44 protein-coding genes and 1 pseudogene (2 of these 45 cut by a window edge) are annotated in these 57,671 nt (G+C 63.6%); 28 read left to right on the forward strand and 17 right to left on the reverse strand.

Going from position 1 to position 57,671, the window contains the following annotated elements; all coding sequences use genetic code 11:
- The 3 genes in view from rbsK to KK141_RS17110 are tightly spaced (at most 10 nt apart) and all read left to right on the forward strand, a layout consistent with a single transcriptional unit that may run on beyond the window.
- Nucleotides 1-521, forward strand: the 3' portion of a protein-coding gene (gene rbsK / locus KK141_RS17100) for a ribokinase (protein ID WP_214571192.1). 373 nt of this gene lie to the left of the window's left edge; only the last 521 of its 894 coding nucleotides appear in the window; its start codon lies beyond the left edge, outside the window; the stop codon is at nucleotides 519-521.
- 10 nt (nucleotides 522-531) lie between these two features.
- A complete protein-coding gene (locus KK141_RS17105) occupies nucleotides 532-1,629 on the forward strand; it encodes a nucleotidyltransferase domain-containing protein (protein ID WP_214571193.1) in 1,098 nt (365 codons plus the stop codon).
- Nucleotides 1,629-2,390 (forward strand): nucleotidyltransferase domain-containing protein, encoded by a 762-nt coding sequence (locus tag KK141_RS17110; protein ID WP_214571194.1) that lies wholly within the window; start codon nucleotides 1,629-1,631, stop codon nucleotides 2,388-2,390. Before KK141_RS17105 ends, KK141_RS17110 begins: the two co-directional genes overlap by 1 nt.
- Here the strand turns inward: KK141_RS17110 and rtcA are convergent.
- The 3 genes from rtcA to KK141_RS17125 all read right to left on the reverse strand — a co-directional run bounded on the left by rtcA (nucleotide 2,380) and on the right by KK141_RS17125 (nucleotide 6,627).
- Nucleotides 2,380-3,393: an RNA 3'-terminal phosphate cyclase gene (gene rtcA, locus KK141_RS17115; RefSeq protein WP_214571195.1), complete on the reverse strand. Its 1,014-nt coding sequence runs from the start codon at nucleotides 3,391-3,393 to the stop codon at nucleotides 2,380-2,382. The two genes, KK141_RS17110 and rtcA, sit on opposite strands and share 11 nt — an antisense overlap.
- Before the next feature lie 14 nt (nucleotides 3,394-3,407).
- Nucleotides 3,408-4,628, reverse strand: a complete 1,221-nt coding sequence (locus KK141_RS17120) for an RtcB family protein (protein ID WP_214571196.1) — start codon at nucleotides 4,626-4,628, stop codon at nucleotides 3,408-3,410.
- Nucleotides 4,629-5,076: 448 nt separating this feature from the next.
- Nucleotides 5,077-6,627, reverse strand: a complete 1,551-nt coding sequence (locus KK141_RS17125) for a TROVE domain-containing protein (protein WP_214571197.1) — start codon at nucleotides 6,625-6,627, stop codon at nucleotides 5,077-5,079.
- A gap of 167 nt (nucleotides 6,628-6,794) precedes the next feature.
- Here KK141_RS17125 and rtcR point away from each other — a divergent pair, with 167 nt between their 5' ends.
- Nucleotides 6,795-8,417 (forward strand): RNA repair transcriptional activator RtcR, encoded by a 1,623-nt coding sequence (gene rtcR / locus KK141_RS17130; RefSeq protein WP_214571198.1) that lies wholly within the window; start codon nucleotides 6,795-6,797, stop codon nucleotides 8,415-8,417.
- A gap of 131 nt (nucleotides 8,418-8,548) precedes the next feature.
- Here the strand turns inward: rtcR and KK141_RS17135 are convergent, their stop codons facing one another.
- A complete protein-coding gene (locus KK141_RS17135; protein WP_214571199.1) occupies nucleotides 8,549-11,101 on the reverse strand; it encodes a DNA translocase FtsK 4TM domain-containing protein in 2,553 nt (850 codons plus the stop codon).
- 216 nt (nucleotides 11,102-11,317) lie between these two features.
- Between KK141_RS17135 and dinD the strand changes: the two genes are divergently transcribed.
- Nucleotides 11,318-12,166, forward strand: coding sequence for a DNA damage-inducible protein D (gene dinD / locus KK141_RS17140; RefSeq protein WP_214571200.1), 849 nt, complete (start codon nucleotides 11,318-11,320; stop codon nucleotides 12,164-12,166).
- A 20-nt stretch (nucleotides 12,167-12,186) separates the two neighbouring features.
- On the opposite strand, the gene mnmE is transcribed toward dinD, so the two are convergent.
- The 4 genes from mnmE to rpmH all read right to left on the reverse strand — a co-directional run bounded on the left by mnmE (nucleotide 12,187) and on the right by rpmH (nucleotide 15,939).
- Entirely contained in the window at nucleotides 12,187-13,530 is a 1,344-nt protein-coding gene (gene mnmE, locus KK141_RS17145) for a tRNA uridine-5-carboxymethylaminomethyl(34) synthesis GTPase MnmE (RefSeq protein WP_214571201.1), read from the reverse strand.
- 60 nt (nucleotides 13,531-13,590) lie between these two features.
- Nucleotides 13,591-15,315 carry a membrane protein insertase YidC gene (gene yidC, locus KK141_RS17150; protein ID WP_214571202.1) on the reverse strand — a complete coding sequence of 575 codons (1,725 nt, stop codon included), beginning with the start codon at nucleotides 15,313-15,315 and terminating at the stop codon, nucleotides 13,591-13,593.
- Nucleotides 15,316-15,411: 96 nt separating this feature from the next.
- Nucleotides 15,412-15,789: a ribonuclease P protein component gene (gene rnpA, locus KK141_RS17155; RefSeq protein ID WP_214571203.1), complete on the reverse strand. Its 378-nt coding sequence runs from the start codon at nucleotides 15,787-15,789 to the stop codon at nucleotides 15,412-15,414.
- A 12-nt stretch (nucleotides 15,790-15,801) separates the two neighbouring features.
- Nucleotides 15,802-15,939 (reverse strand): 50S ribosomal protein L34, encoded by a 138-nt coding sequence (rpmH, locus tag KK141_RS17160; protein ID WP_019464789.1) that lies wholly within the window; start codon nucleotides 15,937-15,939, stop codon nucleotides 15,802-15,804.
- A gap of 205 nt (nucleotides 15,940-16,144) precedes the next feature.
- Between rpmH and dnaA the strand changes: the two genes are divergently transcribed.
- The 9 genes from dnaA (at nucleotide 16,145) to KK141_RS17205 (ending at nucleotide 26,721) form a co-directional block, all read left to right on the forward strand.
- Nucleotides 16,145-17,500 (forward strand): chromosomal replication initiator protein DnaA, encoded by a 1,356-nt coding sequence (gene dnaA, locus KK141_RS17165; protein ID WP_214571204.1) that lies wholly within the window; start codon nucleotides 16,145-16,147, stop codon nucleotides 17,498-17,500.
- A 266-nt stretch (nucleotides 17,501-17,766) separates the two neighbouring features.
- A complete protein-coding gene (gene dnaN / locus KK141_RS17170) occupies nucleotides 17,767-18,867 on the forward strand; it encodes a DNA polymerase III subunit beta (protein WP_167252868.1) in 1,101 nt (366 codons plus the stop codon).
- Nucleotides 18,868-18,964: 97 nt separating this feature from the next.
- On the forward strand, nucleotides 18,965-20,059 hold the full coding sequence (recF, locus tag KK141_RS17175) for a DNA replication/repair protein RecF (RefSeq protein ID WP_214571205.1): 1,095 nt from the start codon (nucleotides 18,965-18,967) through the stop codon (nucleotides 20,057-20,059).
- Between the two features lie 67 nt (nucleotides 20,060-20,126).
- Entirely contained in the window at nucleotides 20,127-22,541 is a 2,415-nt protein-coding gene (gyrB, locus tag KK141_RS17180) for a DNA topoisomerase (ATP-hydrolyzing) subunit B (RefSeq protein WP_214571206.1), read from the forward strand.
- 376 nt (nucleotides 22,542-22,917) lie between these two features.
- Nucleotides 22,918-24,207 carry a tetratricopeptide repeat protein gene (locus KK141_RS17185; protein WP_214571207.1) on the forward strand — a complete coding sequence of 430 codons (1,290 nt, stop codon included), beginning with the start codon at nucleotides 22,918-22,920 and terminating at the stop codon, nucleotides 24,205-24,207.
- Between the two features lie 213 nt (nucleotides 24,208-24,420).
- The gene (locus tag KK141_RS17190; RefSeq protein ID WP_167252865.1) at nucleotides 24,421-25,080 is read left to right on the forward strand and encodes an energy transducer TonB; all 660 of its coding nucleotides are present in this window, start codon (nucleotides 24,421-24,423) and stop codon (nucleotides 25,078-25,080) included.
- A gap of 50 nt (nucleotides 25,081-25,130) precedes the next feature.
- A complete protein-coding gene (locus tag KK141_RS17195) occupies nucleotides 25,131-25,883 on the forward strand; it encodes a MotA/TolQ/ExbB proton channel family protein (protein WP_167252864.1) in 753 nt (250 codons plus the stop codon).
- Nucleotides 25,884-25,894: 11 nt separating this feature from the next.
- A complete protein-coding gene (locus KK141_RS17200; protein WP_214571208.1) occupies nucleotides 25,895-26,308 on the forward strand; it encodes a biopolymer transporter ExbD in 414 nt (137 codons plus the stop codon).
- 5 nt (nucleotides 26,309-26,313) lie between these two features.
- The gene (locus KK141_RS17205) at nucleotides 26,314-26,721 is read left to right on the forward strand and encodes a biopolymer transporter ExbD (RefSeq protein ID WP_214571209.1); all 408 of its coding nucleotides are present in this window, start codon (nucleotides 26,314-26,316) and stop codon (nucleotides 26,719-26,721) included.
- 156 nt (nucleotides 26,722-26,877) lie between these two features.
- On the opposite strand, the gene KK141_RS17210 is transcribed toward KK141_RS17205, so the two are convergent.
- Together KK141_RS17210 and KK141_RS17215 are read right to left on the reverse strand one after the other, a co-directional pair.
- Nucleotides 26,878-27,627 (reverse strand): pyridoxine 5'-phosphate synthase, encoded by a 750-nt coding sequence (locus KK141_RS17210; protein WP_214571210.1) that lies wholly within the window; start codon nucleotides 27,625-27,627, stop codon nucleotides 26,878-26,880.
- Nucleotides 27,628-27,712: 85 nt separating this feature from the next.
- On the reverse strand, nucleotides 27,713-28,354 hold the full coding sequence (locus KK141_RS17215; protein WP_250901829.1) for a 4'-phosphopantetheinyl transferase superfamily protein: 642 nt from the start codon (nucleotides 28,352-28,354) through the stop codon (nucleotides 27,713-27,715).
- Nucleotides 28,355-28,470: 116 nt separating this feature from the next.
- Between KK141_RS17215 and KK141_RS17220 the strand changes: the two genes are divergently transcribed.
- Nucleotides 28,471-31,926, forward strand: a complete 3,456-nt coding sequence (locus KK141_RS17220; RefSeq protein WP_214571212.1) for a PAS domain-containing hybrid sensor histidine kinase/response regulator — start codon at nucleotides 28,471-28,473, stop codon at nucleotides 31,924-31,926.
- A 3-nt stretch (nucleotides 31,927-31,929) separates the two neighbouring features.
- Here KK141_RS17220 and KK141_RS17225 read toward each other — a convergent pair whose 3' ends face one another.
- Together KK141_RS17225 and acs are read right to left on the reverse strand one after the other, a co-directional pair.
- Entirely contained in the window at nucleotides 31,930-32,607 is a 678-nt protein-coding gene (locus KK141_RS17225; protein WP_214571213.1) for a response regulator transcription factor, read from the reverse strand.
- A 59-nt stretch (nucleotides 32,608-32,666) separates the two neighbouring features.
- Entirely contained in the window at nucleotides 32,667-34,607 is a 1,941-nt protein-coding gene (acs, locus tag KK141_RS17230; protein WP_214571214.1) for an acetate--CoA ligase, read from the reverse strand.
- Nucleotides 34,608-34,825: 218 nt separating this feature from the next.
- Between acs and KK141_RS17235 the strand changes: the two genes are divergently transcribed.
- Both KK141_RS17235 and KK141_RS17240 read left to right on the forward strand, forming a co-directional pair.
- Nucleotides 34,826-36,295 (forward strand): porin, encoded by a 1,470-nt coding sequence (locus KK141_RS17235; RefSeq protein WP_214571215.1) that lies wholly within the window; start codon nucleotides 34,826-34,828, stop codon nucleotides 36,293-36,295.
- A gap of 64 nt (nucleotides 36,296-36,359) precedes the next feature.
- On the forward strand, nucleotides 36,360-38,012 hold the full coding sequence (locus KK141_RS17240; RefSeq protein WP_214571216.1) for an MFS transporter: 1,653 nt from the start codon (nucleotides 36,360-36,362) through the stop codon (nucleotides 38,010-38,012).
- Nucleotides 38,013-38,080: 68 nt separating this feature from the next.
- Here KK141_RS17240 and KK141_RS17245 read toward each other — a convergent pair whose 3' ends face one another.
- Nucleotides 38,081-38,305 (reverse strand): hypothetical protein, encoded by a 225-nt coding sequence (locus KK141_RS17245; RefSeq protein WP_214571217.1) that lies wholly within the window; start codon nucleotides 38,303-38,305, stop codon nucleotides 38,081-38,083.
- A gap of 178 nt (nucleotides 38,306-38,483) precedes the next feature.
- On the opposite strand from KK141_RS17245, the gene KK141_RS17250 reads away from it, so the two are divergent.
- The 6 genes and pseudogenes from KK141_RS17250 to KK141_RS17275 all read left to right on the forward strand — a co-directional run bounded on the left by KK141_RS17250 (nucleotide 38,484) and on the right by KK141_RS17275 (nucleotide 46,878).
- Complete coding sequence (locus tag KK141_RS17250) at nucleotides 38,484-40,703, forward strand: hypothetical protein (protein WP_214571218.1); 2,220 nt, start codon at nucleotides 38,484-38,486, stop codon at nucleotides 40,701-40,703.
- Nucleotides 40,704-40,763: 60 nt separating this feature from the next.
- A pseudogene (locus KK141_RS17255) lies at nucleotides 40,764-41,009 on the forward strand (radical SAM protein); the annotation flags it as partial.
- A gap of 264 nt (nucleotides 41,010-41,273) precedes the next feature.
- Nucleotides 41,274-42,617, forward strand: a complete 1,344-nt coding sequence (locus KK141_RS17260) for a site-specific integrase (protein ID WP_214571220.1) — start codon at nucleotides 41,274-41,276, stop codon at nucleotides 42,615-42,617.
- On the forward strand, nucleotides 42,604-44,451 hold the full coding sequence (locus tag KK141_RS17265) for a hypothetical protein (protein ID WP_214571221.1): 1,848 nt from the start codon (nucleotides 42,604-42,606) through the stop codon (nucleotides 44,449-44,451). The genes KK141_RS17260 and KK141_RS17265 overlap by 14 nt, the downstream gene beginning before the upstream one ends.
- An 11-nt stretch (nucleotides 44,452-44,462) precedes the next feature.
- Nucleotides 44,463-46,508: a hypothetical protein gene (locus tag KK141_RS17270; RefSeq protein WP_214571222.1), complete on the forward strand. Its 2,046-nt coding sequence runs from the start codon at nucleotides 44,463-44,465 to the stop codon at nucleotides 46,506-46,508.
- Nucleotides 46,501-46,878, forward strand: coding sequence for a hypothetical protein (locus KK141_RS17275; RefSeq protein WP_214571223.1), 378 nt, complete (start codon nucleotides 46,501-46,503; stop codon nucleotides 46,876-46,878). The genes KK141_RS17270 and KK141_RS17275 overlap by 8 nt, the downstream gene beginning before the upstream one ends.
- A gap of 27 nt (nucleotides 46,879-46,905) precedes the next feature.
- Here KK141_RS17275 and KK141_RS17280 read toward each other — a convergent pair whose 3' ends face one another.
- Nucleotides 46,906-47,673, reverse strand: a complete 768-nt coding sequence (locus KK141_RS17280) for a hypothetical protein (protein ID WP_214571224.1) — start codon at nucleotides 47,671-47,673, stop codon at nucleotides 46,906-46,908.
- Between the two features lie 421 nt (nucleotides 47,674-48,094).
- Here KK141_RS17280 and KK141_RS17285 point away from each other — a divergent pair, with 421 nt between their 5' ends.
- Nucleotides 48,095-49,102: a hypothetical protein gene (locus KK141_RS17285; protein WP_214571225.1), complete on the forward strand. Its 1,008-nt coding sequence runs from the start codon at nucleotides 48,095-48,097 to the stop codon at nucleotides 49,100-49,102.
- Nucleotides 49,095-49,733, forward strand: coding sequence for a hypothetical protein (locus KK141_RS17290; RefSeq protein ID WP_214571226.1), 639 nt, complete (start codon nucleotides 49,095-49,097; stop codon nucleotides 49,731-49,733). Before KK141_RS17285 ends, KK141_RS17290 begins: the two co-directional genes overlap by 8 nt.
- A gap of 13 nt (nucleotides 49,734-49,746) precedes the next feature.
- Here the strand turns inward: KK141_RS17290 and KK141_RS17295 are convergent, their stop codons facing one another.
- Genes KK141_RS17295 through KK141_RS17305 form a run of 3 tightly spaced genes read right to left on the reverse strand, consistent with a single transcriptional unit; the run spans nucleotide 49,747 to nucleotide 51,776 of the window.
- On the reverse strand, nucleotides 49,747-50,331 hold the full coding sequence (locus KK141_RS17295; protein WP_214571227.1) for an ATP-binding protein: 585 nt from the start codon (nucleotides 50,329-50,331) through the stop codon (nucleotides 49,747-49,749).
- A 21-nt stretch (nucleotides 50,332-50,352) separates the two neighbouring features.
- The gene (locus tag KK141_RS17300) at nucleotides 50,353-50,928 is read right to left on the reverse strand and encodes a hypothetical protein (RefSeq protein WP_214571228.1); all 576 of its coding nucleotides are present in this window, start codon (nucleotides 50,926-50,928) and stop codon (nucleotides 50,353-50,355) included.
- On the reverse strand, nucleotides 50,925-51,776 hold the full coding sequence (locus KK141_RS17305) for a bis-aminopropyl spermidine synthase family protein (protein ID WP_214571229.1): 852 nt from the start codon (nucleotides 51,774-51,776) through the stop codon (nucleotides 50,925-50,927). The genes KK141_RS17300 and KK141_RS17305 overlap by 4 nt, the downstream gene beginning before the upstream one ends.
- 430 nt (nucleotides 51,777-52,206) lie before the next feature.
- Between KK141_RS17305 and KK141_RS17310 the strand changes: the two genes are divergently transcribed.
- The 3 genes from KK141_RS17310 to KK141_RS17320 form a co-directional block, all read left to right on the forward strand.
- The gene (locus tag KK141_RS17310; protein ID WP_214571230.1) at nucleotides 52,207-52,947 is read left to right on the forward strand and encodes a hypothetical protein; all 741 of its coding nucleotides are present in this window, start codon (nucleotides 52,207-52,209) and stop codon (nucleotides 52,945-52,947) included.
- Between the two features lie 95 nt (nucleotides 52,948-53,042).
- On the forward strand, nucleotides 53,043-57,410 hold the full coding sequence (locus KK141_RS17315) for an ATP-binding protein (RefSeq protein WP_214571231.1): 4,368 nt from the start codon (nucleotides 53,043-53,045) through the stop codon (nucleotides 57,408-57,410).
- A gap of 40 nt (nucleotides 57,411-57,450) precedes the next feature.
- Nucleotides 57,451-57,671 carry the 5' portion of a hypothetical protein gene (locus KK141_RS17320; protein ID WP_214571232.1) on the forward strand. The gene runs 1,192 nt beyond the window's last position, so 221 of the gene's 1,413 nt are visible here — the first part of the coding sequence; it begins with the start codon at nucleotides 57,451-57,453; its stop codon lies beyond the right edge, outside the window.

A 57,671-nucleotide genomic window follows, 5' to 3' on the forward strand; every position in this document is an offset into this window, starting at 1 on the left:
GCGATGCGATCGCCCGCGCCGACGCCGTGCTGGTGCAGATGGAAATCCCGCTGGAAAGCGTCGAAGCCACCTTGCGCCTGGGCCACCGCCTGGGCGTGCCGGTCATCCTCAACCCCGCACCCGCGCAGCGGCTGCCGGTGGAGTGGCTGCAGCTCGCCCGCTATGTCACGCCCAACCAGCACGAGCTGGCCATCCTGCTCGGCGCCGATGCCGCACAGGATTTCCGCGCCCTGATGCGCAAGGCCCCTAGCCCCGTGGTGCTCACCCGCGGCGGCGAAGGCGCCTGGTATCGCGAGAGCGGCGACCCCGCGCACCAACCCGGTTTCAAAGTGGACGCGGTCGACACCACCGGCGCCGGCGACACCTTCAACGGCGCCCTCGCCGTATTCCTGCACGAAGGCCTGCCGCAGGCCGTGCGCAAAGCCTGCGCGGCGGCGGCGCTGTCGGTGACGCGGTTGGGCGCGCAGGGCGGCATGCCGACGCTGACGGAGCTCGATGCGTGGCTCGCGCAGCAGCCCTGAGCGCGTTGCCATGATCACGCTGGAAACACTGCGCGCCCACGCCACGCCTGCCCTGCTGTTCGAATGCATCGCGGGCAGCCACGCCTACGGCACCGCCACGGCGGAAAGCGACCAGGATCTGCGCGGCATCTATGCGATGCCGGCCGCGGCGTATCTGGGCCTGGAAGTACCTGCGGCGCAGATCGCCGACGCGCGCAACGACATCGTCTACTACGGCTTGCGGCGTGTGATCGAGCTGCTCTCGGCCGCCAACCCCAATGTGCTGGAGCTGCTGTTCATGCCGCCGGATACCGTGCGCTTGAGCAGCCCGGAAATGGACCAGCTGGTGGCACGGCGTTCGCTGTTCCTCGCCAAGCCTTGCGTGCAAAGCCATATCGGCTATGCGCTCACGCAGATCCGCAAGGCGCGTGGCCAGAACAAATGGATCAACCAGCCGCGGCCGGAAGCGCCACCGGTGAAAGAAGACTATTGCCACGTCATTCCGCGCGAGCGGCTGGTCCCGGGCGACGCGGCACCGTGCCGTCCACTGCCGCTGAAGACGCTGGGCTGGAACCTCGACGAGTTCCACGCGGCCAGCCTGGAACACGCACGCGACGGCTATAGGCTCTACCGCTACGGCCACGACTCGCGCGGTGTGTTCCGCGACGGCATGCTGGTGTGCGAATCCATTCCGCTGGAAGAAGAACCCGATCGCTTCGCCGGCCTGCTGTTCTACAACGAGCAGGCCTGGAAGCAGGCCATGGCCGACCACCAGAACTACTGGACCTGGCGCCGCGAGCGCAACGAAGCGCGCTGGCGGCAGCAGGAGAGCGGCGAGCTGGACTACGACGCCAAGAACATGATGCACACTATGCGCCTGCTGCTTTCCGGCGAATCCATCGTGCGCCACGGGCGGCCGATCGTGCGCTTCGAGGGCGAGCAGCGTTCGCTGCTGCTCGACATCCGCGCCGGGCGTTTCAGCTACGACGAACTGATCGACATGGCCCAGGACATCGCCGCCCGCTGCGAGCGCGAGACCGCGACCAGCAGCTTGCCCGACACCATCGATGCCGACGCAGCCAATGTTCTGCTGCGCGAACTCACCGCCCATTGGGAGCAACGCCAGTGATGGATGCAGCCATCCAGTCTGCCATCGACGCGATCGAGCGCGATCACGGCGTGCGCGTCCTCTATGCCGCCGAGTCCGGCAGCCGCGCCTGGGGCTTCGCCTCGCCGGACAGCGACTACGACGTGCGCTTTGTCTATGTGCATGCGCCGGACTGGTATCTGAAGGTATTCGAACAGCGCGACGTGATCGAACGCATGCTGCCCGGCGATCTCGACGTCAGCGGCTGGGAGCTGCGCAAGGCGCTGCGGCTGATGGCCAAGTGCAACCTCGCCCTGAACGAATGGTTCGACTCGCCCATCGTCTACCGTGCCGACGAAGCCTTTGCGGAGCAGGTGCGCCAGCTCATCGGACGCCACTTCCAGCCGGCGCGCGCACTGTTCCATTACCTCAGCATGGCGACGACCACGCACGACGAGCATTTGTCCGGCGACAGCGTACGCCTGAAGAAGCTGTTCTATTTCCTGCGCCCGATCCTGGCCTGCCGCTGGATCGAGCACGCGCGCACACAGCCGCCGACCCGCTTCGCGCAGCTGCTGGCGGCACCGTGGGTCAGCGATGAGGAGCGTGGCTGGATCGCCGAACTCGAAGCACGCAAGGCGCTGGCCAGCGAAGGCGACCGCGAACCGCTTTCCGCCGCGCTGCGGCCATGGATGCGCCAGCAGCTGGATCGCTTCGCGGCGATCGGTCCAGGCCTCGCCGGCAAGACCGATATCGACGAAGCCGCGCTCGACACCACGCTGCAGCGCTGGGTCAGCGGCTGACGGCAACCCGCCAGCGGTCCTTGTCCAGTTCCTCGAAGTCGATCTGCACCGGCAGGAATTTCTCGATCAGCGCGGCGTTGCTGCGCGCGTGGTCGGTGGGTTGCTGCGTGGTGAAGCTGCCTTCGCCGGCGAGGGCCAACGGGAGCAGCAGCTGGTCGGCGAGGTAGGGGCCGACCGCCGTGCCGCTGTCCAGGTACGCGCGGGCTTCGGCGCAGGCCTGTTCGGCCACGCGCTCGGACGACACGCCGCGCTCGCCGAAGGCGGCGAACAACTCGCACACGTGCTCGCTGTCGACGCGCACCATCAAGGCATTGCCGGGACCGGGCGAATGGATCGCCTGGCGGATATGGCGGTGCTCGTCCGCCACGCCGAGCAGGCGGCGCACTGCGTCGAGTTCGCGCTCGCCGACGCGGCCGGGGATGGAGGACATCAGCGCTGTCGCGGACAGTTCCTGTTGCGCGCCGCGCTCCGGCAGGTGCAACGGCTTGGGCGCCTCGCTCGCGTCGATATCGATCTTCAATGCGCCACCGCCTGCCGGAAAAAATCCATGGCGCTCTAACGCGAACGAAGCACGCAAGCCCATGCGCTGCATCAGCGGCAGAAAACTATGCTCCAGAAAATCCGCACTCGGCGCGAGCGGATTGTGCGTGCCGCCTTCGAGGCGCAGGCTCGCCGGCACGCCGGCCAGCCATAGCGCGGGCAGCACCGTCTGCAGCACCAGCGTGGTGGAACCCGCCGTGCCGATCGGCCAGTGATAATCGCCGCCGCGTACCGGACCCGGCACGAATTCCAGCGTCGCCGATCCCGGCGCATCGCCGCTCACCTGCGCGCCACCGATCTCCCGCGCCGCCTGCACGGCGGTCAGATGCTGGCGCATCAGCCCCGGGCGCGAGCGTTTCGCACGGATGCGTTCCATGCGAAACGGCTCGCCGGTGCAGAGACTGAGCGCCAGGGCGGTGCGCAGAAGCTGCCCACCGCCGGCCTGTCCATCGATTTCAAACATCGTGTTTCCTTCTCTCAACCCTTGACGCAAACCACCTGGCGCAGCGTATGCACGATCTCGACCAGGTCGCGCTGCGCTTCCATCACCGCATCGATCGACTTGTACGCGGCCGGCGACTCGTCGATCACCTCCGCGTCCTTGCGGCATTCCACATGCGCGGTCGCCTCGCGATGCTGCTCGAGCGTGATCAGCTTGCGCGCGGCGGTACGGCTCATCACGCGGCCGGCGCCGTGGCTGCAGCTATGGAAGCTCTGCTCGTTACCCAGGCCGCGCACGATAAAGCTCTTCGCGCCCATGCTGCCGGGAATGATGCCGAGCTCGCCGCGCTTCGCGCTTACCGCACCCTTGCGGGTCACCAGCACGTCCTTGCCGAGATGATGTTCGCGGCTTACGTAGTTATGGTGACAGTTCACCGCCTCGGCCTGCGCCTCGAACGGCTTCGAGATCACCTTGCGCACCGCTTCCACCACATGCCGCATCATGATCGCGCGATTGGCACGGGCGAAATGCTGGGCCCAGTCCACCGCGAACACGTAGTCGGCGAAATGCTCGCTGCCTTCCGGCAGGTACGCGAGATCCTGGTCGGGCAGGTTGATCATCCAGCGGCGCATGTCCTGCTTGGCCAGCTCGATAAAGTACGAGCCGATCGCATTACCCACGCCGCGCGAACCGGAGTGCAGCATGAACCACACGCGCTGCTCCTCGTCCAGGCATACCTCGACGAAGTGGTTACCCGTACCGAGCGTACCCAGATGGCTGAGGTGATTCACGCGCTCCAGCTTCGGATGCTTCTCTACGATGCGCTTGAAGTCCTCGTGCAACGTGCTCCAGCCCTCCAGCGCGGCCTGCGGCGGGTTTTCCCACGCGCCCTTGTCGCGGCGGCCCGGCGTACGGCCATGCGGCACGGCGGTTTCGATCGCCGTACGCACGCCCTGGAGATTTTCCGGCAGGTCGCTCGCGGTCAGCGTGGTGCGCGCGGCGATCATGCCGCAGCCGATATCCACGCCCACCGCGGCCGGCACGATCGCGCCGACGGTCGGTACCACCGAGCCGACGGTCGCGCCCTTGCCCAGGTGCACGTCCGGCATCACGGCCACCCAGCCGTGGATGAAGGGCAGGCGAGCGATATTGATCAGCTGCTCGCGCGCCTCGTCTTCCAGCGGCACGCCGCGCGTCCACAGCTTGATCGGCGCCGCGCCCGGGAGATTGATCACATCGTAGTTGCGGTTTTCCATGGCCTCGTTTCCTTTGCCCGGGCTGTTGCGCCGCCGGGTCGGCGTGTCTCGAAAAGGTGCGGCGACAAAGTGGGTGAACCGTCCTGCTCTACCGCTGAGCTACGCCACCATAGATGCGGTGGCGGCGGGACTCGAACCCGCGACCCGGAGCTTATGAAGCTAGTAGGTACACCGGCATTCGCCGCGGTGAAAAAGTGCGCATGGGGCAGCGACAAACAGATGACGAACCGGCTTGGGATAGTAGGTCCGCCGGCATTCGCTGCGCCGTGCGCTTGCGGCGACGAAAGTGATGAAAGCATCCCGCTTGCGCGGGCCGGGATTTGAACCCGTCGCCCGAAGGCTTTTCCAAGTAGCTTTCATCGGCATTCGCCGCATACTCAAAAGTATGTCCTTCCCTGGCCCCGGCAGGCCCATTCCTGCCGGGGTACTACGCTGCCATCCGTGGCGATCACAACTCCATGGCCTGGATGCGTTCCACCCAATGGCCCGCATGCTTGCCCTGCGCGATGCCCGCGACCAGCTCGAACACCGCATCGCTGAAGCCGCCGATATGGAACACGTCCGGCGCTTCCTTCGCCTGGCTGGTTCCGTAAGGCTGCAGGTCGATGCACACCAGCCCCGCGTTCGGGTTGCGCGCCTTCAGCGCCGCCCACTGGCGCATCGTTTCGGTACCGCCGCCCTGGCGCGTATCCAGCCAGCTCTGGTTGTCCGACACGATCACCACCAGGTCGGGCGTGGCGCGCTCCTTGTTGAGCAGCGCCAGCGGCGCGCTTACGCAGGTGCCGCCGCCGACCATCCGGGCGATGTCGCGTGCCTGGCTCATCACGCTGTCGCGCGGGTTGAGCCGCAGCTCGCGCACCGCTTCGGCGAACGGCAGGATCCGCGTCGATTCATGGCGCCGACGGAAGCAGGCCGCGATCAGCGCCGCCACTTCCACACACGTCGCCACGCTGGTGGCGCCACGGCGATAACCGGTAACCGGCGACTGCATCGAACCGGATACGTCGATCGCCAGCACCACCTTGCCGGACAAACGCGGCACCGCCGCGGTCGCCAGTTCCATCGCGTCCTGCAACGCCTCCGTGATCCGCTCGGGCATCCGTGCCGATGCCGCGCGGTAGGCCACCATCAACTGGTACGGGAACACCCGCGCCCGCTTGATCGCCTCGCGCTGGCGCAAGCGCGCCGCCACCTGCTTGATCATCGCTGCGTCCTCGAACACGCCCTTGCGCAAGAAGGTGTTGAGGTTCATGCGCGTGGCCTGCCACGAGCTGCGCGCCGCGATCTGCTTCCAATGGCGCGCTTCCAGCGGTAGCGCCGTGAGGTACTGGAACGGCAGGTCCGGCGCCGCGCCGCGCGGATCGGCCTTGAAGGCTTCGTACGCCTGCACCATCGCGGGCAGCGCTTCGGCCTTGTACGGCTTGTCCAGCAGCCATGCATACAGCGCTTCGCGGGACGCATCGAGCGGACGCGGATGCACCATCCGCACGATGTCCGCCAGCGAAGGACGCTCGCCGATCGCCGCCGACATCAGCTGCTCGGTGGTGGCGCGGTCCAGCCATTCGCGCACCAGGCGCTTGGGGCGGGTACCGAGCGACTTGCGGCCAAGCTCGCCGCTGCGAAGCATCTGCACGAAGTTGCGCAGCATGCGGCCGTTGTCGATCACGCGGTGGAAGATCTTCTCCGCCAGCGCGCCATCGCGGCTGGCCAGGTAAGCCACCAGCAGGGCTGGCATGTCCTTCATATGCGCATGGCGGCGGGCGTACAGGGCGGTGCGGGCCACGAACGCCGGCTCCACCGCCGCGCACAACGCCAGCACCTGGTCCAGCTGCTGCTGGGCATCGGCATAGAAGGTGCTGTTGAGGCAGCCGGTCGCGGCGTACAGCGCGAGGGCGGCTTCGGGCGAGCGCTGGCAGGCGGCGCCGCCGGCCTCGTTGGCCGTATCGGCCTTGGGCACCCGAGGACCGCGATGGCTTTGGAAGAGTTGAAGGTTCGGCATGGCTGTTTCTCCGTTTGCATGAAGAGAGCAGCAAGCGTGCCAAGTCGCCTTTGAATTCGTAGCTATATGTTTTTTATGGAAAACATGGTCAGCGCGCCATGTTGTGATGACGCCAGGCTTCCTCATTTCATATATTTGGATATCTGTATTTATCTTTGGCTATAGGCATGAAGCCCCAGGTCGTCATCGGATTCCTCGGTACCCAGCTCGATGCCGGCCAGGGCGCCGGCCGCTGGGAGAAATGGCGACCCACCGTGGCGCTGGGCATGCACGAGGATTTCCTGGTGCACCGCCTGGAACTGCTGGTGGATCTGCGCCGCTATGGCGACGTGGCGCGCCAGGTGCAGCAGGACCTGGCCCAGGTCTCGCCGGAAACCGAGGTGCGCCTGCACGACACCTACCTGGCCGACCCCTGGGATTTCGAGTCGATGTACGGCGTGCTGCACGACTTCGCCAAGGGCTACGCCTTCGATACCGAGCGCGAGGACTATCTCGTGCACATCACCACCGGCACCCACGTCGCGCAGATCTGCCTGTTCCTGCTGACCGAGAGCCGCCGCCTGCCCGCGCGCCTGCTGCAGCTGTCGCCGCCGCGCAAGCAGCAGGTGGGCCCGAACGGTGGTTCGATCAGCCTGATCGACCTGGACCTGTCGCGCTACGACCGCCTGGCGCAGCGCTTCGAACGCGAGCAGGAAGACGACCGCACGCATCTGAAAAGCGGCATCGCCACGCGCAACGCCGCGTTCAACCGCATGATCGAGCAGATCGAGATCGTGGGCAGCCGCTCCGTCGCGCCGATCCTGCTGATGGGTCCGACCGGCGCGGGCAAGAGCCAGCTGGCGCGGCGCCTGTTCGAGCTGAAGAAGGCACGGCATGAATTGAGCGGGCGCTTCGTCGAGGTCAACTGCGCCACCTTGCGCGGCGATGGCGCGATGAGTGCGTTGTTCGGCCACGTCAAAGGCGCCTACACCGGCGCGGTGGGCGAACGCGCCGGCCTGCTGCGCAGCGCGCATCAAGGCCTGCTGTTCCTCGACGAAATCGGCGAGCTCGGCGCGGACGAGCAGGCCATGCTGCTGCGCGCGCTGGAGGATCGGCGCTTTCTGCCGGTGGGCGGCGACAAGGAAGTGGAAAGCGATTTCCAGCTGATCGCCGGCACCAACCGCGATCTGGGCCGCCGCGTGGCGGAAGGGCGGTTTCGCGACGACCTTTATGCGCGGCTCAATATCTGGAGCTTCCATCTGCCCGGGCTGGCAGAACGCCTGGAAGACATCGAGCCGAACCTCGACTACGAACTGGATCGTCACGCGCAGCTCGGCCATCGGGTGACGTTCAATCGCGAGGCGCGCGAGCGCTATCTGCGTTTCGCGCAATCCGCCGAAGCCACCTGGCACGGCAACTTCCGCGACCTCGGCGCTTCGCTGACGCGCATGGCGACGCTGGCGCCGGCCGGCCGCATCACGGTCGACGTGGTGGATGAAGAACTGCAGCGCTTACGCAGACTATGGCGCCGCGACGAACAGCCCGACCTGCTACGCGAATGGCTCGGCGCCGAACTCGATGCGCTGGACCTGTTCGACCAGCTGCAGCTGCGCGAGGTGGTGCGCCTGTGCCGCCGCTGCCGCAGTCTTTCGGAAGCAGGCCGCCAGCTGTTCGCCGCTTCGCGCAGCAAGCGCACCAGTACGAACGATGCGGATCGGCTGCGCAAATACCTTGGGCGTTTTGGCTTGAGCTGGGAAATCGTGTCAGGCGAGCCGAGCTCCCTCTCCCCTGCGGGGAGAGGGTTGGGGTGAGGGGCCGGGCGGAGCGGTGAGCGGACGGTCGTTGCAAGCTAAAGAGTTTTTCTTCGATTCTTGGAAAGACTGTCGCTAGGGTGGCCCCTCATCTGCCTGCCGGCATCTTCTCCCCGGAGGGGAGAAGAGCTTCATTCGGATGGCGCCGGTGCCAATACATCGCGCTGTCCATTGATCCCCATCGGCGACACCAGTCCTGCCGCCTCCATCGCCTCGACCAGGCGCGCCGCACGGTTGTAGCCGATGCGGAACTGCCGCTGCACGAACGAGATCGACGCGCGACGCGTACGCAGCACGAATGCCGCGGCCTCGTCGTAGAGCGGATCGAGCTCGGCATCCGCGCCTTCTTCGGAAAACAGCTCGCCGTTGCCGCCTTCGCCGGGCGGGCCGGCAAGAATCTCGTTCTTGTAGTCCGGCTCGCCATACTGCTTAAGGTGCGCCACTACGCGATGCACTTCCTCGTCGGCGACGAACGCGCCGTGAATGCGCTGCGGATAACCGGTGCCCGGCGGCAGGAACAGCATGTCGCCCTGGCCGAGCAGGCTCTCGGCACCCATCTGGTCGAGGATCGTGCGCGAGTCGATCTTCGAGGAGACCTGGAAGGCCACGCGGGTGGGGATGTTGGCCTTGATCAGGCCGGTGATCACATCCACCGACGGACGCTGCGTGGCCAGGATCAGATGGATGCCGGCGGCGCGCGCCTTCTGCGCCAGGCGCGCGATCAGTTCCTCGATCTTCTTGCCGGCCACCATCATCAGGTCGGCCAGCTCGTCGATCACCACCACGATCATCGGCAGCGTATCGAGCGTCTCGGGGATTTCCGGATGCGCGGGGAAGGGGTTGAGCAATGGCCGGCCGGCGGCGCGGGCTTCGCGCACCTTGTGGTTATAGCCGGCAAGATTGCGCACGCGCAGGTCGGACATCACGCGGTAGCGGTTTTCCATCTCGCCCACGCACCAGGCCAGCGCATTGGCGGCGAGCTTCATGTCGGTGACCACCGGCGCGAGCAGATGCGGGATGCCTTCGTAGACCGACAGCTCCAGCATCTTCGGGTCGATCATGATCAGGCGCACCTCGTCCGGCGTGGCCTTGTACAGCATCGACAGGATCATGGCGTTCACCGCCACCGACTTGCCGGAACCGGTGGTGCCGGCCACCAGCATGTGCGGCGCGCGCGCCAGGTCCGCCACCACCGGCTCGCCGGTAATGCCCTTGCCCATGGCCAGGGTGAGCAGCGAATCGGAGCCGCGGTATTCGCGCGAATCGAGGATCTCCGACAGCGCGATCATCTGGCGTTGCTCGTTCGGCAGCTCCAGACCCATGCAGGTTTTTCCGGGGATCGTCTCGACCACGCGGATCGACGTGCGGCCGAGGCCGCGGGCGAGGTCCTTCATCAGCGCGACGATCTGATTGCCGCGCACGCCGACGGCGGGTTCGACTTCGAAGCGGGTGATGACGGGGCCGGCGGAGGCGCCGACCACGCTGACCGGCACCTTGAATTCGCGCAGGCGCTGTTCGATCAGTTCGCCGGTTTCGGCGAGCTGGGTTTCGCTGACAGAGGCGGAACCCGGCGGCGGCGGGGCGAGCAGGGACAGCGGCGGGACCAGCACGTTCGTGCGTGGTCGCGATGGGATCGGCGTAGGCGCAGGAGCCGCGGGGGCCGGCTCGTCGTCGTTGGCGGCGAAGCGGCGGGACGATGCTGGTGCGGTACGGGAGACCTGCGGCGCCGGGGTGAAGTCGGGCGCGTCTTCCGTGGTGTCCGTCGCTATGGATTCGATCGGCGCGTATTCGACGGGTGCGGATTCGACGATGGCGGGTTGCGCGATCGCAGGCTCAATCGCAGGCATGGCCACAACGGCCAGGGTTTCGATCTCCATCGGAGCATATGCGCGCACCTGTGCATCGATATCCGTCGCCGCAGCTTGAACGTGCGCACGCGCAGGCGGCTCGTTCGTCGAAGCACGTTCGGCGGCAGCCGCCATCGCCGCGGCGATACGTCCGGTCGATACCCGCGGCGCCGAAACCGGCGCGACGCGGGGCTGCTTCCATGGCTCGCGGATCACCGGTTCGGGCGCGGATGTTTTCGTGCGCTGCGTATCCGCACTGGAGAATGCAGGGGAAGCTGCGACGCGCTCCATCGCCGGCGCAGGCGGATGGGCAGGCGCAGCAGCCGGACGCCGTGCCGCATGCTGCGCCTGTCGGCGTGCTGCCGTAGCCGCGCCGGCGCGGCGTACGGCACCGCGTTGCCGGCGCGCCGGGAAGCGAACGCCGCGCGATGCGAGCAGCCGCTCGATCGCGCCAGCGAAGCCATCGACCTTCGAGGAAGTCCCCGCGAACAGCGCGCGCCACGACAAGCCGGGATACCAGCGCAGAGCGACTGCGAGCATCGCCAGCATCAGCAGCGAGGTGACCGTCGCGCCGAAAACGGAGGCGAAGCCGCCGGCCAGCGCACGGCACACCACGCCACCGGCCGCCGGATCGTCCGTGTAATGCGCGACGACCAGGCCTTCGAGCGTAGCGCTCGACAGCAAGACCAGCAGCCCGCCTAACGCATAGCGAATCGTGCCCTCACCACCCACCGGCAGCTTGCGGCCTTTGGCGACGAGGGCGCGCAATCCGCGCCAGAGCAGTGGAATCAACCAGAGAGTGGACAGCCCGAAGGCGCCGAAAAAGAAAGTGAGCATGCCTGCGTTTCGACCGGAACAGCGCCCCGCAAACTCAGCATGTTAGCGCCAAGGCGTCATCCGCTGTACTAGAAGATGCGATAAGCGTTTGTTGTATCGGGCGCCACGCCATAGGGAGAGGTCCTACTGTGGCGCCTTTTGCGGGTTGCTGGCGCGGGTCATTGATTACTATCCAGCCAGACGGGCGCAATGCTGCCGTATGACGAGGAACTCTCCATGGCACTTCCCGCGGGATCGAAACAGGGCAAGACCTTTGAAGAGATACGCCACGTCGCCGAAGACGGTGCCGAATATTGGCGAGCCCGCGAGCTGGCGGTGGTTCTGGAGTACTCGCAGTACCGCAACTTCCAGCCGGTGATCGAGCGGGCGATAGAAGCTTGCAGAAACAGCGGCTTGAGTCCCAGGGACCATTTTGCGCAAATCCACACAATGGTCGACATCGGCTCCGGTGGGCAGCGCCGGGTCGAGGACTGGAAGCTCTCGCGCTATGCCTGCTATCTGATCGTCCAGAACGGCGATCCCTCCAAGCCTTTGATCGCGCAGGGTCAGACCTATTTCGCCGTGCAGGCCAGGCTCCAGGAGGTAGCGGATTCCGAGCAGTTCGAGCGCCTGAGCGAAGAAGACCGGCGGCTGATGCTGCGTTCGGAGATGACGCATCACAACCGGGCTCTCGTGGCTGCGGCCAGGGGAGCCGGCGTGGCGACGGCGCTCGACTACGCCATCTTCCAGGACCACGGCTACAAGGGCCTGTACGGCGGACTGGGTGCCAAGGACATCCATCAGCACAAGCGACTGAAGAAGAGTCAGAAAATCCTGGACCATATGGGCAGCACCGAGCTGGCGGCGAATCTCTTTCGAGCCACGCAGGCCGAAGAGAAGATTCGGCGAGATCGGATTCAAGGCAAGACACAGGCTAACCAGGCTCACCACGATGTCGGGCGGAAGGTAAGGAAGACCATCAAGGAGCTCGGCGGCACGATGCCCGAGAAGTTGCCGGTCCCCGACAAAGGGATTCCTCAGCTCGAACGGGAGCGGGCCAAGCGTCTAAAGAAGAAGGGCGACTAGCGTTCGCCCACCGTTCGTTATCACTTGCCGATACAGAACGAACTGAAGATCGCCCCCAGCAGGTCGTCGCTGCTGTAGGTGCCGGTGATTTCGCCCAGCGCATGCTGCGCGTGGCGCAGTTCTTCCGCGGCCAGTTCGCCCGCGTGCACGTCGAGCAGTACTGATGCGGTGCGGTCGAGATGTTCGGCGATGACTTCCAGCGCGAGGACGTGGCGGCGGCGGGCGCTGAAGGCGCCTTCGCCGCTGCCTACGCCGGCGAGGCGCTTGAGGTGGTCGCGCAGTACGTCGAGGCCTTCGCCGGATTTGGCTGAAGCCCAGAGCCACCACACGTCGGCGCGCGTTTCGCTGTGCGAAGGACGGCGATCCAGGTCGATCTTGTTCACCAGCACGATACGTTCGACATCGGCCTGCACGTCGGCGAACAGCTGCTGGTCCGCGTCGGCGCCGGCGGCATCGGTGACGAGCAGGGCGACGTCGGCGCGCGTGAGTTCGTGGCGTGCGCGGCGGACGCCTTCGCGTTCTACCGGATCGTCCGTTTCGCGCAGGCCGGCCGTGTCGACCAGCTCCAACGCGACGCCGTCGAGATCGAGGTTTTCGCGCAGCACATCGCGCGTGGTGCCGGCGATGTCGGTGACGATGGCGCGGTCGCTGCCGGCCAGCGCGTTGAGCAGGCTGGACTTGCCGGCATTCGGGCGGCCGATGATGGCCACGCGCAGGCCGTCGGTGAGGCGTACGCCGCGCTGGGTTTCGCGCAGCAGCTCGGCCAGTTGTTCGCGCAGGGCCTGCAGCTGGCGGGCGATCGCGGGGTCGGCGAGGAAGTCGATTTCCTCTTCGGGGAAATCGATCGCGGCTTCGATATGCACGCGCAGCAGGATCAGCGCCTGCAGCAGCTCGTCGACGCGGCGCGAGAACACGCCTTCCATCGAACGCAGCGCCGCGCGCGCGCCGGCTTGCGAACCGGCGGCGATCAGGTCCGCGACCGCCTCGGCCTGCGCGAGATCGAGCTTGCCGTTGAGAAAAGCGCGCTCGGTGAATTCACCGGGACGGGCCAGGCGTGCACCGAGTTCGCAGACGCGGCGCAGCAATGCGTCGAGCAGCACGGCGTTGCCGTGGCCCTGCAGTTCCAGCACGTGTTCGCCGGTGTAGGAGGCGGGGGCGGGGAAGTACAGCAGCAGGCCACGATCGATCAGTTCGCCGTTCGCATCGTGGAAAGCGGCGAAGTGCGCGTGGCGCGGCACGGCTTCGCGGCCCAGCAGCGTTTGTGCGATCGCCGGCACTGCCGGACCCGATACACGCAGCACACCGACACCTGCGGCTCCGGCTGCGCTGGCGATGGCGGCGATGGTGTCGGCGGTGTGGCTCATGCCCGGAAGATTATCGCCGCCGCCTAAGGAAAAGGCCGCTTGCGCGGCCTTTTCTTCTCATCAGGCGGTCTTGGCCTTGTGGTCGGCCCGGTCCACCTGGCGGGTGATGAACCACTGCTGCGCCAGGCTGGTCGCGCCGTTGATCACCCAGTAGAGCACCAGGCCGGACGGGAAGAAGGCGAACAGCACCGCGAACAGGATCGGCATTACCTTCATCATCTTGGCCTGGGCCGGATCCATGCCGGTGGTGGGCGTGAGCCACTGCGTGGCCAGCATCACCAGGACGTAGATCGCCGGCAGCACGAAGAACGGATCGGGCGCGGACAGGTCGTGGATCCAGCCGAAGAACGGCGCCTGGCGCAGCTCCACGCTTTCCATCAGCACGCGGTACAGGCCCAGGAACACCGGGAAGGTGACCAGGATCGGCAGGCAGCCGGCCATGGGGTTCACCTTCTCCTTCTTGTACAGCTCCATCATGGCCTGCTGCATCTTCATCTTGTCGTCGCCATAGCGCTCCTTGAGCGCGGTGACGCGAGGCTGCAGCTTGCGCATGCGCGCACCGGAGCGGAACTGGGCGGCGGTGAGCTTCCACAGCGCGGCCTTCAGCAGCAGCACCAGCAGGATGATCGCCACGCCCCAGTTGCCGCTGATCGCGTGCAGCTGCGACAGCAGCCAGTGCAGCGGCTGCGAGATGACGGTGAGCCAGCCGTAATTGGTGGACAGCTCCAGGCCCGGCGCGATCGCATCCAGCGTGCCCTGCAGCTTCGGACCCAGGTACAGGCGCGAAACGGCGGTGGCGCTCTGGCCCGGTGCGACGCTGATCGAAGGGCCGACGGTGCGGATCAGGTAGTACGGCTGCGCCGTATCCGGATTGACGATGCTGGTGGAGTAACCGTTCGCTTCCTGCGCCGGCGGAATCCACGCGACCACGAAGTAGTGCTGCAGCATTGCGGCCCAGCCGCCGGTGATGGCGCGGGCGAGCGGCTTCTTCTGGAAGTCGGTGAAGGGCAGGGTTTCGAACTTGTCCTGCGGGCTGTACCAGCCGGCGCCGAAGAAGCTGTGCGCGGCAGGGTCGGTGTAGTTCTGCAGCCAGGTGCGGTTGTTGACCTGGCCGGCGCGCTGCAGCTGCTCGTAGGCGTTGCCTTGCCACGCTACCGACGCGCCGTTGTCGATCTTCTGCTGCATCGAGACGTCGTAGCTACCGCGCTTGAGCGTGTAGCTCTTGGTGACCTTGAGGCCGGCGGCGTCCTGCCAGGTGAGATCCACCTTCAGTTCGTTCTGGCCTTCGGCGAGCTGGTAGGCGGTCTGCGCGCTGTCGAACACCGACAGATGCGTCGGCGCCACCGGCGCACCATTGCCCTGCGCGCTGGCCAGGCCGCTCTGCGCCACGAAGAAATGCTCGGACTGCTCATCGAGCAGGCGCACCGGCGCGGGGCTCGGGTCTTTCTTGGTGACCGGCACCGACGGGTAGTGCAGCAGCTCGGAACGCACCACGCTGCCGCCGCGGGTGTCCACCGTAAGGCGCAGCACGTCGGTGGTGATGGTGATCAGCTGGGCCTTGGCGTCGGTCGCGCTGCCGCCGTTGGCGGGTACTGCCGCGGCGCCGGTGCTGGAGCTGGCGGCGGGCACGTTGCCGCCGTTGTCGGCGGAAGGCACCGCGGCGCTGCTGGCGCTCGCCACCGGCGTGGGGGCCGGCTTGGGGCTGTAGTCCTTGTCCCAGGCCATCCACAGCAGATACGCCACGGCGAGCAGGGCAAAGGTGAGGAACGTGCGCGTTTGATTCATCGCGTGACAGATCCGGTGAGCGCCGCGGCTCCGAGCCGCGGAGAGGAAGGCGGGAAAAGGGTCAACGCGCGATTGTGCCGGCCGCGTGGCCCGGCATCAATGCGAGCCGGCCTTGGATATGGGCACGGATCGCTGCGAAACCAGCTTCCTCCACAGCTGGTCGATCTCGGCCAGCAGTTCGGGACCGGGCAGGCCGCTGGCCTGGTCGCGCGCCATCACCAGCAGGTCGACGGCCGGAAGCTGGGTGCGGATGCGCCGGAAGGATTCGCGCACCAGGCGCTTGATGCGATTGCGCTCGACGGCACGCTTGGACACGCGCTTGGAAATGGCCAGCCCGAGGCGGGGCTCGCCGAGTCCGTTGTCCCTGTAGCGCACAGAAAAACAGCGGCCGCCGAGGCGGCCGCTGGCATGGCGCATCGCTGCGAAGTCACCGGCGCGACGGATCCGCGACTCGCGCGGCAGTCCGGCACGCATCGGGGCCTCCGCTTACGGGATCAGGCGCTTGCGGCCCTTGGCACGACGGGCGTTCAGGATCTTGCGACCGTCGGCCGTGGCCATGCGGGCACGAAAGCCGTGCGTGCGGGCGCGCTTGAGCTTGCTGGGCTGGAAGGTCCGCTTCGACATGGCTTCCTCCTCGTTGGTATGTGGATAAAAAGGTTGGAAATTATGCCGCGCGCTTGCGGGCCCTGTCAAACCCCCGCTGCAACGGGGGTTTGCGTATCCTGTGGATAATTGTGTGGATAGGCCCTGGCCGAGAACCGGCAAGCTGCTGTTAGACTTTCCGGTCCACCCCGCGCGCAAGCGCCCCTGCTGTGGTTGAAGAATACCCATGAGTGATCTGTGGCGGCGCTGTCTCGAGCGTCTCGAAGGCGAATTGAGCGCCGAGGACGTGCACACCTGGCTGATGCCGCTGCAGGCTCGCGACGACACCATGGGTCTGCAGCTGTTCGCGCCCAATCCCTACACCCTGGACACCGTGCGCGAGCGCTATCTGCCGCGCATCGAAGCCATGCTCGCCCAGCTCACCGGGCACGAACTTTCCGTGCGCCTGGAAGTGGGTTCGAGCGCCGCGCGCGTGCCGCAGCGTCCGGCTTCGTCGGTGGCGCGTCCCGCGCCGGCGCCGGCCGTGGCCGAACCTACGCCGACGCAGCCGCCCGCACCCTTCAGCCATAACCTGGACCCGCACTACACCTTCGAAACCTTCGTCGAAGGCAAGTCCAACCAGTTGGGCAAGGCCGCCGCGATGCAGGTGGCGATGAATCCGGGCCGCGCCTACAACCCGTTGCTGCTGTACGGCGGCACCGGCCTGGGTAAGACCCATTTGATGCATGCCGCCGGCAACCTGATGCGCGAGCGCAATCCGGACTTCAAGGTGCTGTACCTGCGTTCGGAGCAGTTCGTAGGCGCCATGATCGAAGCGCTGCGCACCAAGAGCATGGACGAGTTCAAGCGCCGCTTCCGCTCGGTCGACGCGCTGCTGATCGACGACATCCAGTTCTTCGCCGGCAAGGACACGACGCAGGAAGAGTTCTTCCACACCTTCAACGCGCTGTTCGAATCCAAGCAGCAGATCATCCTGACCTGCGACCGGTACCCGAAGGAAGTGGACAAGCTGGAGCCGCGGCTGAAGTCGCGCCTGGGCTGGGGCCTGTCGGTGGCGATCGAGCCGCCGGATTTCGAAACGCGCGCGGCGATCCTGCTGGCCAAGGCGCACGAGAAGGGCGTGGCGGTGACGGAGAACGTGGCGATGCTGCTGGCCAAGCGTATCCGCTCCAACGTGCGCGACCTCGAAGGCGCGCTCAACACGCTGGCCGCGCGCGCCAACTTCTACGGCAAGCCGATCACCACCGAGTTCGCCGAGGAGACGCTGCGCGACCTGCTGGCCACGCATGCGCAGGCGGTGACCGTGCCGAACATCCAGAAGCAGGTGGCCGACTACTACCAGGTGCGCCTGCAGGACCTGCTGTCCAAGCGCCGCGTGCGTTCGCTGGCGCGGCCGCGGCAGTTCGCGATGGCGCTGTCCAAGGAACTGACCGAGCACAGCCTGCCGGAGATCGGCGAGGCGTTCGGCGGGCGCGATCACACCACCGTGCTGCATGCCTGCCGCACCATCAAGAAGCTGTGCGAGACCGATACGCGCATGCGCCAGGACTGGGAACAGCTGATCCGCATCCTCACCGGTTGAGGTATTCGGTGCGCGAAATCGGCACCGGTGGGGATAAGCGCTTGAAAAGGGATGGTAGAAGCTGTGGATAATAGGTGGACGTTTGAGGGCTCCCCAGTTATCCACAAGCGACCCACATGCTGCGGGCCCGTTCAAGCACACCGTCTTGTTTGTTTAAGCTTTTGATTTTTAAGTGGAAAACTCAGTTTTCAAGTTATCCACGGCACCTACAACCACCACAGAACTTCTTTTAAAAACAGAACAGCAGGTTTAGGGGAAGCGCCTACATGCAATTCAGCATCCAACGAGAAGCTCTGCTCAAGCCGCTGCAACAGGTGGTGGGCGTCGTCGAACGTCGCCAGACCTTGCCCGTGCTCGCGAACCTGCTGGTCAAGGTCGGCGACGGCAAGCTTTCGCTGACCGGCACCGATCTCGAAGTCGAGATGGTCGCCACCACACCAGCGGACAAGCTGGTCGACGGCGAGATCACCATTCCAGCGCGCAAGCTGTTCGATATCGTGCGTGCGCTGCCCGATGGCGCGCAGATCGAGCTGAAGCTCAACGGCGATCGCATCGCGCTCAATGCCGGCCGCAGCCGCTTTACGCTGGCCACGCTGCCGGCCACCGAATTTCCCACCATCGACGAGATCGAGCTGGTGGAGCGGGTGAGCCTGCCGGAGGAAGTGCTGCGCGATCTGATGGAGCGCACCGCATTCGCGATGGCGAACCAGGACGTGCGCTACTACTTGAACGGCATGCTGCTGGATCTGCAGGAACACACCCTGCGCTGCGTGGCCACCGACGGCCACCGTCTGGCATTGAAGGAAACCAAGCTGGACAGCAAGGTATCCACGCGCCGCCAGATCATCATTCCGCGCAAGGGCGTTAACGAGTTGATCGGCTTGTTCGAAACCGGCGATGGCCAGGTGGAACTGGAGTTCGGCCGCAATCATCTGCGCGTGCGACGTGGCGACGTGGTGTTTACCTCGAAGTTGATCGACGGCCGTTTCCCGGATTACGAGGCTGTCATCCCGCTCGGTGCGGACAAGTCGGCCACGCTGGATCGCGAAGTGCTGCGCAGCGCGCTGCAGCGTGCGGCGATTCTGTCGAACGAGAAGTACCGCGGCGTAAAGCTGGAGCTGTCGTCCGGGAAGCTGCGCATCGTGGCGCACAACCCGGAACAGGAAGAAGCGGTGGAAGAGCTGGAAGCCGAAACTGTGGTTTCGGATCTGGCCGTGGGCTTCAACGTCGGTTATCTGCTGGACGCGCTTTCGGCACTTCGCGGTGAGCGGGCACGGCTGAATCTGCGCGATGCGCAGTCCAGCTGCCTGGTGCAGGAAGACGACAGTGAAGAGGCGCGGCACGTGATCATGCCGTTGCGCCTCTGATGGCAGCAGGGATGCGGGCCGGAACGGTCAGCATGCCAGCCAACAACGCCGGAGCCGTCGAAAGACGCTCCGGCGTTCTTGCTTCTGGGCTTGCGTCATGAGATTGGAGCGTCTGCGCATTCGCGGGCTGCGTTGCCTGAGCGAAGCGGATATCGAGCTGGGCGAAGGGATTCATGCCTTCGTCGGGGCGAACGGAGCAGGGAAGACCAGCGTGCTGGAAGCGGCTTTTTTGCTTTCCCATGGCCGTTCGTTTCGCAGCGGTGGGGCGAAGGAGGTTTTGGTGCAGCGGGGCGCCTCGTCGCTTTCTGTGTTTGGGGAGATTCGCCATCAGGATGGACGGGTTGGGCGAGTCGGCCTTGGACGCGAGGGTTCGCGATGGGATGCACGCCTGGATGGACGGACCGCCAGTCTTGGCGAGGTCGTCAGCGAATGCGCCGTTGTGTGTTTCGAACCTGGCTCACATGAGTTGATCGCGGGAGGCGCCGAGGAGCGCCGCCGCTACCTGGATTGGGGCGTGTTCCACGTGGAACACGAGTTTCTGTTGGCTTGGCGTCGCTATCAGCGGGCCTTGAAGCAACGGAACAGCCTTTTGAGGTCGAACAGCCCCGTCGCTCCGGAGCTCTTCCTTTCCTGGGAGGCCGAGCTTTCTCAGTCCGGCGAGCGAATCCACCTTATGCGGGTCGGCTACCTGGATCAGCTGCTGCCGCATCTCGAACGGACTATCGGCGGACTGTTGCCCGAACTGGGCGCGATCCAGCTCCGCTATCGCCGAGGCTGGCCTGAAGAGCGGGATTTGGCCGAGGTATTGGGGGACCAGCGTGACCGTGACCTGTCCCGCGGACACACCACGCAGGGTGTACACCGTGCTGACTGGTCAATCAGCTTCGAGCACGCGCCCATGCGGGAACATCTCTCCCGCGGCCAGGAGAAGTTGACCGCCCTCGGATGTCTGCTAGCCCAAGCCGCTTTGTTCGCCAGCCAGAAGAGCGAGTGGCCGATCGTTTGCCTGGACGATCTTGCTTCCGAACTCGATCTCGCCCACCAGACGGCCGTGGTGGAGCAGTTGACCGGGGTCGGTGCCCAGGTGCTGGTTACGGGAACCGAGCTTCCTGCGCCCTTACAGGGCCTCTCAGCGCATGTGTTCCACGTGGAACAAGGGAAAGTCGCTGCGCCTGCTATAATTACCCCTTAGTGTCCCTGTCCCGGTTCCCATGGCGCCGTACCGGGCAGGGCAGATGGCGCCAGGAAACGATCAAGGCATGAACTCATCCTACGATTCGAGCAACATCAAGGTACTCAAGGGTCTTGAAGCGGTGCGCAAGCGCCCCGGCATGTACATCGGCGACACCGATGACGGCACGGGCCTGCACCACATGGTGTTCGAAGTCGTCGACAACTCCATCGACGAAGCCCTGGCCGGCTACTGCGACCACGTCATCGTGACCATCCATGAGGATGGCTCGGTCAGCGTCAGCGACAACGGCCGCGGCATCCCGGTCGGCATCCATCCGGAAGAAGGGCGTTCCACCGCGGAAGTGGTGATGACCGTGCTGCACGCCGGCGGCAAGTTCGACGACAACTCGTACAAGGTGTCGGGCGGCCTGCATGGCGTGGGCGTGTCGGTGGTGAACGCGCTGAGCTCGCACCTGTGGCTGACCATCTACCGCGAAGGCCAGGAACATCAGCAGGAATACGCCATGGGCGAGCCGCTGTATCCGGTCAAGGTGGTGGCGCCCTCGGCCAAGCACGGCACCACGGTTCGCTTCCTGCCCAGCACCGAAACCTTCTCCGACGTCGAGTTCCACTACGAGATCCTGGCCAAGCGCCTGCGCGAACTGGCCTTCCTCAACTCCGGCGTCACCATCGATCTGAAGGATGAGCGCGGCGAAGGCCGCCACGACACCTTTGCCTACGAGGGCGGCATCCGCTCCTTCGTGCAGCATCTGTCCCAGCTGAAGACCGCGCTGCATCCCAACGTGATCAGCTTGAACGCCCAGCAGGACGGCATCTCGGTGGATCTGGCGATGCAGTGGACCGACTCCTACCAGGAGACGATGTTCTGCTTCACCAACAACATTCCCCAGCGTGACGGCGGCACCCATCTCACCGGCTTCCGCGCGGCGCTGACCCGCTCGCTGCAGGGCTATATCGAGAAGGAAGGCCTGGCCAAGAACGCCAAGGTCGCGCTGTCCGGCGACGACATGCGTGAAGGCCTGATCGCCGTGCTGTCGGTGAAGGTGCCGGACCCGAAGTTCTCCTCGCAGACCAAGGACAAGCTGGTTTCTTCCGAGGTGAAGACCGCGGTGGAGCAGGCCGTCAACGAGAAGCTCGGCGAGTTCCTGCTGGAGCATCCGAACGAAGCGAAGGCCATCGCCTCCAAGGTGGTCGATGCCGCCCGCGCCCGCGAAGCCGCGCGCAAGGCGCGCGAGATGACCCGCCGCAAGGGCGCGCTGGATATCGCCGGCCTGCCGGGCAAGCTGGCCGATTGCCAGGAGAAGGATCCGGCGCTGTGCGAACTGTTCCTGGTCGAGGGTGACTCCGCAGGCGGTTCGGCCAAGCAAGGCCGCAACCGCAAGACCCAGGCCGTGCTGCCGCTGAAGGGCAAGATCCTCAACGTCGAGAAGGCGCGCTTCGACAAGATGCTGTCCTCGGCCGAGGTCGGCACCCTGATCACCGCGCTGGGCACCGGCATCGGCAAGGAGGAGTACAACCCGGACAAGCTGCGCTACCACCGCATCGTCATCATGACCGACGCGGACGTGGACGGTTCGCACATCCGCACCCTGTTGCTGACCTTCTTCTACCGCCAGATGCCCGAGCTGATCGAGCGCGGCCACGTCTACATCGGCCTGCCGCCGCTGTACAAGGTGAAGCAGGGCAAGCAGGAGCAGTACCTGAAGGACGACGCGGCGCTCAACACCTACCTGATTGCCAGCGCCGTCGACAACGCCGAGCTGACCTACAGCCCGGATGCACCGCCGGTCACCGGCGAGGCGCTGGAAAAGCTGCTGCGCGACTATCAGGCCGCGTTGGATCAGATCGAACGCCTCGGCCATCGCTTCGACGCGAACGTGCTGACCGCCTTCCTCGAGCATGCGCCGGTGGAAGCGTCGCTGTGGACGGATCCGGCGGCGATGCAGACCTGGCTCGATGGCGTGGCAAAGCGCCTGGCTTCCAGCGGTCTGGGTAAGCCGCGCTACCGCCTGGCGCTGCGTCCGGCCGTGGACGAGCAGCCGGCGGCCATCGAAGTGGTCCGCGACCAGCACGGCCTCAGCCACACCTGGCTGCTGCCGCAGCCGTTCTTCGCCGGCTCCGAGTTCCGTCCGATCCTGCACGCCAGCCAGCAGGTGGCCGGCCTGGTGCAGCAGGACGCCGTGGTCCGCCGCGGCAATGCTTCGCGTGGCGTGTTGAGCTTCGCCGACGTGCGCGGCTGGTTGCTCGACGAGGCGAAGAAGGGCCGCACCATCCAGCGCTTCAAGGGCCTGGGCGAAATGAATCCGGAGCAGCTGTGGGAAACCACGGTGAACCCGGAAACCCGCCGCATGCTGCAGGTCGGCATCGAGGACGCATTCGTCGCCGACCAGATGTTCTCGATGCTGATGGGCGAGGCGGTGGAGCCGCGCCGCGAATTCATCGAAGCGAACGCGCTGAAGGTGGCGAACCTCGATATCTAACTCGAGCGCTCGCCAGAGGGCCTGCCTTGCCCGTCTCCGGACGAAGCATGCAGGCCCTTTTCTTTGCCTGCGTGCACTAATGCATTAGCACGCGATTACAGGCCGCGAGGCCGGATTCAAGCTCTATCGACTTTGGTCGATAACGACAGGATTCGTCGCGCACGAGACAATCGGACGATTCTCTAGGGTTTGTACGCGAACGCCTACGTGACCTCTGGCGGGGTCATCTCGAAAAGATTCGCGGGGGAATGTTGCAACTTATTGATTTTTAACAAACTTTGTTGCGGCACTGCGACTTGTTTCCTAGCGCCTGCTCGGGTTACGCTCAACGATCCCCCGCGCACTCTTGTGCGTGAAACCTTACACGAGGACTGCCATGAAGCACGTTCCCCTGATCAAGATGCTCGCCGGAGCAGCGCTTGCGCTGACCCTGGCCAGCAGCCCGGTGATCGCGAAAGACAGCAATTCCAAGGACAAGAAGGAAGCGCTGTATCCGAACGCGACCCGTGCCGAGCCGAAGCTGGACCTCACCAGCGAGAAAGATCAGAAGGCACTGAACGACGGCCTCGACGCAGTCAATTCGCAGGACAAGGCGAAGGCGGAGCAGATCCTCCAGCCGATCATCGACAGCAGCAAGAGCAAGTACGCCCAGGCGCTGGCCCTGCAGGGCCTGGCCAACCTGCACTACAACGAGCAGGACGTGAAGGGTGCGATCGGCCTGCTGAAGCGCGCGCTCGACATCGGCGTCATGCCGAACGACACCTACTTCCAGCTGCAGTACATGCTCGCCCAGTTCTACCTGGCCGACGAGCAGTACCAGCCGGCGATCGACACCATCGAGAAGTGGCGCACCGACGGCAAGAAGGAAACCGCCGAGTCGTACGCGCTCGAAGGCAATGCCTACTACCGTCTTGAGAAGTACCCGCAGGCGATCGCCGCGGTGAAGAAGGCGCAGTCGCTCACCGACAAGCCGAACGACAGCTGGAACCAGATCCTGATGGCGAGCTACGCCGAGTCCGGCCAGGGCGACCAGGCCGCGCAGCTCGCGCAGCAGCAGCTCGCCGCCAACCCGAACGATTCGGCCGCGCTCAACAACGCCGTGGCGGTGCTGATGCAGTCGCAGAAGTATCCGGAAGCGATCCAGCTGATGGAGAAGTCGAAGGCTGCCGGCGCGTTCAAGAGCGAGAAGGACTACGTCAATCTCGCCAAGCTCTACCTGGTCACCGGCCAGGACAGCTCCGATCCCAAGCCGAACGCCGCCAAGGCCGCCGCCACGATCAACGAGGGCATGAGCAAGGGCGTGGTGACGGACAGCTACGACAACCTCAAGCTGCTCGGCGACGCCTCGTACGTCGCCGACAAGCCGGCCGACGCCATCAGCGCCTATAAGAAGGCGATGGGCAAGGCGAGCGACGGCGAAGCGGCGATCCGCGCGGGCCAGCTGCTGATCAGCGAAGGCAAGAATGCCGAAGCGAAGACGCTGATCCAGCAGGGCATCGACAAGGGCGTGCAGCACAAGGGCACGGCCTACATGCTGCTGGCGGAAGCCTGCCGCGGACTCAAGGACAAGCAGGGAGCGATCGCAGCCATGCAGAAGGCTGCACAGGACCCCGCCACGGCCGACAAAGCGAAGGCCTGGTTGAAGACGGCAGGAGCCGGCAAGTAAGGCCAGCCACGGCGTTTTCAAGTGCAATCTGAAGGGGCGGATGGACGTCCATTTATCTGCCCCTCAGATGCTATACAAACGCCATGTGCTGGTGTACCGTTGAAACCTTCCCGTGTTCGTGTCCAGTGGCAAATGTCATCCTTCGTGGAGGCAACTTGCCGCCAAGTGTCGTGACCACGTCTCACCGATTATCCAGCTTCAGATTAGTGACAGATGGCCTCAAGTAACGAAGCAACCGGCCAAGGGCCGTTCAATTGGAGGCGTACCTGGGCGCTGGCTGTTGCCATCGCGCTGCACGCGTTCGCGTTCCTCTTGCTGGTGGCGCCTATGGCTCCTCCGAAGACGGACCAGGCGAAGAAGGAACGCATCGTCCAGGTGAACTTCATCGAGCCGCCGCCGCCGCCGCCCCCTCCGCCGCCGCCGCCGCCGGAACCGCCGAAGCAGCCGCCGCCGAAGATCATCCAGCAGGTGCAGCCGCCGCCGACTCCGCCGCCGCCGGCTCCGCCGCCGGCCGTCGAGGAAGCGTCGTCGAATCCGATCCCGGCTCCGCCGCCGGCTCCGCCTGCTCCCCCGGCTCCGCCTGCGGATATCACCGCCAGCCAGGACATCAGCTACAACAGCCGTATTCAGCCCAAGTATCCGCCGCAGGCGATTCGCCAGCGTCACGAGGGCACGGTTACCCTGATGATCCTTGTCGGTGTTGATGGTTCGCCCAAGGACATCAAGGTGGAAACGTCCAGCGGTTACCGTGAGCTGGATCAGGCTGCGATTGAAACGGCGCGCAAGTGGCGCTTCAATCCGAATATCAGGAACGGACAGAAGACCGAGGGTTACGTCCGTGTTCCGGTGAATTTCAACCTCAATCAGCTGTAACCAAAAGTTACGGTCAACTAGTTCACGCTTGACTTTCCAAGGGTAGCGTTATGTTCCAACAGACTCCTTCTCCGAACCCGGCCGCGGGCGGTACCTCCAACGCCGAAGCCATGAAGTCGATGGGCTTCGACCACCTGATCCACAACTTCGATCCGCTTGGCTGGATCGTGTTCGTGGTGCTGGTGGTGATGTCCTTCTCCTCCTGGTACTTCATCATCGCCAACGCCATCCGCAACGCCATGGTCCGTGGCCGCGCTGACAAGGTAATCAACGGTTTCTGGACCAACGGCTCGACGCAGGACGCGATCCGCGAGCTGGAAGCCCAGCCCAAGGGCGAACCCTTCTCGAAGATCGCGCTGGACGCCGCTTCCGCGGTTGCCCACCACCAGCAGGCTTCGTCGGGCGGTGGTCGCCTGGCCGAGTCGCTGAGCCGCTCCGAGTTCATCGACCGCGCCCTGCGCCAGGCCGTGGCTCGCGAGAGCCTGCGCCTCGAAGGCGGCCTGACCCTGCTCGCCACGGTCGGTTCGTCGGCGCCGTTCATCGGTCTGCTCGGTACCGTGTGGGGCATCTACCACGCCCTGATCAAGATCTCGGCTTCGGGCAACGCGTCGATGGAAGCGGTGGCCGGTCCGGTGGGTGAGGCGCTGATCATGACCGCGTTCGGTCTGTTCACCGCGATCCCGGCGGTGCTCGCCTACAACTTCTTCAACCGCTCCAACCGCCTGACCTACGCTCAGTTCGACGAGTTCGCGCACGACCTGCACGACTTCTTCGCGACCGGCGCCCGCGTCGAAGGCAAGTGAGGGATTGACCCATGGCGATGAGCTCTGGAGATAGTTCCGGCGGTCCGATGTCGGAAATCAACGTTACGCCGCTCGTCGACGTGATGTTGGTACTGCTGATCATCTTCATGATCACCGCGCCGCTGATGTCTCACCGAATCACCGTTGAATTGCCGACCGCGAATCCGAAGGTTGTTGATACGGAACCGGTCGAGCCGATGGATCTGGCCATCAAGCCCGACGGCACCATGTACCTCAACGATGTCGAGGTCACGGAAGCCGAGCTGAAGGCCCAGTTCGCGGTTGCGGCGGCGAAGTCGCCGCAGCCGGAGCTGCAGATCCGTGCGGACAAGACGACGGAGTACAAGATCGTGCGTAAGGTTCTTGGCAGCGCCAAGGAACAGGGCATGGTCCATGTCGGTTTCATCACGACCGGCAAGGAGTAAGAGTCATGGCATTCAGTAGTGGAAGCGGCAAGGGGCCGATGGCGGACATCAACGTCACGCCGCTTGTCGACGTGATGCTGGTGCTCCTGATCATCTTCATGATCACGGCTCCCATCCTGACGCACAAAGTAAAGATCGACCTTCCGCAGCCGAACCCGAACGTGGTCCAGCCGGAGAACCCGCCGGATCCGATCCGCTTGAAGATCGACCAGTCGGGCGCGTTGTACTGGAACGATACGCCGGTTGACGAACTGGGCCTGCGGGCGCAGATCGCGGTGATCGCCAGCCAGTCCAACCAGCCCGAACTGCAGATCAACGCGGACGACGGCGTGGCTTACGAGCATGTGGCCCGCGTGCTGGCCGCTGCCAAGAGCTACGGCCTCACCAAGATCGGCTTTACGGAAGGGCAGTAAATCCGGCAACGGATCGAAACAAAACTACCCTTGAAACCCCCGCCTCGGCGGGGGTTTTTTTATGCGTGGAGTGAAGTGAATCCGCGGACGTCTGGACGTCTATTTGAAACGGGGCGAATGTGGCGCGACCTCAACGAGGACGTCGCGCCAACGGCCTCAGCGCAGGATCTGCAGGTAGTTCCGTACCGTCGTCGAAAGTCCTTCGTACAAGGCCTCGCCGATCAAGGCATGCCCGATCGACACTTCAGCCAGGCCCGGAATCGCCGCATGAAACGCCCCCAGGTTCGCCTGGCTCAGATCGTGCCCCGCATTCACCGCCAGCCCCGACTGCTGCGCACGCCGCGCCGTCTCCGCACACAGCGCCAGCGATTCGCGCGCATCGCCCTCGGCGAACGCATGCGCATAAGGCCCGGTATAGATCTCCACCCGCTGCACGCCGATCGCGGCGAAGCGCTCGAATCCGCTCGCGCCCGCATCGACGAAAACGCTGACGCGGCAACCGATCTCGCGCAGCGCCTTCACCAGCGGCTGCAGCTTGTCGACGTCGGCCTGCTGCAGCGGATCGAAACCATGGTCGGAAGTGATCTGGCTGTCGCTGTCCGGCACCAGGGTCACCTGGGTCGGTCGGACCTCCCGTGCCAGTTCGATCAGGCCCGGATACGTGCCGCGTGCCGGCGCGAAAGGATTGCCTTCGATGTTGTACTCCACGCGGCCGCGCAGCATCGCCGCGAGCGCGCGCACGTCCTGCGGCTTTACATGGCGCTGGTCGGGTCGGGGATGGACGGTGATGCCGCCGCAGCCGGCTTCGATGCAGGTCTGTGCGGCGCGGAGAATGTCGGGCTCGTCGCCGCCGCGCGAATTGCGCAGCACCGCGATCTTGTTGAGGTTGACGCTAAGCAGGGTCATGGACGCATCGGCTCGCAGGCAAGAACCTCCCGCGGGACCCAAGCACTCCAGCATCCCGCGCGGAGCAGGACCGGCAACACTGCGCCTATCCGGCGGCGGTGGCAAGTGTCCGCAAGGCGAGCGTCCTGGGGCCGCCGCGCCACGCGATGCTGCCCACGTGTTCGCCGTCCAGCGCGAGGCGATGCAGCTGCCATTGCGCCGGCAGTTCGCCATCGAGGAAGCGCAGCGCCAGGCGCTCCTCTTCGTCAGTAATGCCCAAGCGATGCAGCCCGAAGGCCAGGCCGCGCCCGGTCGCCTTCAGCACCGCTTCCTTCGCCGTCCACAGCTGCAGGAACGCAGCGTCGCGGCGGCCCGGCTCCAGCGCCGCCAAGGCCGCGGTTTCTTCGTGGCTGAAGTAACGCTGGGCGATCTCCAGCGCACGCGGCCGCGGCCGCAGGCGCTCCAGATCGACACCGGGTTCGACGCCGCGCGCCACCGCGCACAAAGCCTGATCGCCGCTGTGCGACCAATTGAAATGCAGCGTACCCGCGTCGGCGCCGGCCAACCGCGGGCGTCCGAACTCGCCCGCCTCCAGCCGCACCTCTTCCATGGCGCGTCCCAGATAGGCGGCCAGCACCGCCTGGAACGGCGCGCGACCTTGATGGTGGTCGTAAGCCATCCGCCATACGTGTATCTCGTCATCGCGCAGGTGCTCTGCTACTTTCGCTGGCACCTGGCTGTACTTCATGGTCATCCGCACATGGTGCCGGCCGGGCACGGATCGAACAAGCGGCACCGGCTCATGGCCGGCCCGCTTGCAGGCGCAGCGAACGCGCGTAAAGGCCTTTGACGGGAGAACCGCCCTTGATCGCCGGCTGGCTGCTGCTGCTTGCGTCGCTGCTCTATGTGGGCCTGCTGTTCGTGGTGGCTTATGCCGGCGATCGCCGGCCGCTGTATCCGCGCCAGCCGAAGCTGCGCCCGATCGTCTACAGCCTGGCGCTCGCGGTCTATTGCTCGTCGTGGACGTTTTATGGCGCCGTCGGCACGGCGGCGCGCGAAGGGTTGGGCTATCTGCCCATCTATCTGGGCCCGGCACTGCTGTTCGTCTGCGGTTTCGGCCTGATGCGCCGGCTCGCGCTGATCGCACGCCAGCGCAACATCACCTCGATCGCCGACTTTATCGGCGCGCGTTTCGGCAAGTCGCATGCGCTGGCCGCGACAGTGGCGCTGATCGCGGTGATCGCCATCGTTCCCTACCTGGCCCTGCAATTCAAAGCGGTGTCGATGTCCTACGCCGCGCTTGGCGGCGGCGCTTCGCAGTTCGGCGACAGCGCGCTGTGGTGCGCGATCCTGCTGGCTACCTTCGCCATCCTGTTCGGCACGCGCACCATCGACGCGACCGAGCACCATCACGGCATGATGCTGGCCATCGCGCTGGAATCGCTGATCAAGCTCGCCGCCTTCGCCGCGCTGGCGGTCTATGCGCTATGGCGCGGCCCGGGACTCGAAGCCACCGTCGCGCTGCCGGTGCAGCAGTTCGCCGACGGCATCTCGCCCGGCTTTCTCGCGCAGACCTTGCTGGCGTTCTGCGCCATGTTCTGCCTGCCGCGCCAGTTCCAGATCGGCGTGGTGGAATGCGAAGACCCGAACGACCTTTATCGCGCTCGCTGGATGTTCCCGCTCTACATGCTGATCGTGAGCGTGGCGGTGATCCCGATCGTCGCCGCCGGCCTGCGTCTGCCGATGGTGAGCCACGGCATCGCCGATGCGTGGGTGCTTAACCTGCCGCTCGCACACGGCGACCGCGGCATGGCGCTGCTCGCCTTTATCGGCGGCTTCTCGGCGGCCACCGGCATGGTGATCGTCTCGTCGGTGGCGCTGTCGACCATGATCAGTAACGACCTGGTGATGCCGGCGCTGCTGCGCATCCGCCGGCTGCGGCTGGAGCAGCGTAGCGACCTGTCGCAGCTCGTGCTGCTGGTGCGGCGCATCGCCATCGTCGGCCTCGCCTGCATGGCGTATGTGTACTACCGAGTGGCGGCAGATGCCGCGAATCTTGCCGCGACCGGTTTGCTGGCCTTTGCGGCGGTCGCGCAATTCGCACCGGCGATCGTGTCGGCGCTGTACTGGCGCGGCGCCAGCCGTCGCGGCGTGGCGACCGGCCTGCTCGCCGGCTTCGGCGTGTGGATCTATACCTTGCTGATCCCGGCCACCAATCCCAATGCAAGCTGGCTGCAGCAAGGCCCGCTGGGATTGAGCTGGCTGCAGCCGCAGGCGCTGTTCCACCTGAGCGGCTGGGATCCGGTGATGCACGGCACGTTCTGGTCGCTGCTGGTCAACGTGGGCTGCCTGGTCTTTATCTCGCTGCGGTTCCGCCCCAGCCTGGAGGAACGCCTGCACGCGGCGATGTTTATCGAACCGTATGCGGTGGACCGCGGCAGCGTCGGCGACTGGCGTGGCCGTGTAGCTGTCGCGGATCTGCGCACCATCGCCGAACGCATCGTCGGCGAGCGCAGCAGTCAGCGTGCGTTCGAGGAATACGGCGAGCGCCGAGGCCGCCCGCTGGCGCCGAGCGAATCGGCCGATCGCGCGCTGATTCAGTACACCGAACGTCTGCTCGCCGCGGCGGTAGGCGCGGCGAGCGCGCGGCGCATCCTGATGGGCGCGCTGTCCGGCTCGGGCCTGGATATCGCCGAAGCCATGGCCCTGATGGACGAGGCCTCGCAGGAGCTGCGCTTCAACCGCGAGCTGCTCTCCACCACTTTGGAAAACGTATCGCAGGGCATCAGCGTGGTCGACGCCGGCATGCGGCTGGTGGCGTGGAACCGCCGCTATCTGGAGCTGTTCGATTATCCCGACGGCATGGTCTACGTCGGCGTGCCGGTGGCGGACCTGATCCGCTGGAATGCCGAGCACGGCGAGCTGGGTCCGGGCGAAGTCGAGGAACACGTGACCAAGCGCATCGCCTATATGCGCGCCGGCATACCGCATCTGTTCCAGCGCGTGCGCTCCGACGGCACCGTAATCGAGATGCGCGGCCGCGCGCTGCCCGGCGGCGGCTACGTCACTACCTATACGGACGTAACCGCCTACAAGCAGGCCGAGCAGGCGCTGATCGACGTCAACGAAACGCTGGAGCAGCGCGTCGGCCAGCGCACCGCGGAACTGAGCGAAGCCCTGGCGGCTACCGCGCTCGCGCGCCGCGAAGCGGAAGCGGCCAACGCTTCCAAGACCCGCTTCCTCGCCGCCGCCAGCCACGACCTGCTGCAGCCGCTCAACGCCGCGCGGCTGTTTACCTCGGCGCTGCGCCAGCATCCCGGACTCGATCAGGACGCCGCCCAGCTTGCCGAGCGCATCGACGCCTCCTTCCGCTCCGCCGAAGATCTGCTCGACGCCTTGCTCGACACGTCACGCCTGGACGCCGGCAGGTATCGCCCCGATATCGGCAGCTTCGCGCTGGCCGATCTGTTCGATTCGCTGAAGGCGCAGTTCGCGGTGATCGCCGAACAGCGCGGCTTACAGCTGCGCATCGCGCCGACGCGGCTGGCGGTGCGCAGCGATCCGCAGCTGCTGCGCCGCATCCTGCAGAACTTCGTTTCCAATGCGTTGCGTTATACCCGCAGCGGCGGCGTGCTCCTCGGTGCGCGGCGCATCGGCGGTGAAGTTCGCATCGAGGTGTGGGACACGGGCCCTGGCATCGCCGAAGAACAGCGCGCGCGCATCTTCGACGAATTCCAGCGGCTGGACCGTCCCTCGCCATGGGGCGAGAAAGGCCTTGGACTGGGCCTGTCGATCTGCGACCGCATCGCCCACATTCTCGACCACCGCCTGGAGCTTTCCTCCCGTGTCGACCACGGTAGCCGCTTCGCCGTCGTCGTGCCGCGCGTGGATGCGCTGCCGCCGCGCCGCCGCACGGTGACGCAGCCGGCCATGGCGGTCGAACGCCTGCCGCTGACGGTGCTGTGCCTGGATAACGACTCGTCCATCCTCGACGGCATGCGCGCCCTGCTCACGCGCTGGGGCGTGGACTGCCGCGTCGCGCTCGACGTGCAGCAGGCCGAACAGCAGCTGCGCGGCGGCGGCATCGACATGATTCTCGCCGACTACCATCTGGCCGAAGACATGAACGGCCTGCAGGCCCTGCAGTATCTGCGCGGCATGCTGGGCGACCTGCCGCCCGTGGCGATGATCACCGCCGATGGCAGCAGCGAACTGAAACAGCGTGCGCGACTGCTGGGTTATCCGCTGCTGCACAAGCCGGTGCGTCCGGCGGCATTGCGCGCCTTGCTCAGCGCGCGCGTGCGCAAGGTCAGCGCGTAGAGGCTAGACCTCGTCGTCGGGCAGCGTCTGCTGCATCGAGCCCGGTTCCACCGCGAGCTGGCTTGCCGCCAACGCTACTTGGGTGCGGTTGTTGACCCCGAGCTTGCGCATGATCGCCGTCATATGCGCCTTCACCGTCGCTTCGGACACGCCCAGATCGTAGGCGATCTGCTTGTTGAGCAGTCCCTCGGCGATCATGGTGAGCACGCGGAACTGCTGCGGTGTGAGCGACGCCACGCGCGTGGCGATCTCGGCTTCGTCGTCTTTCAGCGCGCTGCTGGCATCGCCGAGCAGGGAATGCGGCAGCCACACGTCGCCGTCGAGCACGGTGCGGATGGCCTGCACGATCTGCTCGCCCGAGCTGGATTTCGGAATGTAGGCCGACGCGCCGTGCGCCAGTGCGCGCCGCGCCACCTGCGCTTCTTCGTGGCCGGACACCACGATGGTCGGCAGGCCGGGAAACTGCCCGCGGATATGCGCCAGCGCGGAATAGCCGCGCGCGCCGGGCATATGCAGGTCCAGCAGCAGCAGTTCCGCCTCCGGGTACTGCTCCACCAGGGCCAGCAGGCTGTGCACGCTGTCGGCGCAATGCACGCTGGCTTCGGGCAGGGCGCCGAGCACCGCGCGCTGCAGGGCGTCGCGGAACAGCGGGTGATCGTCGGCGATCAGGACATCGGGCATCGGTGCGCCAGGCATTTAAGTGAAGCGGGGAGCGCACCGCGCGCTCCCCGCGGATGACATCACTTGATCAGCCGTTCTTCCACCAGGTTCTTCACCACGCTGGGGTCGGCCAGGGTGGAGATGTCGCCGAGCTGGTCGGGCTGGTTCTCGCCGATCTTGCGCAGGATGCGGCGCATGATCTTGCCCGAGCGCGTCTTCGGCAGGCCCGGCGCCCACTGCAGGTAGTCCGGCGTGGCGATCGGGCCGATTTCCTTGCGCACCCAGGCCACCAGCTCCTTGCGCAGCTCGTCGCTGCCCTGCTCGCCGGCCACCAGGGTGACGTAGGCGTAGATGCCCTGGCCCTTGATCTCGTGCGGGCAGCCGACCACGGCCGCCTCGGCCACCTTCGGGTGCGCCACCAGCGCGCTTTCCACTTCGGCGGTGCCGATGCGGTGGCCGCTCACGTTGATCACGTCGTCGACGCGGCCGGTGATCCAGTAGTAGCCGTCCTCGTCGCGGCGCACGCCGTCGCCGGTGAAGTAGTTGCCGGGGTAGGCGGTGAAATAGGTTTCCACGAAGCGCTGGTGGTCGCCGTACACGGTGCGCATCTGGCCCGGCCAGGAGTCGGCGATCACCAGGTTGCCCTCGGCGGCGCCTTCCAGCACCGCGCCGCCGGCATCGACGATGGCCGGCTTGATGCCGAAGAACGGCTTGGTGGCGGAGCCGGGCTTGGCGTCGATGGCGCCGGCCAGCGGGGTGATCAGGATGCCGCCGGTCTCGGTCTGCCACCAGGTGTCGACGATGGGACAGCGCTCGTCGCCGACCACGCGGTAATACCACTCCCAGGCTTCCGGATTGATCGGCTCGCCGACCGAGCCGAGCAGGCGCAGCGAGGCGCGCGAAGCCTTCTTCACCGGCGCCTCGCCTTCGCGCATCAGCGCGCGGATCGCGGTGGGCGCGGTGTAGAACAGGCTGACCTTGTGCTTGTCCACCACGTTCCAGAAGCGGCTGGTGTCCGGATAGTTCGGCACGCCATCGAACATCAAGGTGGTGGCGCCGTTGGCCAGCGGGCCGTACACCACGTAGCTGTGGCCGGTGACCCAGCCCACGTCGGCGGTGCACCAGTAGACGTCGTCCTCGCGCAGGTCGAACACCAGCTCGTGCGTATAGCTGGCGAACACCAGGTAGCCGCCGGAGGTGTGCAGCACGCCCTTGGGCTTGCCGGTGGAGCCGGAGGTGTACAGGATGAACAGCGGGTGCTCCGCTTCCACCGGCGTCGGCGGGCAGTCGGCGGACTGGCCTTCCATCAGCACGTGGTAGTAGCGGTCGCGCGGCGACTGCATCGGCACGGCGCTGCCGGTACGGCGCACCACGATCACGGTTTCCACGCTGTTGGTGCCGGGGCGTTCCAGCGCCGCATCGACATTGGCTTTCAGCGGAATCTTCTTACCGCCGCGCATGCCTTCGTCGGCGGTCACCACCACCCTGGCGGTGGAGTCGGCGATGCGGCCGGCCAGCGAGTCGGGCGAGAAGCCGCCGAACACCACCGAATGCACCGCGCCGATGCGCGCGCAGGCCAGCATGGCCACCGCGGCCTCGGGGATCATCGGCATGTAGATGGCGACGCGGTCGCCCTTGCTCACGCCCAGGTTCTTCAGCGTGTTGGCGAACTTGCACACTTCGGCGTGCAGCTCGCGGTAGGTGATGTGGCGCGATTCGTTCGGGTCGTCGCCTTCGAAGATGATCGCGGTCTTGTCGCCGCGCGTGGCCAGGTGGCGGTCCAGGCAGTTGGCCGAGACATTGAGCTCGCCGTCCTCGTACCAGCGGATGTGCAGGTTCTTCGGATCGTAGGAGACGTTCTTGATCTTGCTGGGCTGGCGGCTCCACTCCAGGCGCCCGCCGATGCGGCCCCAGAAGCCCTCCGGATCGCGTACCGATTCTTCGTAGAGGCGCTGGTAATCCTCCTGGCTGACGCGGGCCTTGGCGGCGAACTCGGGCTTGACGGGGTACACCTTGCTCATGGAGGGCTCCTGCTGGCCGGGCGCGCGCGCCCGCGGGGATGTGGAAGGCCGCGGCAGACCCTTTGCCGGCGGCGAGTCCAGCGAGTGTAGCGAAAGGCCGGCAACGCGCACGTGACGGGTTCGGTTCGACTTTGGTCGAGGTTCGACCAATGGGGAATAGGCGGCCGCATTGCAGCATCCCCAAGCTCGCTCGAGCCATAGCCTGGGGAGGCACGACCATGGTGTTTACACGTTTAGGCGGCCATCGGGCCGCCATCGCGCTGGCCATCGCCGCCGCGCTGGCCCTGCCGGCCGCCGCGCAGGCCGAGCCGCAAGCCAAGAGCAAGCCGAAGACCGCCACGTGCGAGCAGCAGCTGGAATCGCGCGTGTCCCAGCTCGAACAGGAGCTGGCGGAATTGAAGGACATGCTGCGCCAGCAACAGACCCAGCAGCAGCAACAGCAGCAGCAAGTGGTCCAGGCGCAGCAGCAGGCCGCCGAGGCCACCGCCGTGGCGCAGAAGGTGGCCGCCGCGCCGCCACCGAAGGAAACCTTCAGCAGCGCGCCGGGTGTATCCGTGGCGTTGCACGGTTTCATCAGCGCCAGCGCCTTCAACCAGAGCAAGAATTTCTCGTTCGGCAACGGCCAGAACGCCGAGTACCCGATTCCCAAGACCGCCGCCGCGCCTTCATCCGGATCGCTCAGCGGCGTGGACATCCGCAACACGCGCTTCTGGCTCGACTTCAAGGGCGCCAAGTTCACCGACAACTGGACCGGCGGCGGCCGCATCGAGATGGACTTCTTCGGCGGCTTCAACGGCACCGGCCCCTACAGCGAGCAGCAGCCCGTGCCGCGCCTGCGCCAGGCCTATATGGACCTGACCAATCCGGAGACCGGCAGCACCGTGCGCATCGGCCAGCAGTGGGAGCTGCTGTTCCCGCTGGACATGGTCTCCACCTCGCTGTCGCACATCGCGTTTCCGCTGGGCTTCGGCACCGGCCTGATCGGCTGGCGCTTCCCGGGCGTGGTGTGGATGCAGGAGTTGAACCACAGCTCCACCTCCGGCCCGAAATGGCGTCTGGACCTGGGTGCGTTCGAAGGCAACTGGAACGGACCCGGCGACAACCTCAACTACCTCACCGCGGGCAATGCCGGCTTCCGTCCGCAGGTGGAAGCGCGCCTGCACGTGCAGGACAAGGACTGGCTGGCCTTCTTCGTGGCGCACTACAGCCAGGTCAACCTCAAGGGCGTGGGCGACACCGTGGTCACGCCGATCAAGGACAAGATCGACAGCCTGGTATGGGAACTGGGTGGCAACTGGCGGCCTGGCCCATGGAACCTCAAGGCCCTGGTGTATGCCGGCAAGGGCATCGGCCAGGTGTTCGGCGACCTCTCGCAGTTCGGCGACATCAAGGACAAGGGCGGCTATCTGCAAGTCGGCTACAACTTCACCAAGAACTGGAGCGTCAACGCGTTCTACGCGCAGAGCAATCCGGACGACAAGGACGTGATCCGCTGGGCCGGCAAGGCGCCGTTCGCCAATGCGCGCCTGCGCAACCGGCAGACCGCGCTGAGCCTGCAGTACGCCGCCGGCGCCTACGAACTGGGTGCGGAGTGGATCTACGACAAGCTCGACTACACCACCAATGGCACCGACCGCAAAAAGCTCAACGGCAACCAGGTCAGCCTGAACGCGCTCTACAAGTTCTGATCCGCACGGGCGGCGCACGGGGGTGCGCCGCCCGCCCGGTACCTACATCCGCATGGGGAGCAACATGGCTACGACCGCAACAGGCGCCGCGATGAAGGACACCAGTCACCGCAGGGTGATCCTGGCCTCCAGCCTCGGCACCGTCTTCGAGTGGTACGACTTCTATCTGTACGGCTCGCTGGCCGTGCTGATCGGCAAGCACTTCTTCTCCGGCCTCAACGAAACCAGCGCTTTCATCTTCGCGCTGCTGGCCTTTGCCGCGGGCTTCGCGGTGCGCCCGTTCGGCGCCATCGTGTTCGGACGGCTGGGCGATCTGGTGGGGCGCAAGTACACCTTCCTGATCACCATCATCATCATGGGCCTGTCCACCTTCCTGGTCGGCGTGCTGCCCAGCTACGGCACGGTGGGCATCATCGCGCCGGTGCTGCTGATCGCACTGCGCCTGCTGCAGGGCCTGGCGCTGGGCGGCGAGTACGGCGGCGCGGCCACCTATGTGGCCGAGCATGCGCCGAACGGCAAGCGCGGCCTGTACACCAGCTTCATCCAGATCACCGCCACCTTCGGCCTGTTCCTGTCGCTGCTGGTGATCCTGGGCACACGCATGAGCCTGGGCGACAAGGCGTTCGAGGACTGGGGCTGGCGCCTTCCGTTCCTGATCTCCTCGGTGCTGGTGGCGGTGTCGGTGTATATCCGCATGCAGCTGCAGGAATCGCCCGTGTTCCAGCAGATGAAGGCTGAGGGCAAGCATTCGAAGGCGCCGCTGACCGAAGCCTTCGGCCAGTGGAAGAACCTCAAAGTGGTGATCCTCGCCCTGCTCGGCGCCACCGCCGGCCAGGCGGTGGTGTGGTACACCGGCCAGTTCTACGCGCTGTACTTCCTCACCCAGAGCCTGAAGATCGACGGCACCACGGCAAACCTGCTGATCGCCTGCGCGCTGATCATCGGCACGCCGTTCTTCGTGTTCTTCGGCTGGCTGTCGGACCGCATCGGCCGCAAGAGCATCGTGCTCGCGGGCTGCCTGATCGCCGCACTCACTTACTTCCCGATCTTCAAAGGCCTCACCCACTACGGCAATCCGGCGATCGAGACCGCCGCCGCCAGCGCGCCGGTCACGGTGGTGGCCGACCCGAATGCGTGCAGCTTCCAGTTCGATCCGGTCGGCAAGAGCAAATTCACCAGCTCCTGCGACGTGGCCAAGACCTCGCTGGCGAAGAAGGGCATTCCCTACCGCAACGAAGCGGCGCCCGCCGGCGCGGTGGCGCAGGTGAAGATCGGTGACCGCACCATCGACTCGTTCGAAGGCGGCAGTCTCGATGGCGCTGCGTTTGCCGCGCAGAGCAAGGCCTTCGTCGGCACCGTCGGCGAGGCGCTCAAGACCGCCGGCTATCCGGACAAGGCCGACCCCGCCAAGACCAACAACGCCATGCTGGTGATCCTGCTGGCGATCCTGGTGATCTACGTGACCATGGTCTACGGCCCGATCGCCGCCTGGCTGGTGGAGATGTTCCCCACGCGCATCCGCTACACCTCGATGAGCCTGCCGTATCACATCGGCAACGGCTGGTTCGGCGGCTTCGTGCCCACCATCGGCTTCATGCTGGTGGCGTGGAAGGGCGATATCTATTACGGGCTGTGGTACCCGATCATCGTGGCCATCGGCACGTTCTTTATCGGCCTGCTGTTCCTGAAAGAGACCAAGGACGTGGACATCACCTGAAGTCCACCCGCAGGCACCAACGAAAACGGCGGCCATTGAGGTTGCCGTTTTTTCTTGCGTCAGCGCTACTAGTGATTGAACGGCGATTTGCCATCCCGCAGGCGCTGCAGGTCGTAATCGGACAGGGTGTCGCCGCGCGAATGCGCGTCGATGCGCGCCTGGGCGAAGGCCAGCGCGGTGGCGACCGCACCCACCACGCCCAGCAGCAGCCACAGGCCCATGGCGCCGCCGCTGTGGCGGGTGAAGCTCAGGGCCAGGGACAGCAGGGTGCCGATCAGCAGGAGCCAGCGCATGGGAACCTCGTCCTTACCGGAAAAATAATGCCAAAAAAGATCGCCGTGACGCCTGGGACGCTACGCCGACCCCGGCGCGGATCATAGTCGGCCGAAGGTCCGGGGTTTTGCCGCGCCGCGCACAATCCCCGTGCGCACGCGTCGTAAGATCGCCCCGATCCAACCACGGTGACGGCCCATGGAAGCGAAGTCCACCGATGTGCGGCGCGCAGGGTGGCTGCAGCGCCTGTTCGACGGCGCCGGCGGCAAGGCCGCCCTGCTGCTCGATCACCTCAAGCCCTTGCGGGTGTCGCTGTGCATCCTCGCCTTCGCGGTGGTGGTGGCGACCAGCGTGGACCAGGCGGCGGAGCTGTTTCTGATCGCGGTATGGATCGACCCCAGCATCGGCCGCTACCTGGCGCTGCTGGCCAGCAGCGCCCTGGCCGGCCTGGCCGTGTGGTACGGCGCGCGCAACGCCTACCGGCTCATCTATCTGCGCTGGCCCGCGCTGCAGGACCGCCGCGGCGCCGGCATCCGCAACTGGCTGCCGCGCATCATGGGCGCGTCGATCCCGCTGCTGGTGCTGCTGGGCTATGTGCTGGCCCTGGTGCGGGTGCCGCACGGGCCCTGCGGCATGAGCCAGGACTGCGAAGGACGCATGTGGCGCGCGGCCGGCCTGCTGCTGGTCTCGCTGGGATTGATCGTGTTCTTCATGACGCGCCGCCGCCTGCTCAATGCGCTGCCGAAGCTGGCGAAGGTCAGCGCGTTGCCCTCGCAGGAAGAACGCGTCGAGCGCGTCGGCCTGCTGGGCCGCGCCGCACGCCGGGTGTATGCGTTGTCGATCCTGGCCAATATCGCTGCCACCGTGCTGATCGCATTCCGGCCGGAGCTGCTGGACGGCATCGGCCCGCTGGCGATCCTGCTGATCGCCGGGGCCTTCCTCGCCTTGAACGGCGGCTGGGCCTGCATGCTGGCCGACCGCCGCGGCTTTCCGCTGCTGACCGGGCTGCTGGCGGTGAGCGTGCTGCTGCACCTGCTGCATCTGAACGACAACCACCGTGTGCGCCAGTACCCCGGCATGAGCACGCACAGCCATCCCGAAACCGCGCCGGCGGACCACCGCCCGAGCTTCGACGACTACGCCAACGCCTGGCTCGACCAGCGCTGCGCCAACCGCAAGTCCTGCCCGGTGGTGGTGGCCGCCGCCGAGGGTGGCGGCATCCGCGGCGCGGCGTGGACGGCACTGGTGCTGGCACGCCTCACCGCGATGGTGGATGCGCGGCATCCGCAGCAGGGCGAGCCGCTGCTGGCGCGCTACCTGTTCGCCGGTAGCGGCGTCTCCGGCGGCAGCCTGGGCCTGGCCACCTACACGGCCCTGCTGCGCCAGCCCGCCGGCGCCCGTCCGGACAGCATGGAAGCCCGCGCGCGCACCTTGCTCGACCACGATTTCCTCGCCCCCACCCTGGCCAACATGCTGTTCGTCGACTTCACCCAGCGCTGGCTGCCCGGCGCCTGGTTCGACGACCGCTCCCGCGCGCTCACCCGCGCCTGGGAACATGCCGGTCGCAAGCAGGGCGTGGAGGCATTCGCCCAGCCCTTCGCCGCGCTGTACAGCACCGCCGACGGCCGCCCGGACATCGGCACCCCGGCGCTGTTCCTCAACAGCACCACCGTGGCCGAGGGGCGGCGCTTTATCCAGCACCCGTTCCGGCCGATGGCGACGCCGCAGGTACAGCCGTGGACCGCCGCCTTCGACGGCTCCGCCTGGCTGGATCCGCGCGTGCCGCTGAGCGAAGCGGTGCTCGACAGCGCGCGTTTCACCTACGTCAGCCCGGCCGGCACGCTGGAAACCGCGCCGCCTTCCGGCGTGACCCCGCCGGTGCCGGCGCGTCTGCAGCTGGTCGACGGCGGCTACTTCGAGAATTCCGGCGCGGTGACGCTCAGCGAAGTGATGCACCGCCTGCACGAGCTGGCCAAGGCGCGCGGGCAGGAGCTGCGCTTCATCGTGCTGCACATCAGCAACGACCCGCAGATGGACGACTTCGTCGACCGCCACGATCCGGCCCATCCGCTGCCGCTCTACACCACCGCGTGTTCGGGCGCGCAGGTGGCCGGCGGCAAGGGCAGCGCGCCCAGCGGCGAGGCCACGGCGCCGCTGCTCGCCTTGCTGGACACGCGCACCGCCCGCGGCGAGTACGCGCGGGCGCGGCTGCTGGAAAGCCTGCATCCGAACCCGGCCGACCCGGCGCAGGGCGACATGCTGTGGCATTTCCGGCTGTGCCCTGGCGAATACCCCATTCCGCTGGGCTGGACCATCTCCACCCCGGTCTTCGACGAAATGCAGCGCCAGCTCGAGCACAACTATCCCCTGGCGACCATGGCCGAGGCGCTGGATACGCAGCTTTCCGGCTCGCCATGAACCGTGCGTCCGGCGGCTGAATCTCAGCCGCTGCGACGTCGCCGGCGTAGCTTGCGCGGCATGTCCGAGCTCGCCAAACCCGCCCGCATCATCAAGGGCCGGGGTTCGTCGTCCCGCACGGTCAGCCGCTTCGACAAGCGCATCTACACCGCGGAAGACGACGGCTGGTACCAGGAAGAGGACGAAGCGCCCCGCCTGCCCACCGAAGTGCGCGAGGACATCGCGCGCAGCATCATCAGCCGCAACGATTCGCCGGACGTGGGCTTTTCGCAGTCGGTCAATCCGTACAAGGGCTGCGAGCATGGTTTGTAAAGTGCAAATACCTGTCCACTTTTCGGTCCACGACCCATTTCGTCAGGTCCATTTGCGGCGAGTTCGATAGCCCAACGAAATCCCTATAATGCTGATATATATGGACTTTCACCTGAACTGGCCCCCGATCTGTCCACGGGTAGCTCCCTTGGTGAAGGGATGAACACCGCTCCCGAGCCCGAACCCTGTTTTTAGTAGTCTGCAGAGGTACGTCTTCATAGGTACGGTCTCTAGCCAACCAGGGCGAAGAGGCCGGCCATGAGCTACTACTCGATCGGGAGAACAGTGGTGGTGACCCGCGAGGCCACCATCCGTGCCGGTTGTGGACTTCTCCCGGTAGGCTTTCCCTTCATCTATGTAACCGACACCGGTGACATAGCGCACGAGGCGACCATCTTCCTCGCCCGAACCTGCTTAGGTGCGGGAGGAATAAGCGAGTACCTCATCGTGAAGCCCGCGACAGCGCTGTGCCGGGCCTACGATCTACGTGACTACCTCTCCTACCTCCACGCTCGCCGGTATGACTTCACGCAGCTCCGTGCGGAGACCTTGTTCTCCTACGCGGGGACTATGGCGAACAGAGTTTCCCTCCAGACAAAAGAAATTTACTCACAGCTGACGATCGCTCGACGGGTGACTACGGCCCTGGCGTTCACTGTATGGCTGGGTGAGCGCGGCAGCTTCCCTGCGGCGAGCCTCGTGGCCATCAACGCGTTACGCAGGGATCTAGACCAAACCTCAGGGCGCCCCTTTTCTGGCCGGAGAATCCGAATCAGAGGCCGATCGACGCTTCTGCCAACACCAATGAAGCTGCATGAACCACGCATCCTTGACGATAAGGAGGCCCGAGTTCTACTGCGTGCACTGCGCTTTCTAAGCGAACGAGACACACCAGGTCCCGTCGGCCAAGCCATTGGCACGCGGAACGTCCTGATGGCAAAAGTCGCCCTGTGTGCCGGACTTAGACGGGAAGAAATTTGCAGGCTAGAGATAGGTGCCATCGCCGCCATCGTCCCCGGGAAGGCCATCCATGCGCTCTACGCTGTGCACCTTACGCACACAAAGAATGACGTCAGGCGCAAGGTGCTCTTCCCCGGAACGTTGATCGAAGAGCTCCACGCCTTTATTGAAGGTCCAAGAAAGCTGATCTATAGCGAACAGTCCCGCAATCGGCATGAGATGTGCGAGCCCGTATTTCCTCGCATACAGCGGATGAAGAAAGAACGAGGTGGCGTAGCAATGACGCCGCAAAACCTCGGGCTCGCCATACGCAGAGCGGCGAAACATACCGGACTGGTACGTGTCGTGCAGAAGCTCGATCCGACAGGGAAAAGCAGTAAGCGTGTCGAGGTGGTTTCACTCTCTACGCACGACTTACGCCACACATATGCCGTGTGGACCTACCTACTTCTACGAGCCAAGAGTGACACCAACCCCTGGCTATTCATCCAGGCGCAGCTCGGACACCGAAGCTCCGAAACGACGATTAACACTTACCTGCGCGCCGTGCGCATGTTCGAGAACGAGATATCTGAGGTGCTCGCTTCGTCAGTGAGGGAGCTGACGGCGCTCCTAGAAGGAGACCGCGATGTCGCGGTTTGAAACCGAGACCTACCAGGCCGACCAAGAGGGCTCGCGGCCTACATATCGAATCGACCACAACGAGGTAGACGGTCAAGAAACGCTCGCCGTCATATTTCCCCCCGTTCTGGATAAAGATCAGCGTGTGGACGTCAGCTCATTTCTTTACCTGGAGCGCGCCTTCGCCCTGGCTTTCGCGCACGCTTTCGCGGTGGCAAACCTGAGTAATGAGCCACTCTCGCGTCGCGGGAACGGAAGTAACATCAGCGACGGCTTCCTCAACTGGGTTGCCCGAAACTTCGGCAAGGGTGCAATAGGATTCCCGCAGTTCGAGCTAAGCCTTTTCGATCAGTGGGACCAGTGGCTTGTTGAGAAGGACCACCAAGGAAAGTACCGCCTCGGTACCTCGACACTCATGCACTATCGGAGCGCGATCAGCGGCGTTATCAGCGCACTGAAGGTAGGCGACTGGCGAGATCAAATCCACGAGAACTGCCGCCTTCGAAAGGCTCCCTTCGCGCAGAAGGAGAATCAGTCCAAGAATGTCCAGCCATACGACATCCACACCTTCTGTCGCATCCTGGTTGCCATCAAGCAAGAGACCAAGCAATCCCTGAAGCGCCTAGCCGTCCGCACGCGACTTCTGGAGCATGGCCGGGCGCTGTTAGCAAGGCAGGACTCAGGTTCATCGGGTCGGACGGATATGTCGGAGGCGATCTCCAAGGGGCTGCTGATGGCTAAGCTGCAGCGTGCATTTGGTCCCGTCATGCCTCGACTGGATGTGGTGAAGGCCCACCACGAAGATCTCTATGACGAGCTCCAGGACTGGGGCGCATCAGACATCTACGGCGCGCTACATCCCTCCCATCAAGACCTCCTGCCGTTCGCGTACCAGCTCTGCATCTTGACCGCGTTCAACCCGTCGACCCTTCTTTCCTTGAACATCGTCGACGGGATTAAAACGGTGAGGGTGCTAGGCGCAGAGAGGGTAGTGTTCACCGCCTACAAGGGGCGAAAGAAACAGTACGTCACGTGCTCGTTCCTTGAGACGGATACGGACCTTAGCGCCCCGTTTATCGTGAAGGCCGTCCGTACTTGGACAGCTGATATCCGCACTGTGGCCAGCCCAGATATGGCCGACGACTTCTGGTTATACGTACCGCGCTACAACTCGAGCGTACGAGAGGTGCGAACCATGAAGTTGCCTAAGGAGCTGGGGTACAACATGGACATCAACAACGCGGTCACCAAGTTCCAAAAGGTCCACGCGCTGCCAAGGGTCTCATTCGCTAGGCTGAGGGCAACGGTTGCGGCACTCGCGCACGATCTCTTTGGTGGCGACGTTAGGGCGGTGATGGACTTTCTTCAACACAGCAGTCCCGAAGTCACCTTGAAGAACTACACCAATGGCGTTGGGAAGGCGAGGCATTCGGAAATCATCGCGACGGTCCAGCAGCTCCGCGAACGCTGGATTCTTTCCGATGGGACGATTGATCCTCGTGTTATGGCCGAGACGGGGGATCCTTCGGCAACAACGCCTGGCTGGCAATGTGCTGATCCCTATAACAGTCCTATCCCCGGGCAGAAACCGGGTCGCTTATGCGATGCCTATGGGAGCTGTCCCAGCTGCCCAATGGCAAGAGTGAATATTCGTTCGGCTGTCTCTTATGCACGTATCAGCCAAGTCAGACGTGAACTGGAGGAGGCGAAGCATAGGGTGTTACCCGAGCGGTGGGCGTTGGGCCTTGCACCGATGCACCGCGCCATCACCGAGTTCTGGATCCCGGCGTTCTCCGAGTCCATCGTGGCCGAGGCCAGTCAGGTTTATGTAAAGCCCATCATACCTTTCGATTAATGAGGGCCACCATGTCTAAACAAGGCACTATTGGCGACGTATCGACAGAGACGTACTGGCGTCCGTCTGACCTGAGAATTGGCCGGAATACATTCTATGACGAGGATCTCTGGGAATTTGAGGTCACGACACTGGGGCAAGCTCTGAAGGCGTACCGGATTGAATGGGGAGCCTTAGGGGCGCCGGAGTCGTTGATCGCGTCTGCGTGGCGCCCGCTGCTAGAGGAGCTGAAATGTCTGATATGGACATTGCGATACGACCGACGAGGAAGGGCGCCGATAGATGGCGGGTCGATTGCGCGCATCACTGCCGCTTTCCGTGATCTTGTGCCTTGGATGATGGAAAGTGGGTATAGCTCACTTTCCCAAGTTACCAGCCGAGCATCCTGGGACTATGTTCAGTGGTTCCGCGACAATCACGAGCGCCCACGCAAAGGAAGTAAGAAAGCGAGAATCATGTCGTTCGCCACGGCGTGGCAAGGTTTGCACATACTGTGGCACGCCTACGATCAGGCTGATCCGATGAGAGAGCGGGGTTTTGAGCCCATGGGGCAAGCGCCTTACGGTGGCCGCAACGCCTTCGATATAACGGTAAACGATCTCAAACTTCATCAGAGCGACAAGCTAGATCCCTTCCCCGATAAGCTCGCCATCCCTCTTCTGACCACGGCTGCCAGATGGGTTGCGCTGTACGCCGAAGATATCCTGCGCTTGCACACCCTCTGGTTGAGTGACGTCCTTCCCCAGCCGAATACTTTCCTGATACAGAAGATAGGTGCACGAATCAGGGGGGACTTTCAGTTCTCCAATGACCCCGAGACGGGCCTTCCATGGATGACATTCGATGGAAGTTGGACGCGGCTGGATGAAAACGATGATGAGAGAACCATTACCTTAGGAGATGCACCGCGGCGACTGGTGAGCGATTTGGTGTCGGCGTGCCTCATTGTGTTAATGGGTACGACTGGTATGCGCTCAAGTGACGTCGCTAGCATTCACGTCGACGAGAAAAGGGACGGTCTATATCCGTCTTGCATCGAACGCAGACTTTCGATGGATGGCCTGACGGAAATGTTCTTATTGAAGGGAGTCGAGCAGAAGAGATCTCACGCCGAGCATTCGTGGGTCCTGGGGGGGCGCCTCGTAGGTACAGACGAACAGCCTTTGCCTCTACAGGCGGTTCTGGTTCTGGAACGGTTGTTTGCCCCCTATCGGAAGGTATCCGGGGAAAGGGCCCTGGTCATCACCTTCCCTAGATCGAGATCCCTCGCTGTTACGAAAGATAATGTCAACACTATTAAAGCCACGTGGGTCAGCAATATCCAGAGGAACTTTGCAAACAACTACGTCAAGTTAGGGCTGACAAAACATACTCGCAGGAAGAAGTCTAAGGAACGGGCATTCCGGACACAGCAATGGCGGGGCACGTTCGCGATGTTCGTCATACGCACCAACAAGCGAGCCTTGGGCCCTCTTGCGACGCACTTCAACCATGTCGACACCTTGATGACGGAGCATGGGTATATCGGCAACGATCCGGAACTTCTGCAGCTGGTTGACGATGCGCGCGTCAATCTCGCGACGAACACGCTTATGAGTCTGGTGACCGAGTCCGAACCTTTTGCGGGTGGATTGGAGTTCCATTTGCGACCAGCCACACAAGCGTTGAAGGCGGAGCTGAGGGACCTTGAGGAGGAGGACCGGTTGGCCAGGATCCGTGGCGTGGTGGTCGACCATAACCTCCGGCTGCATTTCACCGACTACGGCATCTGCGGTATCGCTGTGACGCCGGTGATCGCACGTTGTCATCAACTTTCGGGTACGGACGCCGTAGGCAACGAAAGGCCCAACTTCGCGACGCGTCGGCCAAGCATCTGTGCAGGGTGCCAGAACTTTCTGGTGAGTCGAGACAATCTGCCGTTCTGGAAGGAGAGGGCCATGCTTCTACGCAGTACGGCCCCTCAACTGCAGGCGGACCACGCCTGGCGGCATGGAAGGGAGCTCGCCTTGGCGGAGCAATTTGTCCGAATCCTGGAAGGGGGGCCTAGTGATGAGTAAGCGTCGTCGCCGCCGCCACGTGGAGTCGGACTTTATGGAGGCGTTGGAACGGCTGAAAATGGGGCGGCCCCGCGATTCCTCCTTACTCAAGCGAGTCCATGAGGGACGCCTGGTCATCAATCCCGTCACCGTCGCCTTGGAGGCCAACCGCAGCCGGACGCTTATCGGCAGTGACAGCTGTAAGTACCCTCACATTCGCGAGCTGGTACTCCAAGCGGGAGGAAGGGGAAGCGATCGGCCTCTTCGTCAGGACGTGATCACCAAGCTCCGCGAGACCATCAAGGTTCTTCAAGGCGATCTGGCTGCGGCCCGTACGATCATGGCGGCCCAACGAATTACCATCGATGCATTGAGCCGAACGGAAGCCTAGCTGGGAAGCAGGTGCACTGGCGGTGCATCAGAAGGCGAACGCGGGTTGAACCTCGAGATCCCTGCGCTCGGACATGGCGATACTTCGCAGTTGAGCGATGCGTTCGCGCCACTCGTCGGCCGACGATGCGGTGCATACAGCCCGATACAGGTCGAGAAGCCGTCCGGAAAGAACGATGGGATCGGCGAGGCGCACAAACCCGCTTTGGGTAAGCCGTGCCTTAAATCGAACAGGGTAGGTTGGCGTCGTCGCGAGCCGGTCGTCGTGACGGACGACCGAGGTGACCTGCGAAGCCCCGACGGGGTTGGAGCTGATCAGGTTGCAGACGGCGTGCTGATCGATGGCACCCAGTCCCGTCTGGTCTAGGAGCGACTCCTCGGACTGACAAAAGAGCGCGTAGTGTGTCCGCTTCTCGCTACCAGATCCGGCGGAGCCTCGGCTTGTCACCAACATGTGCGCGGGCAGGGTAGAGGTGCCGTTCTCACTGGTGTAGTAGCTCGTCCACATCAGAATCTGGGACGGTGCACTATCGATGAGCTTGGGGGCACTTTTCATCGGCGTGAAAAGTGCAAATAACTCATCAATGGCCACCTGCGTCCGCGCGTAATGAATGGCGGGACCCACCGAGTTGCCGATACCCCAGGCGAACACCCCGCGGCCGCACTGACGCTCGAGATCCTTCCGGCGAAGAATGTCGTCGAGCGACTGTCCCGCCTCAGCGCCCATTTTGGTCCAGCAAAAAATGGACGGCACCGAGGAGCCTGTGAAAGTCCGAGTTTTCGTTTGTCCGAGCATGGGGGCTCGCCATATGACGACGCAGAGATTATCCTATAGAAATGCAAAAAGTGCAAATACATTCGGACTGGCCGCGACTGGCGATTCTCCTTGAGCAACGTCTCAACGAGTGCGATGAGACGTCGCGCGATCTCGCGGATAAATCCGGGATCCAGTATGACGCCATCTGCAGAATGAGGCGTAAGGGAGTCAAGAATCGCACCCGGCATGCAATTGCACTTTGCGCTTATTTCGGGGTTAAGGCGCCTGCGCTCAAGGCAACGCAAACGATCAATCTGAGCGACGCCATCCTGGAGGTATGGGACCGCACCCCTGCACAGGCGAAGCTCTTTCTTGACCTTATACAGGCCGCGGCCCGGCATAAACTGGCGCGACGCCAGGGCTAGACCTAGACTGCATCGCGGTGGAAGAGGGGGCGAGTATGACGACGGAAGATTCAGCTCACTTCAAAGCGCGCCTCATACGTCATACGGGCTTGACGTCCTCTGCGGTCGACGCTGCTTGGCCGGAATGGTGGAGCGAGGCGGCAGAGGCTTCTGCTTCGGCGCAAGCTGAGTTGCGATTCTCTATCGCGAGGAAACTCGGGCTCGATGCCCGCTCGCTCGTTGATGAGGGAGAGCCACGCTTTGTCTGGGAAGACAGCGCTCGCTTCAAGAGATTCGCCGGCAACGCAGGACGAGACCTGCCGATACTTTCCTCCTTCGGCACATGCCTGGGTCGTATTCTCCTCATGGCATGCCGCGAGGAAGGGCGAGGCATCGGCGTCACCGCGGCGAGCCTGAGAAGGCACATATTGAGCTCCAGTGAGTTTGTCGGCCTGCCGCAACTGATGGGCGTGGCGTGGGCCTTGGGTATCCCGGTGGTCCATCTAAGGGTGTATCCGCTGGCGGCAAAGAAGATGAGTGCCATGAGCGTCGCGGTAGGTGAGCGCTTTGCCATTCTGCTCGCGCGCGATGCGTCCTATCCGGCGTCCATCGCCTTCTACCTGGCGCACGAGATCGGTCACATCATGCTTGGCCATGTTCGGGAAGGAACGTCCATCGTGGATATCGACATGATGGAGGCGTCAGGAGGTCCCCAGGATCCTGAGGAAGTAGCGGCAGACGAGTACGCGTTGGAGCTTCTGACGGGAAGCCCGCGCCCTGACATCCGAGTGATAGGCGATGGACGAAGCGCGAGACGGCTCGCCACGGTAGCCCAGGCCGTAGGTCGCAGGCGTGGCATTGAACCGGGAACCCTGGCGCTAGCCTACGGATTCACTACACAGTTCTGGCCCACCGCGACGCGCGCACTAGAGCACATCTATGACGCGCCGCAAGAAGTCTGGCGTATCGTCAATCGCATCGCGATGAAGCAGCTGGACTGGACTCGCTTACCTGAGGAGATGGACAGCTATGTCCGCGCCATCATGGGGATGCCCCATGACTAATGCGGCGATGGACAACGACGTCCTCCTTAAAGCCGTCTCTTATGGCATCTTTGATTCCCTCTTGGCGGTGCTTCCAGCATGCAAGTACGGAGTGCTCGGCACCGCACGATTTGTAGTACCGAAGTACCTGAAGAGGCGGCCGCCCAGACGCTATGAACAGGCCAGAGCAGAGCTCGAACAGGTCTTAGCTCACCTGGATGTACTTGAACCCACGGCGGGAGAGGTCGCACTCGCCGCGGCGCTAGAGTTCGAGGCCCAGCGTCAGCAGCTCTCGTTGCATGGCGGCGAATGCACGCTCCTGGCGATACTTCACGAACGCGGACTGCTGAACTTTCTGACAGGTGACAAGGCGGCCATTCTGGCTATCGGGAGAATCGCCCTGCCGGGTGGCATGGAACGCTCCCGCTTCGAACGGAAAATCATCTGCTTCGAACGCGCGATCCTGGCTCTGCTGGATCGCGAGGGGGACGCGTTTCGCCAAGTTATTTGTGCAGAGCCCGAAGTAGACATGGCTCTGCGATTGAGCTTCAGCTGCTCCTCACCGGGGGTGAGCAGCGCGTCCTGGCGAGAAGGGTTGCAGAGCGAAATCCGGCACCTCAACGAGCAGGTACCCAACCTGCTCATCGATTAAGGGCGTGGAGCTGCTAGAGCCGGCATCGCTCAAGAAAGGTGGTCGTCAGACGGTCGGCATCGACACCGCTGTCCAGGAGATACACAGGTTTGTCTAGAAGGACGCCATATTGCGATGCCACGCCCATCTGCAGACTGTTGTGCACCGCCAACTCGTAAGCCGACGGCAAAGGGCGCCCCGCTGGGTCCTGTTCGATTCGACGTCGAACGATATCGGGGTCGGCATACAAGCAGACGACAATGTCTGGGGATAACTGGGCGAGGCGCGCGGTTGAGAACCCCGTAATGCGAAAGCCGAAGTCCTCCTTCGTGACCGGATGACTGTCGATAATGATGTGCCGCTGGTCGCGGAGCCTGGCGACATGATCGACCAGCAACGTATCCACCGCATCCACATCGTCCTTTGATATCGCGCGTGCCGACTCCTTCCGCACTGATACCTCCGTCAGATACCCCTCGGCTGATCGTGCGTTGACGTGATCACGCAGCTTCTCGCTATAGCAGAAGACGTCAATGGCTGGGAGAACTTCCCGCACGCGCACAGTCAGTGACGACTTGCCTGTCGCCGGCGCGCCGGTGAGATAGATGACCTTGCCCATAACAGCTCCGGTGATTAGGAACTAGGTGTTGCGCAAGAACACTGCGTACGGGTCCTTGAGCTTGGCGACGAGCCCAATGTTGATCACCTTCTCGTCAGGCGGGGGAGGAATGTCGGATGACGGGCCCATGCGAAGACACGCTTTGTCGACACGACCGGAGATGTACTCCGAACCTCTCCTACCGATGCTGGGACCCGCAGCTACGACGGTCCGCGCCACCGGCAACGAGAACTCCTTCTCCTGCAAAGTATCGATGACCAACGCGTACCTTGAGCCAAGCACATTGATGCCCTTAGGTATCTTCTTCCACTTCACACCATCGACTGAGTACTCATCAGCGCGGAGAGGTTCGGCATAGTGGTTCGATATCATCTTCTCCATGCAGAGGAAGATGGGCTTGCCGGAGGCAGCCTCCTCCTCGGCGAAGGGTTGAACGCGATTGGGATGGCACGTACTTCCGCCATAACCCCACATGGACATCCCTTCCCGTTGGATCTCCTTTAACTTCCGTTGGATGATGTCCTCCAACGACTCTCTCGCGTGGACGCCAACCTTCATGAAGATGACCGGATTGCTAGGTTGGATGATCTTGTTCAAGCGGGTTCTCCAGTGACCATCTGCTCAATGAAGTACTCGTCGTCATGGGCCGTTCCATAATCGACGCAATTCCTTTCCCGGATATACCGAATGCGAAGCGCCTGGCCCTTGCCATAGAAATTGTCGAGCCTCGACGGATCTAGTGGCGTGCTGATGACGACAGGGGCGGGGGACTGGCTAGGAACTGCCTTAAAAAGAAGGTTGCAGGAATGAAGGTCGGGCGCATCGTCCAGATGATAGAGATGAAGACGGGACTGCATCTTTTGGACGTAGTGCTCATTCTCTAGTGCAAACCGCTGCACACTAGCCAGCACGCGTTGAGGCCATTCCAGCTCATGATCGTCGGCGATGACAACCATGCCTTCACCGCGGTAGCCCGTCGCTTCAAATCCGCGTTGCATGAATACCTTGACGCTCTCCCCTTCGTTGCTGGCACCCCACGGCGGGTTCGTATAGAAGCAGTCGAAACCCCCGATCTCGGACGCCGGAAACGCATCGACGCAGTTATAGAGCTCGGACGACAGCGTCTCGGCTAGTCGCTCCTTGTCGGAGAAACGCCGGATAGCCCGAACGATACGTTCGTCGAAATCAAAGACCTTAATTTCTGTAGGGCCGGAATCGAGAATCCCACGGTGTTTCAGGAGAGCGACACAAACGCCTATGGCGTCACCATCACCGATGAAGGCCAACCGCTTTCCGGCAGCCCATCGCGAGACTAACTCGCTCTGCATCACCATATCGCCAGTCTTCATGTAGATCTGGTCAAAGATTCGCAAGGGTCGAGGCCTGTTCTGAACTACGTCAGAGACGGCATTAATCGCTTTCTTGAGATCAATTTCGCGCGGCATCACACCCCTCCCTGTGTCGGGTCGACCGTCGCGTAGCAGATACCAGCAGAGCCCCCAGCCCGTGGCGCGGGACGATGGCTTTTGAGACCTCTTCCCCGGGGCGAGCAGTAGCGTAGGACAGCTCCGGAGAGTCTTCAACGCCCCTCAAGCCAGCCAAGCGGACGCCTTAGCGAGCCGGTCGTCGCGGGATCGAGGCTAGTGCGTGGCGCCTACGGTTAGGCACCAGGCTTCAGGGCTGCGCAGCGGCCTAGATGGCCGGCAACACGTACGAGTCAGCCGACGAGGCTGAAACATAACCATCAAACGCGTCGGCCCAAAGGGGACTTAGGCCGGCGTATGATTGGCCGACAACGGTGTAATGTCCGGTTATTCGACCGCGCATGGGTGAATGTTCGCCACAGCCGCCACGAGTAAACAGGGAGGATTTTTCATGGAAGAAGTAAGCCATCGTGCCTGGCAGGCCTCGACTCGTCACGCGTTCCAAAAAGCTATCCTGGATTGCCTTGTAAACTACCGCACGGGATCTTGGCTAGAGAACACGATCACCTCGCGGGTGCTCGAGGCGCTGGGCACTGCCGATGAAGTTCATTGGTCGGGCAAGCCATTCCGTTGCGCGTGGAAAGCATTCAAAGCCTCGGGTCCCTTCGAAACAGCGAATGGAGATATCGCGATGAGGGTGACGCTGCATACCCCCGACGGACGAAGCCTCTCTGGCACCAAGTACTTTGAAGCCAAGAAGATCACCCCTACGTCGCTCCGATATGAGGCTCTCGATATCGAGCAGCTGGGCCGAATGCAGCACACGTCTGGGCATGAAGTGCTTCTTTATGCGCTCGCGACCAGGCCGGACAAAAAGAGCCTCACGGTCGAGGCGCTATGCCTTCCCACAGCGGTAGCCGCCATGCTGCAAACAGGTGATTCGCGTGATCTTCACCCTGCCACCAGTTCCTTCGTTGACGTTCTCTCACAGGCACTTGTTGGCAGAGGGTTGAACTTCGACGAGAGTCAGTTGACGGCTTTTGAAGAAAAGATCGCGGCTATCGACGCCAGTTTCGTGCTGGAGGCAAATCTAGCTATCCCGCAACTGGATCTAAGTCCTCCGATGGCGCCGCCAGGTTACGAAGAGTTCGGGGACCGCGAACCAGATCCGAGCGACGACTTGGTCATGTAAGGGCTCTTTGTATCCCAGCATCGTCATGGAACCTATTCCAGTGGGAACAGGTGCGTGTCAGACCACAAAGCAGCGTTACGAGCAAGGAGTGCTTCTTGGCGAGAAGCGACATCAAGGCGACCGCGATCCCACTTTCCGGTTATGTCTACCAGAACCTGGTCGGTCTGAGCATTCTGTGCGACTGGTTAGATGACCCAGGACTCTACGAATGGGTTGCCTTCGAATGCGACGATGACGCGGGAGGCTACCAGGGCCTTGATGATGTCGTAGCTCAAAGACGGGACGGCACGACCGAGCTGACGCAGGTGAAATTCACCGTTGACGCTGAGGATCCAGGCAATGCGCTTTCCTGGGAATGGCTGCTCGCCCATAAGCCCAAGGGGCGTTCATTGATCCAGAAATGGGCGGACGCCTACTACGATGCGGCCGGCCGAAGCGCCGTAGAAGCGTCTCTACTGACTAACCGTCGGCCCGATTACGAACTGGCGCAGTGCCTCAGCTCCGCCGGAGACCGTATCGACTTCCGCAAGCTACCATCCCCCGTCGTGGATCGTATAGCCACGCAGATAGGTGCGACCAAAATTGAGCCCTTTCTTGACGTCTTCGTTATACGTCATAGCCACCAGAACGATCGCGCGCTAGAACGCCTCGTGCTCGATCGGTACGTCCCGACACATACGACAAGCTATGGGTGGCTGGCCCTCAGATACGAGGCGCTCAATTGGGCGATACGTAAGGGGGCGCCACCTCCTGACGGGCACATAACACTCGGTCACCTACGAACCATTCTTGCCCAGTCTCGACCAAAGCCGATCGAGCAGAACTTCCGCATCCCCGCGAACTACGAACTGCCCGACGAGGATTTCTTTCAGACGTTCTTTGACCGCGTTACTACGGGGTCGAGACGCCCCGTGGTGTTGCGCGGCTCCCCAGGTCAAGGCAAGAGCACATTTCTCAGCTATCTGTGCAAGGAGCTTGAGAAAAGGGATGTCCCTTATATCAGGCACCATTATTTTCTCACGCTAGGTGATTCGGAGGACCGGTTTACACTTCACAGTGTCGCCAATTCCCTCATGTCCCAGATTGAGGTGAAGCACGCCCGGTTTGTCGAGACGATGAGCCCCCAGCCTGAACATCTACGCGCCTGGATCGCGGCCTGTGCCGAGGGTTACGGGAAGGAGGGAAAACCCTTCATCGTGATCGTCGATGGCCTTGATCATGTATGGCGTGAGCACAATCGAAACAAGGATCCGCTCGATAGCCTTTTTAGCAACCTATTGCCCGCTGACGATAACGTCATGTTGGTGATGGGCTCGCAGCCTGTCGATAGCGATCAACTGCCCAAAGCGTTCGCGCACCACATCCAACCGGACGACTGGGTTGATATACCCCGGATGTCGATCACAGCCATAGCCAAGTGGCTCCGTCGTCAGCTGGACGAGAAGCGATTCGAAGTCCGCTTGTCAGACAACGTCGAATACGTCATTGCCGAACTAGCCCAGGCGCTATGGGATGTCACGGGTGGCCATCCGCTGATACTGACGTATACGCTCGAACAGCTCGTTGGCAAGGATCGTGTCTTAGATGGCCGCCTGATACGTGAAACCTCCCCCCAAACCGGTGGTGATATCGACCGGTATTACGCGACCTTGTGGGAAAGTCTTGCGGATGTTTCACGCGACGCACTCCACCTATTTGCGGACACGGGCTTTCTCTGGCCCATGGATGGCCTGGAGCAATGCCTCTCCGTACACGGCGGACGATTGCATCGGGAGTTCGGTCATCTGATGCATGTCACCGATGCTGGGCTTCTCCCCTTTCATGGGAGCATCCTCGCGTTTGCGAAATCCAGGACCGATCATGAGGCGGCCATCCGTCGCACTCGTAAGGCAGTCATTCGGTGGCTAGAGCAGAGTGCGCCACCGTTCCACCGATGGGGATGGCTATGGCTCTACCAGGCTAAGGACGGGGACCCTTCGGCTCTCCTGGAAAAGCCTACGCGGGAGTGGATCATTGAAAGCATCTGCGCAGGCTATCCCGTAGAGCAGATCACCAGCATCCTACATGCAGCTGAACAACTGGCCTTCCAGGCGCGCAACTTTCCGCTGGCGATCCGGTTCCGATGGCTATCTACGAACGCCATGAATGGTAAGGAGTTCCAGATTGATGATTTTCGCTCGGTGACCCGTGCGGCCTTCGATCTAGCGAACGATGATTATCCCTTCGTACTCAGGGCGGTACTGGCTGATACGGCGGACGAGGAAGATCTGTATCTGCTATCACTGTTCGCTGCCGCACGCGGCAATCGTCAGATGGCGATTGATATGCATGAGCGGCTCCTCAACCGAATCAACGACAAGATCAACGCTCGGGCCTACCGCCGACAGGATCTCAAGGAATCTCTGGAGCACCTCCTCGACCTCAGCGCGCGGTTGCTTATCTACCGACCTAGCCGCCTCGCTAAGGCGGTACAGCAACGGAAGTCGATGTGGCGGGGTCTTCTAGAGGCGTTCATTACGAGGCTTGGTGCGAATCAGGACCTGGATCGACTGGTAGAACTTCACTCGCAAAAGGGTTGGTCAACAACGCAACAGGGCGTTATTGAACAAGAGATCATCCGCACGGCGGCGAGGACGGGAGTCAAGCTGCATGAAACGCCGGAGTTCGGTGCACTCTGTCACCACCCGATGGTTGTCGCGTGGTCAGCCCTTTACGGCGTGAGCCATTCACCTCTTCACTTCACTACCCGAAGCGTGGAGAGATCTAACCAAAGCTACAACGAGCAGCTCTCCCAAACAGAAGGGCATCTGTACGATGTGTTCTGGGCTTCGGTCGCCGGAATTCTTCGCCATGAGGAACCCATCAAACTCAACCCTCTCGAAGATCGGAGGAGCTGGCTTGAACAGACGCGCAAGCAGCTGGTCCTAGCTGCCGCGCAGATAGCCACAACAATCCGGCGCAAAGAACCAGTACCTTTCTCGCGCATCTACATGCTCTTGGTCGAGCATCCAGTTCCCAAGGGCCATGAGCATCACTCGGACCTAGTCGCCTTTCGCCACGCACTACTCCAGATCGCCGCCGACCTGTTCTTTATTTCAATGCCACGATCTCTGGCATCTTCTGTGCCGGATGACGACTGGACGCGGGCGAGAAGCAGTCCTTACTTCATGCTGAGTAATTGGTACGCGAAGGTCGACAATGAGCGCGTACCGCCGCTGTCCCAACAGATGTCCGAGAGCCTGCTTGCGGAAGGTTTCCGGGCTCTGAGCACAGTACCTAGCCCCTTCAACGAAAGGGTTGAGCAGTTTGGCGAGCTATGTGACTTCGCACTTCACGTGGGTATGACCGACGAAGCGAGGCGTGCTCAGCACCATCGGGTCGACTGCATTGTTGGTTACATCTGGCGAAAGAATGATGCATTAGCGCAAGCACTAAAGGCTGTTGAAGCACTGGCCGACCACAGGCCTGATGAGGCCCGTGCGCACCTCGATCGTCTAGCGCCCATCGTGAATCGCATCTCAGATGTCACTGAGGACGATGCCGTCCGGCCATACGCACTTGCACCCCTGATACTCAAGCTGCGTCCGGAGATCTATTCCTCTTATTACGGCTACTGGATCGACGAGGCCGACTGGTACTACGCGGAGCGGGCCTTGTCACCGTTGCTATCGGAGATAGATCTCAGTCATCCACTGGGCCAAATGCTGGCGGCGGCGACGTTCGAGTCTTCCAACCTCGCGAGCATACGAGAGAACCGGATTTCCGGCGAAGGCGTGGTATTCCGAACCGTGCAGCGTCTCGCCGATAGGTTCGGTTATGGACTCGCGGAAGACCGCAAGCGACGGGAGAGAGGTACCACGGAGACCGATCAAGGTCCGCTCATTGACGGAACCGCATTCGATGCCTCGCAGCTGGACGATCTACTGCTTGCGATCGATAAGTCGGTCTCATCGTCCCGGGCGCACCGCACGCTTGAGCAATGGTTCGATGCGAATCTAAAGGCCAAGAGAGGACGTGAGATTCTTCGTGTCCTGGAGCCTCACCGGGAATCTGACCAGCGTAATCTGTTCGTTGCGTCTCTCTATGACCGGGCGTTCGATTTGTGCCGATCGCTCAACGGGAAGAAGGCCGCATACAAGTGGATTGTCTCAGCACACATTCATCGCTACGGCTGGGACCACTATCACTACGACGAGGAGAGGCAAAGGAGATTTGACAAGGTCGCCCATCATTACTCAGAGAAATGGGACGACTTCGTTCATGACACGTCTCGCAGCCCCTACGACACGAGACTGGGGTCGTCCATACCTAGTGCAAGGCTGGTAGAGCTGATGGTCAAAGTGGGGCAGCCGCAGGCGGCCGTCGACGTCACTGAAACCATCGTGAGTTTAGTCGTCGATGCGTTTCACAATCAGCCTTTAGGGAGGCCAAGTTGGCTTGACGGGGTGATCAGTGATGCTTAACGACCGCGATATGGCTAGGACGGCGATACGGCGTCTTCGAATGCCGATCGCTAGCCATAAGCTGCTTACGGCCCACGCGATTGCCGATGCGATCAATTCAGGCGATCTTGGTTCGGTTGTGGCGGGTGAACTTCTGGACTGGCTCCGCGGCCAGGAGCTCGAATCAGAAGTCGCGGAGGTCCTTTCCGTTCTGATGCTGGCCGGTCGTAGCCCCTTCGTGCGGTCCAGCGATGTGCTTGCAGCAATTCGAAAGCCATCCTT

It is taken from the genome of Dyella sp. LX-66, from assembly GCF_018599165.1.
In the GTDB taxonomy this organism is placed as follows: Bacteria; Pseudomonadota; Gammaproteobacteria; order Xanthomonadales; family Rhodanobacteraceae; genus Dyella_D; species Dyella_D marensis.

Excerpts from the sequence above, each read along its gene's own strand:
- KK141_RS17105 (WP_214571193.1), top strand. The coding sequence starts at position 532 with ATGATCACGCTGGAAACACTGCGCGCCCACGCCACGCCTGCCCTGCTG.
- KK141_RS17110 (WP_214571194.1), top strand. The coding sequence starts at position 1,629 with ATGGATGCAGCCATCCAGTCTGCCATCGACGCGATCGAGCGCGATCAC.
- rtcA (WP_214571195.1), bottom strand. The coding sequence starts at position 3,393 with ATGTTTGAAATCGATGGACAGGCCGGCGGTGGGCAGCTTCTGCGCACC.
- KK141_RS17120 (WP_214571196.1), bottom strand. The coding sequence starts at position 4,628 with ATGGAAAACCGCAACTACGATGTGATCAATCTCCCGGGCGCGGCGCCG.
- KK141_RS17125 (WP_214571197.1), bottom strand. The coding sequence starts at position 6,627 with ATGCCGAACCTTCAACTCTTCCAAAGCCATCGCGGTCCTCGGGTGCCC.
- rtcR (WP_214571198.1), top strand. The coding sequence starts at position 6,795 with ATGAAGCCCCAGGTCGTCATCGGATTCCTCGGTACCCAGCTCGATGCC.
- KK141_RS17135 (WP_214571199.1), bottom strand. The coding sequence starts at position 11,101 with ATGCTCACTTTCTTTTTCGGCGCCTTCGGGCTGTCCACTCTCTGGTTG.
- dinD (WP_214571200.1), top strand. The coding sequence starts at position 11,318 with ATGGCACTTCCCGCGGGATCGAAACAGGGCAAGACCTTTGAAGAGATA.
- mnmE (WP_214571201.1), bottom strand. The coding sequence starts at position 13,530 with ATGAGCCACACCGCCGACACCATCGCCGCCATCGCCAGCGCAGCCGGA.
- yidC (WP_214571202.1), bottom strand. The coding sequence starts at position 15,315 with ATGAATCAAACGCGCACGTTCCTCACCTTTGCCCTGCTCGCCGTGGCG.
- rnpA (WP_214571203.1), bottom strand. The coding sequence starts at position 15,789 with ATGCGTGCCGGACTGCCGCGCGAGTCGCGGATCCGTCGCGCCGGTGAC.
- rpmH (WP_019464789.1), bottom strand. The coding sequence starts at position 15,939 with ATGTCGAAGCGGACCTTCCAGCCCAGCAAGCTCAAGCGCGCCCGCACG.
- dnaA (WP_214571204.1), top strand. The coding sequence starts at position 16,145 with ATGAGTGATCTGTGGCGGCGCTGTCTCGAGCGTCTCGAAGGCGAATTG.
- dnaN (WP_167252868.1), top strand. The coding sequence starts at position 17,767 with ATGCAATTCAGCATCCAACGAGAAGCTCTGCTCAAGCCGCTGCAACAG.
- recF (WP_214571205.1), top strand. The coding sequence starts at position 18,965 with ATGAGATTGGAGCGTCTGCGCATTCGCGGGCTGCGTTGCCTGAGCGAA.
- gyrB (WP_214571206.1), top strand. The coding sequence starts at position 20,127 with ATGAACTCATCCTACGATTCGAGCAACATCAAGGTACTCAAGGGTCTT.
- KK141_RS17185 (WP_214571207.1), top strand. The coding sequence starts at position 22,918 with ATGAAGCACGTTCCCCTGATCAAGATGCTCGCCGGAGCAGCGCTTGCG.
- KK141_RS17190 (WP_167252865.1), top strand. The coding sequence starts at position 24,421 with ATGGCCTCAAGTAACGAAGCAACCGGCCAAGGGCCGTTCAATTGGAGG.
- KK141_RS17195 (WP_167252864.1), top strand. The coding sequence starts at position 25,131 with ATGTTCCAACAGACTCCTTCTCCGAACCCGGCCGCGGGCGGTACCTCC.
- KK141_RS17200 (WP_214571208.1), top strand. The coding sequence starts at position 25,895 with ATGGCGATGAGCTCTGGAGATAGTTCCGGCGGTCCGATGTCGGAAATC.
- KK141_RS17205 (WP_214571209.1), top strand. The coding sequence starts at position 26,314 with ATGGCATTCAGTAGTGGAAGCGGCAAGGGGCCGATGGCGGACATCAAC.
- KK141_RS17210 (WP_214571210.1), bottom strand. The coding sequence starts at position 27,627 with ATGACCCTGCTTAGCGTCAACCTCAACAAGATCGCGGTGCTGCGCAAT.
- KK141_RS17215 (WP_250901829.1), bottom strand. The coding sequence starts at position 28,354 with ATGAAGTACAGCCAGGTGCCAGCGAAAGTAGCAGAGCACCTGCGCGAT.
- KK141_RS17225 (WP_214571213.1), bottom strand. The coding sequence starts at position 32,607 with ATGCCCGATGTCCTGATCGCCGACGATCACCCGCTGTTCCGCGACGCC.
- acs (WP_214571214.1), bottom strand. The coding sequence starts at position 34,607 with ATGAGCAAGGTGTACCCCGTCAAGCCCGAGTTCGCCGCCAAGGCCCGC.
- KK141_RS17235 (WP_214571215.1), top strand. The coding sequence starts at position 34,826 with ATGGTGTTTACACGTTTAGGCGGCCATCGGGCCGCCATCGCGCTGGCC.
- KK141_RS17240 (WP_214571216.1), top strand. The coding sequence starts at position 36,360 with ATGGCTACGACCGCAACAGGCGCCGCGATGAAGGACACCAGTCACCGC.
- KK141_RS17245 (WP_214571217.1), bottom strand. The coding sequence starts at position 38,305 with ATGCGCTGGCTCCTGCTGATCGGCACCCTGCTGTCCCTGGCCCTGAGC.
- KK141_RS17250 (WP_214571218.1), top strand. The coding sequence starts at position 38,484 with ATGGAAGCGAAGTCCACCGATGTGCGGCGCGCAGGGTGGCTGCAGCGC.
- KK141_RS17260 (WP_214571220.1), top strand. The coding sequence starts at position 41,274 with ATGAGCTACTACTCGATCGGGAGAACAGTGGTGGTGACCCGCGAGGCC.
- KK141_RS17265 (WP_214571221.1), top strand. The coding sequence starts at position 42,604 with ATGTCGCGGTTTGAAACCGAGACCTACCAGGCCGACCAAGAGGGCTCG.
- KK141_RS17270 (WP_214571222.1), top strand. The coding sequence starts at position 44,463 with ATGTCTAAACAAGGCACTATTGGCGACGTATCGACAGAGACGTACTGG.
- KK141_RS17275 (WP_214571223.1), top strand. The coding sequence starts at position 46,501 with ATGAGTAAGCGTCGTCGCCGCCGCCACGTGGAGTCGGACTTTATGGAG.
- KK141_RS17280 (WP_214571224.1), bottom strand. The coding sequence starts at position 47,673 with ATGCTCGGACAAACGAAAACTCGGACTTTCACAGGCTCCTCGGTGCCG.
- KK141_RS17285 (WP_214571225.1), top strand. The coding sequence starts at position 48,095 with ATGACGACGGAAGATTCAGCTCACTTCAAAGCGCGCCTCATACGTCAT.
- KK141_RS17290 (WP_214571226.1), top strand. The coding sequence starts at position 49,095 with ATGACTAATGCGGCGATGGACAACGACGTCCTCCTTAAAGCCGTCTCT.
- KK141_RS17295 (WP_214571227.1), bottom strand. The coding sequence starts at position 50,331 with ATGGGCAAGGTCATCTATCTCACCGGCGCGCCGGCGACAGGCAAGTCG.
- KK141_RS17305 (WP_214571229.1), bottom strand. The coding sequence starts at position 51,776 with ATGCCGCGCGAAATTGATCTCAAGAAAGCGATTAATGCCGTCTCTGAC.
- KK141_RS17310 (WP_214571230.1), top strand. The coding sequence starts at position 52,207 with ATGGAAGAAGTAAGCCATCGTGCCTGGCAGGCCTCGACTCGTCACGCG.